Source organism: Paenibacillus lutrae (assembly GCF_009757775.1).
Lineage (GTDB): Bacteria > Bacillota > Bacilli > Paenibacillales > NBRC-103111 > Paenibacillus_F > Paenibacillus_F lutrae.
The window spans coordinates 1-53849 of record NZ_RHLK01000021.1 but is presented as its reverse complement, the minus strand read 5'-3'; the positions used below and the strand labels follow the sequence as shown (position 1 = coordinate 53849).

Below are 53849 nucleotides of genomic sequence, written 5' to 3'. Positions count from 1 at the left end.
GGTCGTCCCATTTCGGCGCTATATTTGTCTCGAACCAGATCGTAGATGAAAGTGAAGTCGATGGCATTCTCGATTTTACGTACTAAATGATGCTTAGGTACTAACTCGTCCAAGGAATGAACGGAAATTTGAAAGCGACCTTCGTTATTGCTCTTACTCAGCATTTTTTACACCTCGGCTCACCGTTTTACTTACTAATTCGATAAAAAAGCCTGTAGACCCTGCTCCTTACGGAACTTTGTCTACAGGCTGAACCAGCCTATAAGGCTGGTCATTTATATTCTATACCTATTAGAATTTAGGGAATACATATTGCACTAGGAAGTAAAGGAAGCCAAAGAAGATAATCATATAAGCTGCATATTTGATAAAGGTAGAAGCGACTGCACTGGAGTCTGACCTTTTCTCAATATGCCGCTTTTCAATTTCGACATTCTTGTCTTGATCCATGGGAATCCCTCCTTCCTAGGGGTATTGCCGATGCAAGTTATCTCTTAGTCGTTCATATAAGATTCCAGCATCCAAATGTGTTTCTCAAGGTTCATGCAAATTTCAGTAATCATATCCGCCGTGCCGTGATCGCCGCTTTCTTCAGCTGCTTCAATGAGCTCTTTGGATTCTTCGGTAATGGTCTTGAAATCTTGAACAAGTTCCTCGACCATTTGTCCGGCGTTACGTTCAGGTGAAACTTCTTTAATCGAAGAGTTAGCTTGGAATTCTTTCGTTGTAGATAACGGTTTGCCTTTCAATTGAAGAATACGCTCTGCAATTTGATCTAAGTATAGGTCTGCTTCTTTATACAGTTCTTCGAATTTAACGTGCAGTACAAAGAAGGAAGGACCTTTCAAGTACCAATGGAACTGATGAAGCTTGACGTACATGACCGCCCAGTTTGCGACCTGTTTATTCAAAAGAGTTACGGTTTGCTGTTCTTTGGTTGCTGTTTTAGCCATGGAATAGTTCCTCCTTAAATATCGATCTTTGGGATCAATCTTGTAATGGTGTTCTACATGTTGATTACCCGGTGGCACCTTCGCCGAAACAAGTTCAAATAACTGTTTCAATGCTCTGCCGCAATGGTTACTAATGATAGAACACGGATGAAACCTATCAAATTAGGTGCAGGCATAAGAAGGAGGAATGTTCATGATTTGGCAAATAAGTGTAGCTCTCATTGCAATCGCGTTTGTGGTACTCGTTGTTTTCTTAGTAAAAACTCTTCGTTCGGTAACGGAGCTGGTCGCTCAAACGAACCAGACCATTCAGCAGGTGCAGCAGCAGCTGACAGTAGTAAGCCAAGAAGCCAATGAGTTAATACGTCATACCAATGAAGTTAGTGTGGATGTGCGCAATAAACTGCAGGCTTTGGACAAAACGTTCTATACCATTAAGAATGTCGGCGATGTGGTGAATGAGATTTCAACATCTGTCCGCCAGACGTCAGCAACCGTAACAAGCACTATGAGAAATAAGGTAGAGAAGGAACTCAACTCTCCTAAAAGTATCGTGAATCGGATTGCTCCACTTGTTCCCGTTGCTTTGGATATGTGGAAGAGAATCAAGCAAGTACGCTCTACGGAGAACAAAAGCGTAGCCGTCAAATAAGACGGCTCTTACAAATTAGAAAGCGGAACAAAAAAAAGTTGTTTCATAAGCCCTGGAATAGGGTAATGTAGGAGTATGCTTTAATCTTATATAGGCGGGTCATTTACTAAGGAGGCCAATTCAATGGTGCAAGAGAACAAATTTAGAATGGAAAAACAACTCACGGATGATGATAATATCATCTCCTTGATCGGAGAGTTAGACCTCTCCAAAGCTTCCGAATTCAATTCAGCGATTGATCCGTTCGTTCAAGAAACCAATCGCAAGCTTATTCTTAACCTTAAAGAATTGACATATATCGACAGCACGGGCATTGGAGTGATTTTGACGATTATCAAAACCCGTCATGCTCTCAAAGCTCCTTTTGGAGTGGAGAATATTCCTCCCAAAGTACAGAAGTTGTTTGATCTGACCGGGTTAACCCCGTTCTTGTCCGCTGTAGCTAATACTGTTAATTAAGAAAGGATAGAAAAGGGTATATGGAATCGAATAATCGAACTGTACGTTTGACACTGCCTGCGGAAGCTGACTATATCGACCTCGTTCGTTTAACGTTGTACGGGATCAGCTCCAAAATGGGCTTCTCTTATGAAGATATCGAAGATATGAAAGTAGCAGTTTCAGAAGCATGTAACAACGTGGTTGTTCATGCCTATGAGCCTGGTCAAGGCGGGAATATGGAAGTTCATTTCGAAGATATCGACAATGGACTGAGAATTCTTGTACAAGACCAAGGACTTAGCTTTGACCATGACAGAAAAGTGCGCTCAGCCGATTCACTTCACAACAAATCGCTGGATGAAGTGAGCAGCGGAGGCCTAGGGTTATATTTGATGCAGGCCTTAATGGACCATGTGGAAGTGAAAGGGGAACAAGGCACAGTTGTTATTTTAACGAAGATGGTCAGCAAAAGTGAGGAAATGGTATGAAATTACAATCCGAGAGGAAAGAGATGGAGCATATCCATGATCTGATTCGACAGTATCAGGAGACTGAATGCAATGATATCGCTACCTCTTTGCTTATCCAATATGAGTCTACTGTAAAAATGGCAGCATCGAAAATGTCCCGAAACCGGCCGGATCTTCATGAGGATCTGGTCCAGATCGGCAACATTTCTCTGCTTAAGCTGTTTAAGCAGTTTGATCCTACACTGGGTGTGCAGTTTGATGCTTATATGATGAAAAGTATTATTGGTCATATGAAGAATTACCTTCGTGACAAGTCCTGGTATATTCAAGTTCCGCGGCGGATTAAAGAAAAGGGATTTCAAATTCAGCAGGCAATCGATCATTTAACCATGCGTTTGGAACGTTCGCCTAATGTGAATGAAATTGCGGAAGAGTTAGGTCTGACCGCCGAAGAAACGATTGAAATCTTGGCAGGACGGGAATGCTATCATTATGTATCCTTAGACATGCCTTTATCCACTGAAGAGAACGGATCAACTATTGGAGATGTGCTAGGTACGCAGATTGATGAGTATTTGAACGTCGACAATAAGCTCGACTTGCAAGAAGCCATGAGTCATCTGAAGCCCGAGGAACAGAAAGTACTGATGCTTGCCTATGTGGATGGTTATTCGCAACGTACAATAGCGCAAGATCTCGGTGTCTCCCAGATGAGCGTGTCACGTATTCAGCGTAGAGCATTAGATAAACTTCGGAAGTATTTTGAGAAGAACAAACCTAATGCGGATTGACGGCAAGCATGATTGCACAAAAGAACACGTTGCGAGACGTGTTCTTTTTGTTTGGACAATGATTTCAAATTTGGATCAGAAGGGGGATAATCAGTGGCTGAGCAGAAAGATAAAGATCTTCAATCCGATAAGCAATGGATCTGGCATAACCTGCAGGACAAAGAGGGAGATTTAAGAGCTGCTCTGGACAAACTTCCTGATGAAGTCAAATCTTCCGTTAAGGAGGCGGCCCAGGAGCCGTTTGAAGCCCGTATTTACCGTCACGAGCAGAGTGAATTGCTGGAAGGGGCTTTTTACTATGATTTCGATGCTAAGTGTAGAGAAGGTACTCCGCTGTTTCATTTTCTGGTGAATGTAGATCACTTGGTCACCATTAATTTTGATCTCTCCTTGCTGGAACCTTTTAAAGCTGAGACGATCGAAGAACAAGTCTTGAGTGCAAATAATGCTTTAGAGGGGCTTTTTGTACTGCTCGGTTATATTGCGGAGAGGCTCCTCCACGAATTAACGGATTATGAGAAAAGAATGCATGAGGTAGGAGAAGAGATGCGCAATAAGAACAATGCCAAACTCCTTGATCGCATTCTCGACCGACGGTATGAACTGCTGGATATAAGCAAGTGGTTCAGACCCCTTAAGGATACCATTATGACAACGAAAGAGCTCTTCGTGGAGGATATGGAGGAAGGGATTGAACACCGCAGGACGTCAATTAAGATCGAACGGATCACAACAAGGCTGGATCTCTATAAAGAGGAGGTAGAAGCTCTTCTTGCGTTGGACACCAGTATCGCAAATTACCGCGGTAATGAGATTACGAAGACGCTGACGGTCTTTACGACCGTATTTGCGCCGCCGACTTTATTGGCTGGGATATGGGGGATGAACTTCGAGAAAATGCCGGAACTCGAGTGGGAGACGGGCTATTTCATTGCTCTTGGTCTGATAGCCATTCTTCCGGTGATCGTATTGGGCTGGTTGTACTATAAAGGTTGGACAGGGGATATTATCAAAGGTAAACGAAGGGATTCGAACCTGAAATAAGCTTGCATGACCCTCCTGTTCTAAAAAACTCGTGCTGTCTCTGGAAGGAACCGGTTTCAAGGGCTCGTCTATATGGGTATTATAAAGGTATAACCAATTCACACAAATCCCATTACAATAAAGGCGGTGAACCGTATGACAGTCAAATATACGATCGAATGCGAAGGCAGCGAGATTCTGGTTCGAGAAGTAGACAGCACAAATTATCAGTTGTGTATAAGAGCTTCATCCAATCCGCTGAGTAAAGGAAACCTGTTAGAGACGTATTCGGAATACAATCGTGCCATACGTGCAGCGGATCACTTTTGCCAATCTTACGCCCAAGCCAAGGAACATGGTTTTTATTTGCAGGAGACCTTCCTGGTCAAACCGGATAAAGAACCAATTCCGGTAGCAGCGATTTTGAATGAAGAAATGAAGCGGGAACAAGTCGATGCTCTTTTTGTCTAAGAATAAGTTTCATTAAAGGCCAGCAGATCTATTGCTGGCCTTTTGTAATGGAGCTTCACAGAATGCAGGAACTTCCTCTCAAGAAGAAACAGCCCTATCCGAAACCCGCTAAGCCGGCTGCCGATAGGGCTGTTTTATAGGATGAGAAATTTGTTCTCTCTTACTTATACATATCCACATATGAAACGATTTTGGCAATAAACTCACCAATGATCGGCATGGAGACGAACTGGGAGACGAGCCAGCCGAGGAGAGCAATGACAACTGTAGTCCCGATCGTTAACCCTAGCCCTCTGGCAAGGCCGGCTGTGAAGTTCGTTATAATGCGTTTGCGCGGATTGAGGTAATTCTCAATCAGATCCTTGTACTCGGAGCGTTCCAATGTAGTCGCAAGCCGTTCCAGCGCCAGTTCTTTCTTAGAAGGCTCCTGCGAAGGAATAGGGACCTCTCCAGGAACCGGATGCTTACGGGTGGGTGGGGACATGTTCATCAAGGTTCACCTCTGTCGTTAAGTTGGTATGGGGCGCTATTGCGGCCTCTAACAAAAACAGCCAGCTCTCCGCAGAGAAGCTGGCTGCCGATGTTGGAGGAACGGATGCGATGCACGTTCTCACAAGTCGCTTAATTCATCGGTTTGTTCGAGTTATGATCCGTTCCGTTAACCAGTTGATTTGTGCTTTTATCATTCATGTCTTTGACATCATCAAGTTTATTCTGAGCGGACGATTCAGCGCTGCTCAACAAATCTTTGGATGTGCTGGCTGCACTACTAACCATTTCCTTGGAGCGGTCAACCAGTGTGCTTGTTTGTTCGTTAACGCGTGTAGCTACATCCGCAACTTTTGTTTTGGCTTCAGCAGCCATTTCTTGACCCTTCGCTACCCATTCGGAACATTTGATGGATAAATCGTCTCTGAATTCACGACCTGATTTCGGGGCAAGCAGCAAAGCAGTCAGCGCACCGACACCTGCACCTACAAGAGTACCTAGCAATAAACCGGTTCCTTTGGATTCGTTAGACATTTTGATCCATCTCCTTTTAAGTTAAAGTGTTATAACACTGGTACATTTATACTAAATGTGGAAGTGTTCTTGGATTAAGCGTTACTACGGTTGAAAGCACGGCTGATCATACCGATCAGGAAAACAAAGAGGGCTGCGCCGATTATAGCCGGGATTACTGCGAAGCCACCGATTTGGGGACCCCAATTGCCCAGTAATAAAGCTCCGAGCCAAGCTCCCACAAAACCAGCGATCATGGAGCCGATAATGCCTCCGGGCATATTGCTTCTCACAATTGCATCACCAATTATCCCGATGACCACGGCCATTATGATGGTAATAATCAGTCCAATCATGGTTCCACTCTCCTCTTGTCTTAATTAACTTGCCGTACCAATTTGTACCCGGCAGGGGGAGAGATGAAACAAAAGAAGGGAAAGAAGGGCTGGAACTCCTTACAGATGAGTGCCTTGCTCAAGCATCACTTTCTGCATGGTTTGGATAAACGCCTCGGAGGCTTTAGACAAGTAGCGGCCCTTGCGATGAGCGATAACCAGCGTGCGGGAAGGATGATTGTGCAAAGGCAAATGTACCGGCGACAATTCACTGCGATTGCGTTTGGAAATGAGATACGGGACGAATGCAATCCCCATTCCCGCGGCGACGAGGGATTGAACGGTTTCCATGTTGCTGCTTTCAAAGACAATGCGGGGAGTGAAGCCTGCATCCTGACACAATTTCACGTTGATCTTGCGGAATCCCTGGCCTTTTTTTAATGCGATGAATGATTCATTCTCCAGATCCGCGATATCAACCGGTTTCCCGCTGTTTAAGTGACGGATCGCCAGCGGATGGTTCGGCGGGAAAGCAATGACGATTTCTTCATCCAGAAGCGGGGTGTAGACAAGCGTATCTTCCTGCATGGGGAGAGCAAGCAGCGAAATGTCCGTCTGCCCGCTTAAGGTTAGCTTCTCCAGATTGGATGATGTTTCTTCCACAAGGATGACTTCAATATCGGGATAGGCTGCCTGGAAAGCCGGCAGCACATAAGGCATGATAGTCGAGCCGGTAATCGGCATACTGCCGACCACCAGCCGTCCTTTCTTCATAAGGGAGATGTCTTCCATTTCCTGCTTTAACTGCTCCAGGCTGTCTAGAATGCTCTGGGCTTTCTCTACAAAAATCGAACCCGCATGCGTGAGTTCAACGGAATTTGTACTGCGCTGGAAAAGTAAAACGCCAATTTCGCGCTCTAGTTTGGATAGCTGCTGGCTCAGAGAGGGCTGAGCTATATGAAGTTTTTCGGCTGCACGAGAAAAATTACGTTCAATCGCGATTTGAACGGCATATTGAAGTTGACGAAGTTCCATGCGGGAATCCCCCCGGTGAGTTTATTGGTTTTACCTATCAAGGCTATAGTTATTATATCTTGGAACAATGAAGAAGGAAATGGTAGCATGGAGTTATTCAAAGTTAGATAAACGGAATCTTTATCTGGGGTGACGACATGAGCAAAAGAACATTATTCGAGAAGATTTGGGATAACCACGTTATTAATCAAGAAGAAGGCAAGCCGAGCATTCTTTATATCGACCTCCATCTGGTCCATGAGGTTACTTCGCCGCAAGCATTCGAAGGACTCCGCTTAAGCGGCCGTCCGGTACGCCGTCCGGAACTTACTTTCGCGACGATGGACCACAATGTACCTACACAAGATCGTTTCAATATCAAAGATCCGATTTCCAAGCAGCAGATTGATACGCTGTCAAAGAACTGCAGTGATTTCGGCGTTACGCTGTTCGATCTCAACCACGTGGATCAAGGCGTTGTACACGTTATGGGTCCGGAACTTGGACTTACCCATCCGGGTAAGACGATTGTCTGCGGCGACAGCCATACGTCGACACACGGTGCGTTCGGCGCACTTGCTTTCGGAATCGGTACAAGTGAAGTGGAGCACGTGCTTGCTACACAAACCCTGCAGCAGTCCAAAGCGAAGACGCTTGAAGTCCGCGTTAACGGCGCTCTGCCGGTCGGCATTACGGCTAAAGATCTTATTCTTGGCATTATCGCCAAGTACGGGACAGATTTTGCAACTGGCTACGTTATTGAATACACAGGCGAAGCTATCCGCAACCTGACGATGGAAGAGCGGATGACGGTTTGTAATATGTCCATTGAAGGCGGCGCGAGAGCAGGACTTATCGCTCCCGACGAGACTACTTTCAATTATCTGCGCGGACGTCAGTACGTTCCGCAAGATGCTGCTTTTGACGAGGCAGTTGAGGCCTGGAAGCTTCTTCAGACGGATGAGGGCGCAGAATATGACCTTATTCTGGACTTCGACGCGACTACTCTCGTACCGCAGGTGACTTGGGGAACCAGCCCGGGCATGGGAACTGGCGTAACCAGCAATGTTCCGAATCCTGCGGAAATGGAAACCGAGAACGAACGCAAAGCAGCCGAGAAGGCGCTTGAATATATGGGTCTTGAGCCGGGCACTCCAATGACCGAATTGAGCATTGACCGCGTATTTATCGGTTCCTGCACGAACGGACGGATAGAAGATCTCCGCCGTGCGGCAGCTGTTGCCAGCGGTTATAAGGTTAATCCGGGCGTGAATGCCATCGTCGTCCCGGGTTCCGGACGCGTCAAGCTTCAGGCCGAAAAAGAAGGACTCGACAAAATCTTTGTCGAAGCCGGATTCGAATGGCGTGATGCGGGCTGCAGTATGTGTCTGGCAATGAATCCGGACGTGCTTAGCCCTGGTGAGCGCTGTGCATCTACATCCAACCGTAACTTCGAAGGCCGTCAGGGACGCGGAGGCAGAACGCACCTCGTTTCTCCGGAAATGGCGGCAGCCGCCGCTATTGAAGGACATTTTGTAGACGTCCGCGGCTGGAAGTATAAAGTGGCACAGGAAGCGTAATTAACCGATCAGGAAGCGAGGAGAACATCCATGGAAGCATTCAAACAGCATACTGGACTAGTCGGTCCGGTTGACCGTGTCAACGTAGATACAGACGCAATTATCCCTAAACAGTTTCTAAAGCGCATTGAGCGCACCGGCTTCGGACAATTTCTGTTCTTCGAATGGAGATTTACAGAAGAGGGAGCCGAAATTCCTTCATTTGATCTGAATAAGCCTCGCTACCAGGGTGCATCGGTACTGATTTCCCGCGCTAACTTTGGCTGCGGATCATCCCGTGAGCACGCTCCCTGGGCCATTCTGGACTATGGCTTCAAAGTGATTATCGCACCTTCTTATGCGGATATCTTCTATAACAACTGCTTTAAGAACGGCATTCTGCCGATTAAGCTCAGCGAAGAGCAGGTTGAAGATTTGTTCCAGCGCACAGCGCAGCACGAAGGCTACAAGCTGAATGTAGACCTGGAGAACAAAACCATCTCTGACGACTACGGTCTTCAGCTGTCCTTTGATCTGGATGAGCACCGCCGTCAGTTCCTGCTGCAAGGTCTTGATGATATCGGGCTTACGCTGCAGCATGAAGATAAGATCTCTGCTTACGAAGCTAAGCACCTGGATCGTCTCGTTGTCAAAGCTTAAATAGAATCGGTTTGATTCCGATTTGGATTTGAATGTGTTCAAGAAGGACCGTCTCTCACTTCAGGGAGGCGGTTCTTTTTTACGATATGGGGACTATACTCGGTGGCGGCTAAATATTAAGTGCATGCAGCTCTTAAAAACTAGCAATACTATCGCTCACTATGAATTAAGGCAGCTTTATGAACAGACACCATGCTAATAGGCAAATTACCGCCCAAAGTCTGGAAATACGCGAAATTCGGCTGAAATGTGCAACTTTTGGCAATATCTCTGCGTCTAACTCTATGTTCGGCTGCATCGAATCTATGCTCTCGTTGTCTGTCTGTAGCATAATTTGGTAGAATAGAGAGGAGGCGGGCAGCTCGGGTATAGAGACGAACGCTGAAAAATACGTGTAAGAGGTGTATGATGAAACTTTGGTCCACTGTCGCCACGCTGCTCATGATTGCTTTGCTATTGCCCTCACTGGCTCTCGGTGCGGCGGTGACGCCCACAGCCAAAATCGTGCTGGATGGCAAGCCGCTGACAACCGAAGTGGACCCGCTCAATGTTGGTGCAGGTACCGTGATGGTTCCCGTTCGGGAGATTTTCGAGAAACTGGGTGCTTCTGTTACCTGGGATCAGTCGAAACAAAAGGCAACGATCGTGCGTAATTCTACAAAGATTGATTTGACAATCGGTGATTCCTATCCGATCGTTAATGGCGTCAAAGAAAAAGCGCTCGAAGTCGCCCCGATGAATGTTTACCCGGGGAACACAGTTGTTCCGCTGAGATTCGTCGGCGAGAAGATCGGCTACAACGTCGAATGGAACCAGAAAACGAGCACCGTGCTGCTTACAGCAAAGAGCGGTCAAGGACCAGGAGCGGGTAACAACGTCAACCCGGACCCTGTGAAGCCTAATCCGGCAAGCGTACTTGTACAATCCATTCAGCTTACCAAAGATCAGCTGCTGATCGGAACGGACAAGAATGCACCTAAGCCCAATGTCTTCAAACTAACCGGACCCGACCGGATCGTCATTGATCTGCCTGGAACCGAGCTGAACGAAGCGTTGGCAAGCAAGCTGGTTGCTAATGTCGGTGAAATTCCTTCCCTGCATCCGATGGTAGAGAAGGTAAGGTTCTCGAATTTCAACAATGATCCGAGTACCGTACGTATCACGCTTGATATGAAAGCGAACGCTGAATTGGCAATCGCTGCTGCGGCAGGTCAGGCCAATAAGCTAATCGGAGTTTTAAAAGCTCCGGAACCGGGTAAAACCAAATACAAAGTCGTTATTGACGCAGGTCACGGCGGAACCGATCCAGGCGCAATCTCCATTACGAACAAGAAGGAAAAGGACTTTGCTCTGGCTGTAGCGAATAAGGTTGTGAAACTTCTGGAGAAAGAACCAAACATCCAAACGTATACGACCCGCTCGACGGACACGTTCATTACCCTGGACGGCCGTTCGGAATTTGCCAACAAGCTGGATGCCGATTTGTTCCTTTCAATTCACGCCAATAAAGCGATCCCGTCTGCAAGCGGAACGGAAACTTATTATTATAAGCGTCCGGAAAGTAAAGCTTTTGCAACTATTGTCCAGAAGCATTTGCTGAATGCAACGGGTTTCAAGGATCGTAAGGTCAAGGAAGGTAATTTCAGCGTCATTCGTGAAACCACCATGCCAGCCGCTTTGGCTGAAGTCGGTTTCTTATCCAATGCAGGAGACGAAGCGGCTATGTACACGCCGGCTTTTCAAGATAAGGTCGCTGCATCTTTTGTTAAGTCAATCAAAGAGTATTTAAAGATCCAGTAAGAAGCAAGGAGTGGGTGGAAGGATGAAGAAAAAACTTTGGATGCAGGGATTGGTAATCGGATCGTTGGTATTAGTTGCAGCAACAGGCTGCGGGCAGAAGGAACAGCCTCTCAATCCGGGTGCCAGCTCAGCAACTACTGAACCGGTTCAGACCGTGAGCCCGACACCTGTACCGACGACTTCCGTGAAGCCGTCACCATCACCGTCTCCGTCTCCGGAAGTTAACGAGAAGAGCATTAAAGCCTATTATTCTGATCCGGATCTCACAAAGATCGTTGAGAAAACGGTTAAAATTTCTTATAAGAATGAAGGGGACAAGTATAAATCGACCCTGGAAGCCTTAAAGAAAAGTGTGGATGAACAAGCCGTCTCTTTGTTTGAAGACGTGCAGTTCCAGAATGTGAAGTTCGACAAAGAAGAACTCAGAATTGATTTGAAATTGGGACAGAACGCCCAGTTCGGTGCAGGCGGAGAAATGTTCTTCGTAGAAGCCCTGGAGAAAACGTTGTTCCAATTCCCTGAAGTGAAAGCCATTTACCTCACCAAAGACGGCAGTCAAGTCGAGTCTCTGATGGGACACGTCGATCTGCCTTACCCGATTAAACGCAAATAAAGAGAGAACGTGCAATCGAGAGGAGAATACAGGTAAGTATGAAAAAGAATAAGACTGCAATGCTGCTGGCTGGCGCTTTAATCGCCTCCAGCATTTCTTTAAGTCCGGCTTATGCGGATCAAACGTCAGGTGAAACGAGCAGTTCCGCGCAGGAATCGATAGCGGCTGCACTGAAAATGAACTTTCCCGATGTAGTCAATACCCATTGGGCGCTGCGTCATATTACAAAGCTCACTCTAGAGGGCATTGTTGAAGGCGATGAGTTTGGCAATTACCGTCCTGAGGCCTCTATTTCCCAGCAGGATGTCATCATTATGGCTGTGCGTACATTAGGTTTGGATTCTTCCATTGACAGTAAAGCAACCTACAACCTGCCTTTAAAAGTAGATACTTATGCACAAGCTTATGTAGCCGCCGCTATCGAGCACAAACTAATCTCGGTCGAAGAAGAGACGGACAAAGCGGCCGCTTCCAAGAATTGGGGAAGTAAAACAGCTTCCCGTGAATGGGTAGCCAAACTGACTATCCGAGCTATCGGGCAGCAGGAAACGGCGGACAATCTGGGGACCGAATCCCCTGCTTACACGGACCTTAAGAGCATTTCCGACTGGGCCAAGCCTTATATCAGTGCGGCAAGTGTACTCGGTATCGTGGATGGATTTGAAGATAACACGTTCCGTCCCAAAGGCGAAGTGACACGTGCGCAGATGGCGACTTTCCTGAGCAGAGCCGAGCGGCACAGCAAGAACTTATCTCCGCGCGTAGTGCGGGGCTATGTGAACCATATTTCTTCCGACAAGATCTCCTTGTTTGATGACAAGGGCAGAACGTCTACTTACACAATTAAACCGGAAACGGTTTTCTACGGCAATAAAAATGACCAGGCGATCGAATCCTCCGGACTGGCTTATACGTATCAAGTTTCTCTCGTGCAGCAGGGCGGTACAGCCTATTATGCGGAAATTTTAAAAGATGACGATCGTTCCGAGAAAGTAACCGGTACGCTTCTTCATATCAAAGACCGCAAAATGACGATGGATAACTTCGAAGTTTATGAGATCGGAAGCAATGCGCTCGTATTGGATGCAGCTGGAGCCGAATCTAGCTTATCTTCTCTCGTAATCGGAAGCAAGCTTGAACTGCGCCGTAATTCCATTACAGGCGGCAAAGAATACGGACAAGTCATCGTGAAAGAAATACCGGTCAATAAAGCATCTACGGGCACGGTTCAAAGCATTAGCGGAGATTCTGTCGCCATTGTGGATGCTCAAACAGGCAAGGCAGAGACTTATACGCTGTCCAAAAGCTCTACGATTGTAGATGCGGACAACCGCCTTGTTGAGAAATCGGCGATTCGTGTCGGTGACTCCATATCGTATACGGTAGAAGCGAGTCAGATTACCCAGCTGCGAATCGTAAAAACCCAAACGGGCGTGAGCAAAACCGTTCAAGGAAAGTTTTCGAGTCTGAGCAGCGACAAGACCGGTATTTTCTACAGAGACGAGAAGGATGGTTACGCAGCGGGCAATCTTGCGCCGAATGTCCAGGTTATTATTGACGGCGTCGCTTCCCCGAGCCTGTACGATCTCGAAGAGGGCGACCAGCTCAGTATGGATATCGCGAACGATCAAATCGTGAAAATCACGGTGACGAACCGTTCCATTTCCAGTGTGCTGTTTGCGACATTTATCCGTTTTGACTCGAAATACAACCAGTTTAATGTACAGCATGCCGATGGCACACCAGGCGCCTATACCATTTCGGATAATACGATCATTACCTTTGCCGGAAATTCACTTCCGTTCAAGAATTATCCCGGCTTTGGCAGCCTCTTTACCGAAGGGAAAAAAGTTGACCTGAAAGTGTCGAAAAACAAGGTCACAGCTATCCAGCTTTCCCTTGATGTTTCGGGTGTTATTACTCAAATAAATACGGTTACGAACGAAATGAGCATTCGCGCAAGCAACGGGCAGTCGTTTACATTCAAAATGTATTCTCCTCAAGTGGAAATTCCGAATAAGAGCGGAGCTACGATAGCCGATCTCAAAATCGGAGATCAGGTTACGGCGGCGATTGATTATAATCAAACCGGTGTAACGAAGGTGACCGTGGACAGCTCCAGCTTGATGCGCGTACAATATGTAAACAGTTCCCAGCAGGTTACTGCCGTCAATGAACAGGGCAGCGGGTCCACTTACTCTCTGACGAACGCTAAGATCGTCAAGAGCGATGGTACGGCAGCGGTGGCAGCCGATATTCAAGCGGATGATTATTTGTTCGTTTCGTTCAAGGGCGGCGTGGTCATCAGAGCTGAAATCGTGAGTCCTGCCCGCGGTCAGGTGACGAATGTTGACCCGGTCAACGGGAATTTGACCATTCAGGAGCCGACAGGCAGAATTCAAATGTTTACACTCGGAACGGATGATGTGGTTAAGAACGGTTCCTCGGTCATTAGCTTGAATGCGATTAAAGCGGGAGACCGTGTCCAAGTCGTATCGCAATCAAACGACAAAGTAAGCGTACAGCTGGCTACGGCCATGACCAAAACTTTCGGCAGCTACGAATACAACGTCAATCAGATCGAATTCGGTACCGAAGGTTCTACAGAACGCTACAACATTCATCGCAGTGCCTACTACCATAAAGGCAGCGAAACGCTCAGCGCTTCTTCTTTTAACAAGGGAGACAGTGTAAAGGTGTACGTAGTGGATAATAAAATTGTTGAGATGGAAAAGTAATCCGGCATTTCCTCCAAGACCGCCCCGGAAGCAGGGGCGGTTTTTACTTTGTTCGAAAGTTTTTGCAAAATGTTCGCAATTGATTGGTCCTTTCCATTGCAACCGGGGACACATTCGGCTAAACTTGTAAAAGAAAACGGGGAACTGAAAAAGAGGGTTACCATGAATAAGAAGCAGGTAAGGCACATTTTGGACACGATCGGCGATATGTATCCCGACGCGCACTGTGAACTGGTTCATTCGAATCCGTTTGAATTGACCATAGCGGTGCTGCTTTCCGCCCAATGTACGGACGAAACCGTGAACAAAGTCACCCAGACGCTGTTTCAGAAATATAAGACGCCTGAAGATTATTTGTCCGTTCCTTTAGAGGAACTTGAGCAGGATATACGTCGAATCGGTTTGTTCCGCAACAAGGCGAAAAACATTCAGAAGCTGTGCCAGCTTATTCTAGAACGTTATGACGGTCAGATTCCTGAAAAACATGAGCAGCTAGTAGAGCTTCCTGGTGTCGGACGCAAGACTGCCAATGTCGTCGTCTCTAATGCTTTTGGTGTTCCGGCCATTGCAGTTGATACACATGTGGAAAGAGTATCGAAGCGTCTGGGAATAGCCGGCAAGGACGATTCGGTACTGGAAGTCGAGAAGAAATTGATGAGCAAAGTGCCTCGAGATGAATGGACCTTAACTCATCACCGGCTTATTTTTTTTGGAAGATACCATTGCAAGGCTCAGGCTCCCAAGTGTGACATCTGTCCGCTGCTTCTGGAATGTCCTGAAGGCAGGAAACGTATGAAAATCAAGAAAGTACGCAAGACTAGTCAAAAAGAATGTGTAGTGAGGGATGAATAGGAATGAAATGCATAGCGGTGTATACGAAGAATTTTGAATTATTTTCCGATCTGTACGAAACGATCATGAACACGCCTCTTTCCGAGAATGAAGAAAAGGAAATCGAGGGAATCGTCGTCAGCGAGTCCGGCGAAGTGCCGGAGAATTACCTGGAGAAAATGAAAGTAAAGCCCGAAGTTGTCGTTATGAAAGTGAAAGAGGGCGACATTACGATTCTTCAGCACGGTGATGTGTTCGAAATTTTTGTACCGGAAGAAAACCTGAGCACGAGCGCTGTCGTTTCTTAATCGCTTCGCGGCAGCCCGATCTTCAGCATGACACCCGTCTGAGTGCCCGGGAAACTTCACTGCATGAGCAGGGAAGTTTCCCGGAAGCAATCAAGACGGGTTTTTTGCGTACAAACATAAATTGACTTCCACCCGATCGGGCATTAAACTTTAAGGGCAAGTTGAACAGACGAGGCTGTATCGTAGTAAGATAGGAACAGTAACGGACGGATATCTCTTTAAAGAGAACCGAGATCATAAGGCATGGGAGATCGAAACGGATGAATGTGAAGCTCATGGAGAAGAAACAGGATACGATTTTAGAGGCTTTCGGCAAACTGAGAGAAGAAATGCGCCTGGCCGGGGATAGCGCCAGGGTAAGAAAGCTGGACCAGCTGGAAGCGAAGCTCCGTCTGGAAAAGTCAGTTATTGCGTTCTGCGGACATTTCTCGGCAGGCAAATCAACGCTGATCAATACGCTCTGCGGACATAGGCTGCTGCCATCGAGCCCTATTCCGACAAGCGCCAATATTGTGAGCATCGAAAGCGGGACAGCAGGTGCGGAAGTGATTCACCGCACGGAAGAGAATGGCGAGGCTAGAGCTCAAACGATCCAGCTGGAAGAACTCGACGCGTACTGTGTAAACGGAACCGATATAGAGGAAGTACGGATTCGTTATCCGCTTCCTTTCCTGGGTGAGCACGCAATGCTGCTGGATACACCAGGAATTGATTCGACGGATGATGCGCACCACATGGCTACGGAATCCGCTCTCCATCTGGCGGATGCGGTGTTCTATGTCATGGATTATAACCATGTGCAGTCGGAGATCAATCTGGCTTTTACCAAACAGATGAAGGAACGCGGCAAACCGCTGTACCTCATCGTGAATCAGATTGATAAGCACCGTGAAGAAGAGCTTGCGTTTACCGCTTACCAAGAAAGTGCTTACGATGCGTTCCGCAGTTGGGGAATTGAGCCGGACGGGATGTTGTTCGTCACGATGAAACAGCCGCAGCATCCTGCAAATGAATCTGCGAAGCTTAAATGGCTTCTGTCTAATCTGATCGGTATGCAAAAGCAGCTTAGAGAAGCAAGTGTGGATGCGGCGGCCGATCACCTGATCGGCGAGCACATTCTGTGGCTGCAGGAGCAAAACGAATCCGAGAAAGCTGTGTTGCGGGATAGGATCGATGAAGACGAAGCAGCGCTCTATTTGTCTCAATATGAAGAGAAGCGGCAAGTACTTGCTGAAGCGGAAGCTCTCCCTCAGCGCCTGACAGACCGGCTGCGCAAAGAAATAACCGGCATTATCGAGAATGCCAATGTAACACCGGCATTAACGCGCGATAAAGCGCACGATTATCTGCTCAGCCGCAAGCCGGGTTTTAAAGTCGGCTTGTTCGGACGTGCCGCGCAGACGGCTGCCGAGATCGACAGGCGGCTCTCCGTTTTCGGAGAAGATTTCGCCGAGCAGGTTCATGCGCAGATGGACTGGCATCTGCGTGACGCTCTCCGCAAAGCTTATGCGGGTATCGGTATAAGCGATGAAGGACTTCTCGCGGATATCGATGCATTCACTGTGGATGTAACGCCGCAGTGGCTGGCTTCGCAGGTGAATACCGAAGCGGTTTTTAACAGTGAATATACGCTGACATATATGAAGCAAGCGGCCGGCGAGCTCAAGTCCGCTGCACGCCGCTCCGCGCTTGCGCTTACAGACCGTCTGGCGGGGCTGGCAGGGCAGCGGGCCCGGCAAGTGCATGCAGAGCTGTCGCCGCAGCTTAGGCAGCTGGAGCACCGCCTGGAGGCGGTACGGGAGCTGGAGCGCTTCGAGCAGGCGGAAGCCGCCCGCGGCGAGAGCCTCCGGCAGGCAGCCGATTGGCCGCACGCGGAAGAGCCGGATCTGCCGGACCTCGGCGCTTATCGCGAAGCGGAGACGCCCGGCGAGCTGACCGGCGTGCTCCATTCATCCGCGATGGAGACGATTCTGCGCGCCGCGCACACATCCGCCGCCGCGGATGCTGCCGCAGACAGCGCAGCGGCGCCTCTGCGGCAGCCGGGAGTCTCCGCGGTAGCGGGAGCCCGCAGCAGCGCCGCGGAGGCTGGCTTGCCGCAGCCGGGGCAGCAGGGCGCCAAGCGTGCGGAACGCCGCGCGCAGGAGCTCTCCGCCGCAGCGGATCTCATCGCGGATATGCCCTCGATGAAGTCCATTGTGCGCTCGCTGCGGGAGAAAGCCGAACGTCTGCGCCACAAGACGTTCACAGTCGCCTTGTTCGGCGCGTTCAGTGCCGGCAAGTCGTCGTTCACTAACGCGCTGATCGGCAAGCGCGTCCTGCCTGTATCGCCGAATCCGACAACCGCGGCGATTAATAAGATCGTGCCGCCGACAGCGGATTGGCCGCACGGGACCGCGAGAGTCAAAATGAAGGCAGCCGAAGCGATCCTTCAAGATGTACTCTACTCGCTGGAAGTGCTGGGAGTCCGGCTATCCGGGATGGAAGCGGCGCTGGATGCTATACGCAAGCTGACACCGGAGCACGTGAGCGCCAAGGGGAAGCCTCACTTCTCATTCCTCAAGGCGGTAGCCAGAGGCTGGGCCGAGGCTTCACCGCTGCTCGGGACGGAGCAGAGGGTTGGGGAAGAGGCATTTGCCGCCTATGTCGCGGAAGAATCCAAATCCTGTTTTGTGGATTACATTGAACTGCACTATTCCACTCCTTTGACGGAACAGGGAATTGTATTTGTAGATACCCCGGGTGCCGATTCCATTAATGCGCGCCATACGGGGGTAGCTTTTGACTATATTAAGAATGCGGACGCCATACTGTTCGTTACGTATTATAATCATGCATTTTCTCAAGCAGACCGGGAGTTCCTGCTTCAGCTCGGACGTGTAAAGGACAGCTTTGAGCTCGATAAAATGTTCTTCCTGGTCAATGCGGCTGATTTGGCTGCCAGTGAAGAAGAGCTTCAAGGTGTCGTGCGCCATGTGGAGACGAACCTGCTGCAGCATGGAATCCGCCATCCGCGGATATATCCCGTGTCCAGCCATCTTGCTTCGGAAGGAAAGCTGCATCAGGATCAAGCGGATCTTGAAGCATCCGGCATTCTTCCTTTCGAACGTGATTTTATCCAGTTTACGCTGGAAGAATTAACCGATATTTCTCTGCGTTCGGCCGATCAGGAGCTGCAGCGGGCCGTTCATGTGCTGGGTGAACGGATACAGGGGGCCCGGCAGGGCGAAGAAGCCAGGAAAGCCAAGCTGATTGCCTTGGAAGAGGCCGGGGAGAAGGCCGTTCAGCTGCTCAGCAGCACCGACCATGCTCCTGCCAACCGGGAGCTGAGTAAGGAAATTAGCGAGCTGCTGTATTATGTGAAGCAGCGGACACTGTACCGCTTTGGCGAGCTATATAATATCGCGTTTAATCCGGGTTCTTTCCGGGGGGGAGAGCGTGATGCGAAGGCGGCGCTGCGTGAAAGCGTGCGGGATCTGATCCGGATGATCGAATTTGATCTTCAGCAGGAGGTATTGGCTACCAGTCTGCGGATTGAGCAGCAGCTTAACAAGCTGGCCAAAGAAACCTACGACAGCTGGGGCGCTGAACTGCAAAAGCTGCTGGAAGGGTATGATTTCGAAGCCTATGAAGCATCCGCATTCGGAACGCCGGATCAATTCGTTTCTTTGGAGAGCATTGACATCCCGGATAAGGTTCTTACTTCTTATTTTAAGAATGCCAAGCAATTCTTTGAGGGGGAGGGCAAGAGCAAGCTGCGTACGGAGCTGGAAGGCCGTCTGGCGGATCCTGTAGCCCGTTTTGTAGAAGCGGCTGTCAGTGGATTGACTACCAAATATGCGCAGCATATAGAGGACACATTCCGAATGCTGGAAGACAGACACCTCGAAAGCAGTCGGGAGCACCTGGAAGGAATGCGGGATGCCCTTCAAATGCGTACAGATGTCGAAGTGCTCGTCTCCAAACGCGATGCACTGGCTATGCAGCTAGGCGGGAAATAAGGTCTGTTGCCATTTGGCGGTCGACCGCCAACCCACATGACACAATGAAATGCCATCCGGAAAATCCGGGTGGCATTTTTTTGATGGGATAGAACGGGTAGACGAATACCCGGAAATATTTGCGGCAAATCATCAAATACACGGGCGGAGTGACACAAAATAGAAGAAGCAGCGAATACAGTTATGGCATAATCCCGTTGGGGGCAAAATGCGTTTTTCCAAAGCGTATCAAGGCTTTCCGGGTATCGGATTCTGACACGTATTTAAGGACGCATTAAAGAAAAAACAGCCATTAGTTAGGTTTGTTATGGTAGCGCTTACATACGATCTTAAACCTATGATTTAGAAGCATGGGAACTGTTACTTCCCCATTTCGTTGAGGTACGCATCCTGGAGGGGAATTAAGCCCGTTTCCACTCGTTGCCGACCTATAGGTATGGTGTTAAGATTCATAAAGGTTTGCTGGGTAAAGCTGTTACAAAATCGGTGAACTTAGCCAAAAACCAGGGAGGATATTATGGAGGTCTTTAAGGGGCTCAAGAGGTTTTACTGGCCCGAGCGGAAGCTGCTGTTTGCTTCCATCTTTTGTTTGATTTGTACGACGGCACTTGGACTGGTGTATCCGAACCTGCTCCGCTACTTGATCGACGACATCATTGCACTGAAAAAATTCGATCAAGTTCCGATGCTGGCGCTGCTTGTTGTAGCGGTTATTTCGGTTAAAGCCGTGTTCCAGTTTCTGCATGGCTTCAGCGGGGGCAGGCTCGGCAACAAGGTCGCTTACAACATGCGGGAAGCGATGTATGAGAAGCTGCAGTATTTGTCTTTCCAGTATTACGACCAGGCGAGAACGGGAGATCTGATGTCACGCTTAACCGCCGATCTGGAAGCGATCCGCATCTTCATCGGCTTTGGTTTCGCCCAAATTCTGAACGTCTTCCTGATGATCGGATTTGGTACGATTATGATGTTCTCGATCAACTGGAAACTATCTCTGCTCACGATGATTACGATGCCGTTTCTGGCTTTTGCGGCAATCCGTTTTGAAGGCAAAATTCATCCGGCATTTCGCTCGGTACGGGCCTCCATGAGCAGTATGACAACGGCGGTACAGGAGAACATCACCGGGGTGAGGACGGTTAAATCATTTGCCCGGGAGCCCTATGAGGTAGAGAAGTTTACCATCCGCAACGAAGATTACCGCATGAACAATGTGGCTACTTCTCAAATCTGGTCCAAATATTTTCCCGTAATGGAGCTGATTGCGAATTTGAGCGCTGTCATCCTGCTCGGTGCCGGCGGTTATATGGTAATCAAGGGGACGCTGACGGTCGGCGAGCTTGTAGCTTTCTTCAGCCTCGTCTGGTATATCATCGGTCCGATGTGGGGGATCGGTTTTCACATTAACAACTATACGCAGTCCAAAGCGTCGGGTGAGAAGATTCTGGAGATTCTGCATCAATATATTCATGTAAAAGATGTCGAACATCCGGTCGTATTAAGCCCCGATGTAGTGCAAGGCCGGGTCCGGTTTAATCAGGTTACCTTCGCCTACCCGGATGCCCAGCCCGCCCTGCACGACTTAACATTGGATGCTCGGCCCGGTAAAGTCATCGGCTTTCTTGGAGGTACCGGGTCCGGTAAATCCACGATTATCAGCTTGCTGATGCGCGCTTACAATGTAAAGGACGGCAGTGTAACGCTGGATGGTACGGATATTAGAGATATTCATCTGCAAAGTCTGCGCAATCAAATTGCTACGGTATTTCAAGAGACATTCCTCTTCTCCTCTACGATCCGCGGTAATATTTCATACGGGCGTAAGGACGTTACGATGGAAGAGATCATAAGAGTGGCCAAACTCGTCAAAGCCCATGATTTTATTATGGAAATGCCGCTCGGATACGATACGGTGGTAGGGGAAAGAGGCATGGGGCTCTCAGGCGGACAGAAGCAGCGTATTGCAATCGCCCGCGCTCTGATTAAGGATCCCAAAATTCTTATTCTCGATGATGCGACAAGCGCGGTAGATATGGAAACCGAACAGGAGATCCAGGCGGGTTTTAAAGAAGTAATGAAGGGAAGAACGACCTTCATCATCGCACACCGCATCTCCTCCCTGAAGCATGCGGACGAAATTATTGTCCTGGACAAGGGACATGTTGTGCAAAGAGGCACTCACGATGAACTCATCCGGCAGGAAGGTCCTTATCTGGACACGTACCGGATTCAATATGCGGATCATCCGGATGTTGCTGAGTCTTCAAGTTCACAGGAAAGAAGGGCAGTCCAATGAACCAGAGCGAGCGGGAACAGAGGACGGGTACGCAGGGGAACGGGAAGCAGGCGGATGCGCAGCCACGGTTTGTCTACCAGGACGACGAGATGCTGGAGAAATCGTTCGACTGGGGACAATTCAAGCGCCTTGCCGTATATGTGAAGCCTTACAGCAAGCAGTTTATTCCGGTTGTCGTCGTGATGATGATTGTAGGGGCGATTACCAAACTTACGATTCCGTTAATTATCAGTACGACCATTGACGAGGCACTCGTTATCGGCGGGGACGCGCAGTTTCTTTTTACCATGGTCGCTATTATGCTGGGCGTATATATGATTCAGTGGCTGGCGAATAAACACCGGATCCGGTATACGAGCATGATCGGACAGCGTGTTATCTTCGACCTGCGTCACGATTTGTTCCGTCATATCCAGCGGTTGTCGTTTGAATTTTTTGATAAAAGGCCGGCCGGTTCCGTACTGGTGCGTGTCACCAACTATGTGAATTCTCTGCAAGATTTGTTTACAAACGGTGTCGTTAATATGATGATCGACTGCGTGCAGCTGATAGGAATTATCATCATCTTACTGACGATTAACTTCAAGCTGGGCACAGCTATTATTATTACCGTGCCGCTCATGTTCGTTGTGTCGTCCCAGCTGCGTAAAAGAGTCCGCCGTTCCTGGCAGACGGTGAACATTAAGCAGTCCCGCCTGAATGCCCATCTGAATGAATGTATTCAGGGCATCCGGGTCACACAAGCGTACACGCAGGAGAAGGAGAATATCGAGTTCTTCGAGCAGATGAACGGGGACAACAAGCAGGCTTGGAACCGGGCTTCCAGGCTGAACCAGAGCTTTGGTCCGATCATTGAGATTACGGGCGCGATCGGCTATTTCATCTTGTTCTGGTATGGGGCTTCGCTCTTTCAAAGCGGTGAAATTACGATCGGATTACTGTTCGCTTTTGCCAGTTACATCGGCAACTTCTGGGAACCGATCAACCGGCTCGTGCAAATGTATTCGCAGCTGCTCGTTGCGATGGCATCTGCCGAACGGATTTTTGAATTCATGGATGAGCAGCCTACAGTCCGGGAGAAAGAAGATGCGGCAGATATGCCCCCGATTAAGGGCGAAGTGCACTTTGAGGATATCATCTTCGAATATGAGCCTGGCCGCAGGGCGCTTCACCGGATTAATCTGGATGCAGGGCCCGGTCAGAGCATAGCGCTCGTAGGGCATACGGGCTCCGGCAAGAGTACGATTATTAATTTGCTGTGCCGTTTTTATGATCCGACAGAAGGACGAGTGCGGATTGACGGTATAGACATCCGGGATGTAAAGCTGCACAGCTTGCGCTCGCAAATCGGTATTGTTATGCAGGATACTTTTATTTTCTCGGGAACCATCCGCGATAATATCCGGTTCGGTAAACTGGAGGCGACAGACGAGGAAGTGGAGCAGGCCGCAAAAGCCGTACATGCCCATGATTTCATTATAAATCTGCCTTTCGGGTACGACACGGAAGTTCAGGAACGGGGCAATGCCCTGTCTATGGGGCAGCGTCAGCTCATTTCTTTCGCGCGGGCTCTGCTTGCCGATCCGAGAATTCTGATCCTGGATGAAGCTACAGCGAGTATAGACACGGAGACGGAGCTGCGTATTCAAGAAGCGCTTAAGACACTTCTGAAGGGCAGAACTTCGTTCATGGTCGCCCACCGTTTATCGACAATTCGCGGAGCGGATAAAATTATCGTTCTCGATCACGGGCGTATTATGGAGTCTGGAGATCATGACGATCTGATGCGCCAGCAGGGGATCTATTACGGGCTTATTCAGGCCCAGTATAAGTTTTTGCAAGATGTCGGCTAGCTGCTGAACCTTGAGTGAATGGGAACTCCTGCGGGAGTTCCTTTTTGCTGCGTGCTCACAGGCTGGGAAATGATGAAAAAAATGGCGAAATCCACTCTGGACAGACAGGTTCAGTCATGTTAGGGTGATTAATTGAAAGACACAGCGCGAGGAGGATTTTTTTGAAACAGCAGACACCAAAGGCTCTTGGAAGAAAAATAAAAATCAATGAGATCGATATAGTCCGCGCTGTCGCAATCATAGCCGTCGTGCTGATTCATTCAACGCCTGAAGCTGCCATGTATTCGTGGCAGGGAACGGTCGTTCCGGATGAAGGAAGCCTATCTCAAATCATCATGTTTACGCTTAACCGGTTGAGCCAATTTGCGGTTCCCATGTTTATTCTGATCAGCGGACTCGTTCTTTTCTACCGGTATTCGGGGAACTGGACTTTCAAAACAGCTGTACAATTTTACTACAAACGTTTATGGAGTGTCGTTATCCCTTATTTGATCTGGTCATTTATTTATTATATTTATAATCCTTGGCTCGCTGGTGTGCCTATGAACCTGAGCGCAGGCGATTTTCTGGAGAAGATAAAATGGGCGGACACCGGGTATCACTTGTATTTTATGATTATTATTTTCCAGTTCTACTTACTGTTCCCGCTGCTCATGACTCTTGTCCGTTACAAATGGTTCCGCGTGTCGATGCTGCCGCTGGGTCTGGTGATTCAGTTAGGGTTTTATTCCTATCACCACTGGTTCGCGGAAGTCGAGCATACGGCTTCGCTGGCACCGACTTACTTCGCGTACTTCTTGGCCGGTGGTTTTCTGGGCCTATATTACGATACTTTCCGCAGTAAAATAAAATCGTTCACAGCAGCTGCATCTGCCCTTATGCTCCTCACCGGGGGTGCTAATATAGCGATGTTCCTGCTGAACCGGTATCAAGGACAGATGTTCGAGAATACCTGGTATGTCGTAACGATGCTCGTCTATGCCATCTCAACCGCTGTAGTGCTGCTGGGCGCAGGCAACGTCCTGCTTAAGCGTCTGCCTCGTATTGCGGGCTGGCTGCTCCCTCTGGGTGCCTACTCCTTCGGGATTTACCTGGTTCATCCGGTTATCCTGTCTGCGTTTAAACACAAAATTAGCGCTCCGGGAAATATTCTGAGCTATAACATCTATGTTCTGGCCAGCTTCCTGACGGCGCTGATCGGTTCTCTGATTGCCGCCTTTATATACCGGAAAGCAGCCCAGAGCATCAAACGATCCAAGCCAAAATCTGCTGCAGGAGGCCGGGTAACAGCCGGAGGCTGAATGCAGCAAAGAAAACACGTCCCCTGAGGACGTGTTTTTTGCTTGGAAAGGCCTTGGTGCCCAGATTCGGCCCGGATTCCTAATCTATTTTGATCTTGAAGAGGATAGCGTACTCGGCTTCCGCAGCGCTTTTGGCCATATTATAAGAATCTTCTATTTGCTCCTTGGTTGTGGCCTGGAATCCCCAGACCGCTTCAGGAGTTTCTTTTGTAATCAGGATAGGCTCGGTGAGATGGAGCGGAGAAGTTAAATTAAACATTGTGCCGGCGGGTATCCATACTGTATTAGACGATTGGGAGCTTCCGCTCAACAGGCTTGTTGTGATTTCAAACTGCAAGGAGTCATTTTCACGGATTTCTTTCACGGAGGCGGTGAAATCACATTGAAATAATCCTTCATTGTCCGGATTTGTATTCAGCATGACTCCAAAACTGGCATTCTTGACTTCGGCCGGTTTACCGTTCTCCCAACTTTCAGCCACTATTGTTATCGTGGATATTTTCCCTTTATAGGCCAGCGAGACACCTCCGGCAGTAGAACCGAGAAAAGGCCTGAATTTCTGGCCGGGCCCTTGAAAAATATCAATAGGAGTTGCTGTCAGCCCTCCGGATTTAAGGACGGCCGGCTGTCCGCTTGCGGAAGAGGGGGAAGGAACACTTGACGGAGAAGGAGAAGTAGAAGGAGAAGAAGAGGTGCAGGAAGAAATGAATAGAGGAGCAAGACAGGTAATAACGAGAAGGATGGAGGTACTTGTTCTGTGTTTCATCAAAACCCTCATTTCTAAGTAGTTGATTAGATGTATTTAAACTACCATATATCGGAAATTCCATCTACATAAGCAGCGTATTAACACGTTACGGTTAAAAAACTTTTATTAAACGAACGTTTGTTCTATAATGAATGTAATCCTTTCCTGCCGATTTGCAAAACGCTTTGTGAAAAGATACTCTTGAAAGTAAGTAAATCCAGTGTAAACAAGGGGGCCGCTCAGCGGATGAAATCGCGAACGATATGGTGGACAGTCGGTACGACCGGTCTGATCTCGACCCTGGTCTTTGCCGGCGGTTTCGGATATGCAGTCAAAGATGTGCTGTTTCCTTCAGCCGTTCAGAATCCGATCGTCACAGCTCCGCAGGAAACTGCTGCACCAAGCGGGAGTATCGAGACGAAGGAGAAAGTACAGCTGGTAACGCTTGGGGACTCGCTTACGGCGGGAACCGGCGACGGTACCGGCAAAGGCTACGTGGGACGATTCCGCGAGAAGCTACAGACGCAGCTCAATAAACCCGTATATGTGCTGAACAATCTGGCCATCCCCGGTGCGACGACGACGGCTTTGCTCAAGGAGTGGGATCAGAAGAAGACGACGGATGCGCTGAAAGAGGCGGATCTTATTTTGCTGACCATCGGGGGCAACGATATTTTTCAAGGCGGAACGGGAATCTTTGACAACGCTACCCAGGAGTTTAACCCGGATGCCGCGGCCGAGCGTGTGGAACCAGCTCTCGCGAATCTCAAAAAGATTCTTGCCGATATTCACCAGGCTAACCCGGACGCTACGGTGATGTACATAGGTCTTTATCATCCTTTTCTTGATCTTGACGAGAAAAAAGCAGGTTCGCTCATCGTGCAGAAATATAACGACGCGGCCTTCGCGCTTACGAACCAATATCCGAACATGATTTTTGTCCCGACCTATGATTTGTTCGAGCGGAACCTGAACAAGTATCTGTTCACCGACCATTTCCACCCCAATCAGGACGGGTATGAGCGGATTGCGGAGCGGATGGCGCAAATTTTAAAATAACGGGAGGGATTGGATTTGGGGACCGGGCGTGAGACGATTTTATCTGTCAAGAATGTGAAGAAAAATATCCGTGGCAAAGAAATTATCAAGGGCATCTCTTTTGACGTATACAGCGGTGAAATTTTCGGATTCCTCGGACCTAACGGCTCCGGCAAAACCACCACGATCCGGATGCTCGTGGATCTCATCAAGCCGACAGCGGGTGAGATTACCATCTGCGGGTATGATGTGCAGCGGGATCATGACGAGGCCATGCGTTATGTGGGATGTATTGTTGAGAATCCCGAATTGTACGGGTATTTGACGGGCTGGGAGAACCTGGAGCACTTTGCGAGAATGCTCCCGGATGCAGGGGAAGACCGCATTCGTGAGGTGGTGGAGCTGGTCGGGATGGATGCGCGCATCCATGACAAGGTCAAGACCTACTCGCTCGGGATGAGGCAGCGTCTGGGCATCGCTCAAGCGCTGCTGGCCAGACCTAAGCTGCTTATTCTCGACGAGCCGACGAACGGGCTTGATCCCCAGGGGATCAAGGAAATGCGCGCGTTTATCCGCAAGCTGGCTAAAGGCGGGCTCAGCCTCTTCGTGTCGAGCCATCTGCTGAGCGAGATTCAGCAGCTCTGTGATCGTGTCGCGATTATCAGCAAGGGGCAGGTTATCTCGGTCGGTGAAGTGAACGAGCTGCTTGTCCAGTCCGGCAGTAAAGTGCTTTGGACGGTAGAGCCGGCCGAGCAGGCGGAGGCATGGATGCGGGCCCGGCAGGACATAACGGTGCTCGGGCACAAAGAAACGCTCACACTGGAAGAGGACGAACCTGAGCGGATGAGCCAAAGCGGGGCAGCCGGCCGGGCCGGCACGATTGTTACGCAGCTAAGCGATGAAGCGATCCCCGGAATCAATCGGGATTTGGTCGATGCAGGAATGCGTGTCTACGCTATCGAAATGAAACATCCGACCTTGGAAGATCTGTTCCTGAGTCTGACGGAGGGTGAGAAAATTGGGTAATATGACGGCGCTCGTCCAAAACGAAAGCATCAAAATGATCAAAAAAAGGCGGTTTATGGTCGTCATCCTTATTCTTGTCGCACTTATTCCGATGTTTACATATGCACAAATGCGTGTTTCGCAGAATACGCTTAAGCAGTTTGGAACGACGGACTGGAAAGCGCAGGAGAGGCAGAAGATCGTAGATTACCAGCGGAGTCTGGGGTCTGCACGCGTACCGGAGGAATGGAAAGAGTTCAGGCGGGCACAAATAAAAATATCCCAATATTATCTCGATCATAATATAAATCCGGTGTCTCCGAGCGGGGTGACATTCACGCGCGAGTTCCTGAATAACTCGATTTCTCTGTTCATTCCGTTAATCATTATGGTGGTTGCTGCCGACATCATGTCTTCGGAACATTCGACCGGGACGATTAAATTGTTGTTGACAAGACCGGTAAAGCGATGGAAAATCCTAATGAGCAAGTTGATCACGCTTATCCTTTTTGTTTCCTTGATTGTTTTGTCCACCGCAGCGCTCTGTTATCTCATATCCGGCCTTATTTTCGGGTATGGGGGATGGAATATGCCGGTCTTTACCGGCTTTAAAGCGAGCGGTGGAGAAGTTGATCTGAGCGGCGTTCATGCAATCAGCCAGTGGAAATATTTGTTGATGCAAACCGGCCTTGTCTGGTTTGTAGGGATCGTGGTTGCGATGCTTTCCTTGATGTTTTCTGTACTTGTCCGTTCAACGGCAGCAGGTATGGGCATCATGCTGGCGGTTTTAATTTCGGGCAATATTCTGACGAATATGGTATCATCCTGGGAAACTGCCAAATACTTGTTTATGGTGAATCTGAAGCTGACGGATTACATGACGGGGGCTCTGCCGCCGATCAAAGGAATGAGCCTTGGCTTCTCGCTGACGGTTCTATCCGTATGGACTTTGGCATCGCTTATTATTTCGTTCGGGGTATTCACCCGTAAAGATATTTTAAATTAACAGGATACGTATGGACCCAACCGGGAATGGAAAAGGAAAGAAGGAGGCTCTTCGATGACCGAGCAGCTAGAGATCATGACGAATCAATCCAACCAGACGTCGGATTACGATGCGGACGCGATTCAGGTACTGGAGGGGCTGACTGCCGTCAGGAAAAGACCTGGCATGTATATCGGCAGTACCAGCTCTTCAGGACTGCATCATCTGGTTTGGGAAATCGTCGATAATGCGGTCGATGAACACCTCGCGAAACATGGTTCCAAAATTGAAGTGATTCTCCATAAAGACGGAGCAGTCACGGTTCAGGACAATGGACGCGGTATTCCAACCGGCATGCACAAAATGGGCATTCCGACACCGCAGGTTGTATTTACGATTTTGCACGCCGGCGGCAAGTTCGGCGGCGGAGGCTACAAGAAATCGGGGGGACTTCACGGAGTAGGAGCATCGGTAACGAATGCTCTGTCGGAATGGCTGGAAGTGACGATTTTCCGCGACGGCAAAATACATAAACAGCGCTTCGAGTACTGGATTGACGAGAAGGGCATCGAACATGTAGGCGAGCCGTCCACAGGTCTTGAAGTGACGGGTACAACGAACAAAACGGGTACCCGGGTTACGTTCAAGCCTGACCGGAGAGTCTTCCAGAATGGAATATCTATCAGTTACGATACGCTTTCGGAGCGTCTGCAGGAAATTGCTTTCCTGAATTCAGGACTGGAAGTGCTTGTGAAGGACGAAAGAACCGATGCATCCCAGACGTTCAAATACGACGGCGGCGCGAGTGAGTTTGTGAAGTTTCTCAATGAGAACAAGACCGTACTTCACGATGTTGTTCATTTTGCGGCGGAAAGAGACGATATTGAAGTCGAGGTGGCTTTGCAGTACAACGATGGCTATACGGAGACGCTGGCATCGTTCGTCAACTCGATTCCGACACGCGGCGGCGGTACCCATGAGACCGGGTTTAAGACTGCTTACACGCGCGCAATGAACGAGTATGCCCGTAAAACGGCAATTTTGAAGGAAAAAGACAAGAATCTCGACGGTACGGACCTTCGTGAAGGCATGATGGCGGTCATTAACATCAAGATGAGCGAAGTGGAGTTCGTCGGGCAGACCAAGGACCAGCTCGGCAGTGCTTCAGCAAGAAGCGCGGTGGACGCCATCGTGACCGAGAAAATGGCTGTCTTCCTGGAGGAGAACCCCCAGATCGCACAGATGATGCTGAAGAAAGCCGTCCAGTCGGCCAGAGCCCGCGAAGCCGCGCGCAAAGCCCGCGAGGAAGTGCGCAGCGGCAAGAAAGGCCGCAGTGAAAGCTCCAATCTTGGCGGGAAGCTGACACCGGCACAGTCCAAAGATTATGCGCGCAATGAGCTTTTCATCGTGGAGGGAGATTCCGCAGGCGGCTCGGCTAAGCAGGGAAGGGATTCGAAACACCAGGCGATTTTGCCGCTCAAAGGCAAGCCGATGAATCCGGAGAAGGCCAAGCTGGCGGATATTTTGAAGAACGACGAATACAAGGCGATCATCGCGACGATCGGGGCGGGTGTAGGCTCGGAATTTGCCGTGGATGAGAGCAATTACGGCAAGATTATCATTATGACGGATGCGGATACGGACGGGGCGCACATTCAAGTGCTGCTGCTGACGTTTTTCTACCGCTACATGAAGCCTTTGATCGACAACGGGAAAATCTATATTGCACAGCCGCCGCTTTTTAAAGTGACCAAAAAATCCAATAAGAAGAACACGGTGCACTATGCGTGGACAGAAGATCAGCTTCAGGCACTGAATAAAGAATTGGGTAAAGGACTGGAACTTCAGCGCTACAAAGGTCTAGGCGAGATGAATCCGGATCAGCTATGGGAAACGACGATGGACCCGGAGACACGTACGCTGCTTAAGGTGCAGATCGAAGATGCGGCCAAAGCGGAGCGCAGGGTATCGACGCTGATGGGTGACAAGGTGGATCCGCGGAAGCGCTGGATTATCGAGAATGTGGACTTTACCGAATATGAAGAGTGACCTGAACGGTTAGAGGTGAACCAAGTTGAGCAGTTTGGAACAGTTTTTACCAGCATTTCTCGAAGAGGTGGTCGGGGACAGATTCGGCCGCTATTCCAAGTATATTATTCAAGACCGGGCGATTCCCGACGTTCGGGACGGCCTGAAACCTGTACAGCGCCGGATTCTGTACGCGATGTACGATGCAGGGAATACGCCGGACAAGACGTACCGCAAGTCAGCCAAAACCGTCGGTGACGTTATGGGTAATTACCATCCTCACGGGGATTCCTCGATTTACGAGGGAATGGTCCGGATGACCCAGCCGTGGAAGATGGGCCATATGCTCGTTGACGGTCACGGCAACTGGGGTTCGATTGATGATGACCCTGCCGCAGCTATGCGTTATACGGAAGCCAGGCTGTCGCAGATTGCGATGGAGCTGCTGCGCGATATTGAGAAGCGTACGGTGGCTTTCAAGGATAACTTCGACAATACGACCAAAGAACCGGTTGTATTGCCGGCCCGTTATCCTAACTTGCTCGTCAACGGAGTCAGCGGAATATCATCGGGCTTTGCCACTGAGATACCACCGCATAACCTCCGCGAGGTTATTGATGCTTGTGTGGCGCTGATGGATTCTCCGGATCTGGACGTTGAGGATCTGATGAAGTACATGAAAGGGCCGGATTTCCCGACCGGTGGCATCATCATGGGCGAAGAAGGAATACGCGATGCTTACCGCACCGGTAAAGGCCGTATTTATCTCCGCTCCAAGACCGCCATTGAGGATCTTAAAGCCGGCCGCCAGCAAATCGTGGTGACGGAGATTCCTTATCAGGTCGTCAAATCCCGCCTTGTTACGGCCATTGAGAATATCCGGCTGGAGAAGAAGGTCGAAGGAATCGCGGAAGTTCGGGACGAAAGCGGCCGTCTTGGCCTCAGAATCGTCGTCGAACTCAAAAAAGAAGCAGATGCCCAGGGGATTCTCGCTTATTTATTGAAAAAAACTGATTTGCAGGTGACATATAACTTCAACATGGTCGCCATTGTAAACAAGACCCCGAAACAATTGGGCGTCAAAGACATGCTGTCCGCTTACATTGAGCACCAGAAAGAAGTCGTCACCTTCCGTTCCCAGTATGATCTGGAGAGAGCGGAAGACCGCGCGCATGTTCTGGAAGGGCTTGTTAAAGCTCTCAACATTCTGGATGAAGTGATTGCGACGATCAAGGCTTCCAAGAACCGTCTGGATGCCCAGAAAAATCTCGTGACGAGTTTCGGTTTTACAGAGCGTCAGGCAGATGCCATTCTAGTCTTGCAATTGTACCGTCTGACGAACCTGGAAATAACGACGCTGGATAAAGAACTCAAAGACGTGATGAAAACCGTAGCGTATTTAAGAGGCATTCTGGGCAGCGCCAAGAAGCTCATGGGTGTCATTAAAGAAGAGATGAACGAAATCCGCAGCAAGTTCGGAATCGACCGCCGTTGTGAGATCCAGAACGAAGTGGAAGAAATTAAAGTCAATCTCGAAGTTATGGTGACACCCGAAGATGTGCTGGTGACGTTGTCCAATGACGGTTATATTAAGCGCACAAGCATGCTTTCCTTTACTCGTTCGGGCGGGGATATTAACACTACCGGCCTGAAGGAAGGCGACTATTTACGCCATGTTAAGGAAATTAACACCATTGAAAGCATGCTTATTTTTACAAATAAAGGCCAGTATTTCCTGCTTCCGGTTCATCAAATTCCGGAATACAAGTGGAAAGAAAACGGAACCGCTATCGTGAATGTGATTCCGATCGCCAAAGAAGACCGGATTGTAAATGTAATTCCGGTTAAGCATTTTGATGAGCCAGGCAAATCATTAGTCTTTGTCACCCGCAAGGGCCAGATTAAAAGAACGGACTTGAAGGAGTACAGCACGAACCGGTCCGGCGGACTCGTAGCGGCTAAAGTCGGGGCTGGGGACGAAATCCTGCATGTCCAGCTGAGTGACGGCACGAAAGATATTCTGCTGGTAACCAAGCAGGGAATGAGCATCCGTTTCCGCGAAGAAGAAATTAATTCAATGGGACGTGCAGCTGCCGGAGTGAGAGGGCTGCAACTGCGTGACGGTGATGAAGTCATCGGTGCGGACTGGGTGTATGGTGACGAGGGAGAAGTGCTTGTAATCTCGGATCTGGGCTATGCCAAACGTACCCTGCTCGTCGATTATCCGCAGCAAGGACGCGGGGGAAAAGGAATTGTGACGTTTGAATTTAAAGAAGGCAGACGGGTAAGATCCAACGGAAGCGAGCTTGTCGGAATGTTCTTCGTGAAGCAGGATTACGAAATCATTGCTTATGACAGCCGCGGGGAGAAAACCGTATTCATGACTAATCAGGCACCGCTAGATGACCGCAAATCGGTTGGTAAACAGCTGGTTCCGGTCTCCAAAGGCGACACGATTCCCGTGATTCTCCGCAGTCCCCAGTCCTGATGTCCTGATCCTGATCGGGCCGGAGTATCCGGCAGGGGCTGAGCGCCCCTTTGTTTAACCGAGTTTAATCATAGCTGGTGGTAGGCGGATCCATGGTATCCATGAGCCGAAATGCAATTTCCAGTACGACCCACAGGGGGACCTCTTCATCGAGACGATTGAGCCACCCGGAGTCTTTCAGTAAACCAAGATCGAGAGCGCGCTGACCAAGCGCGCTTTTTTTTGCGTCCATATGGCAAACCCCCTTAACGGATCAGGATTAAACAACATTTGTTTCGTTTTATTGTATGTCAGGGAGCCCAGAAAAGTGCCGGAGCCGCCCTGCGGGGAAGTGAGTGTATTCCGAAGGGATATGAAATAAGGGTTTCATACGAGTAGAGGAGCGACTGGATTTTCCTCCGGACTTAAGTTCTGCATCCGGGACTCTTTCTTATCCGAAATTCGGACAACTTTTCTTTTTGCGGCTGCGGTAACTTAGCGAAACGGCGCGAAACGCCCCCTTTGCTGTCTTAAAGTATTAACGTCATTAACCTATATTTCGCCATTGCACCCATGCTATACTTGAAAAGGAAGATATGGATGAGCCTTGAAATCGGAGGAGTGATTGCATTGTATTCAGTCGAATTTGCGAAACTATGGACGAAACTTTCCAAGGAGCTCAAATCCAATATGGATGACCAATTGGCACCAACGATTACAGAAGGACAGCTGCATGTGCTGGAGGTATTGGAAGCCCATGGAACCATGAAACCTTCTGACTTTATTGAATATTTGACTACAACGCCAGCAGCGGTTACGACTTTGCTGGACCGGATGGAACGAGCGGGGCTGATTACCCGGAGCCGGGATGAGAAGGACCGCAGAGTGGTCTGGGTAGTGTCTACAGATAAAGGAAAAGCGGAAAGAGACCGCGGATTACAAATTCGCCAGGAAGTGCTCGAATCGTATCTGGGCCGCATTTCCGCTCATAATCAGCAGTTACTCGTGTATCTGCTGGGGAAGGTTGCGAATTAGTTCCTGCCAGAGGAACCAGGGATGCCGCTCCGGGGGAGCGGACATGAAGGTCAGCGTCTCTGGCAGTGTGGGGTGCGGGAATGACAAGCGGGCCGACCACAGCGCAAGCTGCTGGCCCGGCTCGTTGATCCCCGCACCGTAGCGCTGGTCCCCGTACAGCGGGCAGCCGATGGCCGCGAGCTGTACGCGGATCTGATGGGGCCGGCCTGTATGCAGCTTGACCAGGATGAGGCTCAGCCCTTCGGCGCTGCCCAGCACCCGGTAGTCAAGCAGCGCTTCTTTGGCCCCATCGAGGCCGGGCTTGACTACGCTGACGGTATTCGTCCGCGTATCTTTCAGCAGCCAGTGCCGGAGGGAGCCCTGCGGCTCCTTCGGCTTGCCGCGCACCACCGCGACGTACGTCTTGTCGAACGTCCGGGTGCGTACGCTGTCCGACAGCCGCGAAGCGGCTTTGGATGTCTTGGCGAACACCATCACGCCGCCTACAGGGCGGTCGAGCCGGTGAACCAGACCGAGGAAGACGTTGCCGGGCTTCCGGTGGCGGCGCTTCAAGTCTTCCTTGAGCACACTCAAAAGGTCCGGATCACGTGAACTGTCCTCCTGCGTGGGCATGTTGACGGGTTTCTCCACGACCAGCACATGGTTGTCCTCATACAAGACGGGAATTGCCGCCCCGTCTTCGGCATGTTGGGGTCCTGCCATCTTCTAGGCCTCCCAGCGTCCGAGAATACCGCACGGCAGCGTAAGCCCGCTGGCGGTAATCGGCAGGCCGATTTCGCCGGAGGAGATGCTGCCGCCGTATCTATGATGCATCGCCATTGTCAGGATATTCTTAAGCACGGTGGAAGAGATCCCGGTTGTATAAGAATTGACGAGCAGGAACAGAGGATTGTCCGACAGGATAGAAGTACATGTCTCCACAAAAGGATACAGGTCGTCTTCCAGTTTCCATGTTTCACCGCTCGGTCCGCGTCCGTAAGACGGGGGGTCCATAATTATCGCGTCATATTTATTGCCGCGGCGCTGCTCACGCTGGACGAACTTAAAGACATCGTCGGTAATAAAACGTACATGCCGGTCCGCGAGTCCGGAAAGCTCCACGTTTTCTTTGGCCCACTGCACGACGCCTTTGGAAGCATCCACATGTACGACGGAAGCTCCGGCGTAGGCGCAGGCTACAGTTGCCCCGCCTGTATAGGCAAACAAATTAAGTACCTTGATCGGTCTGCCCGCATTCTGGATTTTCTCGATCATCCAGTCCCAATTCGCCGCTTGCTCAGGGAAAAGGCCGGTATGCTTAAAGCCGGTCGGCTTAATGTGAAAACGCAGCTTGTTATCATAGGCTATGGTCCAGCGCTCGGGGAGTGTCTGGCGGAAATCCCAGCTGCCTCCGCCTGAAGAGCTGCGCTGATAACGCCCGGCAGCCTGTTTCCACTGCGCCGTCTCCATGTGGAGCGGCCAAATGATTTGCGGATCGGGACGACGCAGTACATAGGAACCCCAGCGTTCCAGTTTTTCTCCTCCCCCGGTGTCCAGCAGTTCATAATCGTTCCAACGGTTAGCTATATACATAGGTTGTTTTCCTTCTTTCTTCGCATCAAAATGTGCGTCATTACTCATGATAGGTACATCTGCTGCTAAACATCTGCCGATCTCTTCGCTTGTATTCAAAGATTCGGCACCAAATCTCTTCCCGCACAAAGTCCGAACTCCGCTTAGCGGAAGCTTACATGCAGAAGCTGCATTCTAAGCATCTATTGTACAACATAAGGGTTGTGGAATAAAGCAAATTCCCGCCTCATAAACAGGCATTTATCGTTTCACACAAGGCTTATCGGGGTACAAGAATATGAGTATAGTTAAGAAGGGGAAGGGGTAAACGCATAAATGGCAGGAAAACAGATCCCCGGCTCTGAAGACATCTATCTGTTCCATGAAGGGACACATTATTATAGCTATCGCCTATTCGGAGCACACGTGGAGAAAAAAGGAAAGTCCAAGGTTGTACGTTTTACCGTATGGGCTCCTCATGCCCGGGAAGTAAGAGTCGTAGGTGACTTTAACGAATGGAACGGCGAGGCGCACCTGATGCAGGCCGTGCCGGATTCCGGAGGCATCTGGTCTTTGGAGATACCTGACCTGGACGAGGGCATCTTGTACAAATACGAAATTCATACGGCCGACGGAAGAGTTATTCTGAAAGCAGACCCCTATGCCTTCTATTCGGAGCTAAGACCCGGAACGGCCTCACGCTTATATAATCTCGACGGCTATAAATGGAAAGACGGGAATTGGCGCCGTCAACGGGGGCGCAAACGTTCTTATGACCAGCCGATGTCGATCTATGAAGTTCATTTGGGCACGTGGAAGAAGAGAAGCCGGGAAGAGGACGAGCTGCTTACATATCGTGAGCTTGCGGATGACTTGGTGGACTATGTGGTCCAGATGGGCTATACCCACATCGAGCTGATGCCGATATCGGAGCACCCTTTTGACCGTTCATGGGGGTATCAGTCTACCGGATATTTTGCGGCTACAAGCCGTTTTGGCGAGCCCAAGGATTTCATGTATTTTGTAGACCGCTGTCATCAGCGAGGAATTGGCGTCATACTGGACTGGGTACCGGGACATTTTTGCAAGGATGCCCAGGGACTCAGACAGTTCGACGGACAGCCTTTGTATGAACCGGACGACCCGAAGCTTGCTGAGAAACCGGAGTGGGGGACACTCGCTTTCGATTTTGATAAGCCGGAGGTTCACAGCTTCCTGATTTCCAATGCTATGTTCTGGATGGAAGAGTTCCATATTGACGGAATCCGGGTAGATGCTGTAGCCAGCATGTTGTCTCTTAATTTCGGCAAACCTGAGCATCAATGGACGCGTAACGCACAGGGCGGGGAAGAGAATCTGGCTGCAATTGAATTCTTGAAGAAGCTGAACACCGCGGTATTCGGCTCCTATCCTCACGCCCTGATGATGGCTGAGGACTCCACGAATTGGCCTATGGTGACGTCCCCGGTCGATCAGGGCGGGCTTGGTTTTAATTATAAGTGGAATATGGGCTGGATGAATGACATGCTGAAATATATGAAACTAGACCCGGTTCACCGCAAGCATCACCATAACTTGATTACGTTCTCGTTTATGTACGCGTTTAATGAGAATTATGTGCTCCCTCTGTCGCACGACGAAGTGGTACACGGCAAACGCTCCATTCTTCATAAAATGCCGGGGGATTACTGGCAAAAATTCGCTAATACCCGTGTTCTTTACGGTTATATGACCGGTCACCCCGGTAAAAAACTTCTCTTCATGGGAGGAGAATTCGGCCAATTTGATGAATGGAAAGACCTGGAGGATCTGGACTGGTTCCTTCTTGATTATGAGATGCACGGCAAAATGCATACATATAATCAGGCATTGAATACCTTCTATCTGCAGGAGCCCGCGCTGTGGCAGGCGGATCATGAGATGGAAGGTTTCCAGTGGATTTCTCCCGATGACAATGAGCAAAGCGTCGTAGCCTTTATCCGGAAGGGGAAGAAGCAGAAGGACGATCTGATCGTCGTCTGCAACTTCACCCCGGTCGTTCATCCGGATTACCGTATCGGGATTCCTAAGGCGGGAGCCTATGCCGAAGTCTTCAACAGCGATGATCCCGCTTACGGAGGCTCGGGGCAAAAAAATTCCGAGCCCCTGATCAGCGAGGAAATCCCGATGCACGGTTTCGAGAACAGCTTGTCGCTTCGCGTACCGCCGCTTGCAGCCGTTTATCTCAAACGGACTAAGCTTCAACCAGCTTCGCCAGTAAAATCGGGCCGAAAGGGGAAGTCGAAGAATGCGTAGTAAATCTTGTGTAGCCATGCTGCTAGCCGGGGGAGAAGGCAAAAGATTAGGTCTCTTAACCCGGCAGTTAGCCAAACCAGCCGTTCATTTCGGCGGCAAATACCGCATTATCGATTTCACTTTGAGCAACTGCACGAATTCAGGTATTAATACAGTCGGGGTTCTGACCCAATACCAGCCGCTGGTACTGAATTCATATATCGGGATTGGCAGCGCCTGGGATCTGGACCGCAAGAACGGCGGAGTTACCGTCCTTCCTCCTTTTATCGAGCAGGGCGGCGGAGAATGGTATAAAGGAACGGCTAACGCCATCTACCGCAATATCGGCTTTATTGAACGGTATGACCCTGAGTACGTGCTTATTATTTCGGGGGATCATATTTATAAAATGGATTATGACCGGATGCTTACGTACCATAAAGCCAGAGGAGCCGACGCAACCATAGCCGTCATTGAGGTAAAGTGGGAAGAGGCGTCACGCTTCGGGCTTCTGAGCGTCAATGAAGACAATGAGATCACGGAATTTGCCGAGAAGCCGAAGGAACCTAAGAGCAACCTGGCTTCCATGGGTGTCTATATGTTTAACTGGAAAGCTCTGAAAAGATATTTGGAACTGGATGAAGCGGATAAGGAATCGAGCAATGATTTCGGTAAAAATATTATTCCATCCATGCTCAGAGACGGCGCCAATCTGGTGGCGTACCCTTTCCAGAGCTACTGGAAGGATGTCGGTACAATTGAGAGCCTGTGGGAAGCGAACATGGATCTGCTTGACGATCCGACGCAGCTTAATCTCAATGACAAGTCGTGGCGTATTTATTCGGTCACGCCTTATCAGCCTGCGCAGTTTATTTCATCCGGGGCCAAAGTCATACGCTCTCTCGTCAACGAGGGCTGCTCGGTGTTCGGGGATGTGGATCACTCCGTTCTCTTCTACGGCGTTCATATCGGCGAGGGCAGTGTTATTCGTGACTCGGTTCTGATGCCGGGAGCGCGAATCGGCAATAATGTGACCATCCGTAAGGCGATAATCGGTGAGAACACCGTCGTTGAGGACGGCGCAGTGGTCGGCAATGGGGAAGAAATCGTGCTGATCGGATCAGGGGAACACATTCGGGCCACTTCGGAGTTGAAAGGATGAGAACGTATGAAGCATGTAATGGGTGTTATCAATCTGGTCAATGAGCCTGATGATTTAGAGGAACTTACCTTACACCGCTGTGCCGGGTCCGTTCCGTTCGGCGGACGGTACAGATTGATTGATTTTATATTATCGAGCATGGTGAATTCCTCGATCGATAACGTGGCTGTTTTTACCCAGCACAAATACCGCTCTCTGATGGATCACCTCGGCTCCGGGAAAGAGTGGGATCTGGACCGTAAACGCGGCGGGCTGTTCGTCCTCCCTTCCGTTCAGGATGATCCGAACGGAATGTCGCGGGGGGATTTGTTCCAATTCTATTCCCACCGGGATTATTTCTACCGCGGGCGGGAAGAACTGGTTATTATCGCGCGCAGCCATATGGTGTGCAACATTAATTTTGAAGATGCGGTACGGTATCATGAAGAAACCAAGGCGGATATAACCGTCATGTATAAAGAAGCGGAGGAAGAATACTCCGGCAGTTTCCGCAGGCTGGCAATCCGTCCGGATGGCCGCGTTACCGTGATAGAAGATCAATCCGGCCGCCTGAGAACCAATAACGTTTCCATGGAAATGTACATCATGAGTAAGGCACTGCTGCTTGATATGGTTGAGACTTGTCTGGCACAGGGTTATGACCATCTCGTACGCGACGGGATCATGAAGAACGTTGACAAGCTCAATGTATACGGATACAAGCATGAGGGCTATCTGGGTATCGTCAACTCCATTGCGGGCTATTACCATCACAGCAGGGAACTCCTGGATCCTGAGATTCTGCGTGATTTGTTTTTCCGCAAGGATCGGATCTATACGAAAGTCAAGGATGAGCCGCCGGCGAGATATGAGGCGAGTGCGAACGTACGCAACTCGTTGGTCGCGAACGGCTGTGTGATCGAGGGAAAAGTGGAGAACAGTATTTTGTCCCGCGGGGTCAAAATCAGCAAAGGCGCCACCGTCAAGAACAGTATTATTCTCCAGAACTGTGACATTGAAGAGAATGTCGTGATTGAGAATGCTATTCTGGACAAAGACGTATTTATAAGCCGCGGGCGGGTATTGACCGGAGATGTGAGAGCACCGTTTATTGCGGCCAAAATGAAAGTTATTTAATGAACGTACATCAGGCCGGGCGCTTATGCGTTCGGTCCCGATTTTTGATAGAGGTAAACTTAAAGAGACGGGAGTGGAGAATGGAATGAACATTCTTTTTGCGGCTTCGGAAGCGGCACCGTTTGCCAAAACGGGCGGATTGGGAGATGTAATCGGCTCCCTACCGCAAGAACTGCGGCGCAGCGGGGCTGACGTCCGGGTAATCATGCCGAAGTATGATGAGATACCCGGCCTATTTAAGGAACAAATGCAAACCTTAATCACTTTCGGTGTAAACCTGGGCTGGCGTACACAGTATTGCGGTATTCAGACTTTGGAATATGAGGGTGTGACCTTCTATTTCGTAGATAATGAATTTTATTTCCGCCGCCCGGGCCATTACGGCTATGGAGACGATGCGGAACGGTTTGCTTTTTACTGCCGTGCGGTAATTGATGCGCTTCCTCATATCGGCTTCCGGCCTGATGTCATACACTGTCACGATTGGCAGGCAGGTATGATACCGGTTCTTCTCCGTGCCCAGTACAGCCCGTATTATCCGTTCTATGAGAACATCAAGACGGTTCTGACGATCCATAACTTAAGATATCAGGGCATATTCTCCAAAGATTCAATGATGGACTTTTTCGGACTCGATCCCGGTTATTTCTCGGGCGAGCAGCTTGAAATGTACGATGGAGGCAGCTTCCTCAAGGGTGGGCTGCTTTATACGGACCGCATTACGGCAGTAAGCCCTACCTATGCGGAAGAAATCCGGACCCCGTTCTTCGGAGAGAACATGGACAGTCTCCTCCGCTACCGGAGCCAATCGACCGTGGGTATCGTCAATGGAATTGACTACGACCAGTTTAATCCGATGACGGATTCACATCTCGCTGTCCAATACCGGGATTCGTTGCCCAAAAAGAGGCTGAACAAGACGCACCTTCAGCAGAAGCTGGGTTTGCCGGTTCGTGACGATGTACCGGTTATTTCTCTGGTGACGAGACTGGTCGAACAGAAAGGGATCGATCTTATCCGGCATGTGCTGCCAGAGCTCTTGTCGCTTGAAGCGCAGTGGGTTATCGTCGGAACCGGCGATTCCGAATATGAGCAGCTGTTCAGAGACGCGGCAGCCCGCTATCCGGACAAACTGGCGGCTTACATCGCTTTTGACGACGGGTTGGCAAGGCAGGTGTACGCGGGTTCAGATTTGTTCCTGATGCCTTCGCTGTTTGAGCCTTGCGGGATTGGCCAGCTGATTGCGATGAGGTACCGTACGGTGCCGATCGTGCGGGAGACCGGCGGCCTCAAAGATACGGTGCAGCCGTATAATGAATTCACGGGCGAGGGTACCGGCTTCAGCTTCTCGGCTTATAACGCCCACGATATGCTGCACACGGTAAGACGCGCGGTGGATTTCTTCCTGCATGACCAGCAGGCCTGGAAGAAGCTGCTCGCGAATATGAGAAAGAACGATTACAGCTGGAAAAGATCGGCCCAGCAGTATAAGTCCCTGTATCAGGAGCTGATCGACGAATCGGTCCATGCGGCTAACCAGCGGCAGTCAGCCAGTGAGGAAGCCGAGCGGCAGCGGCAGGCAGATTCTCAGCAGGCCAGTCAAGACCTGTATGAAGCGCAGCAGCCCGAGAAGGCTCATGTTCTTGCGAACAGCCTTACAGAGATCCCGGCTGAGCAGGAATACCGGGATTCAAGCTCAGCCGCTGGTAAACCGACAGCCCGTAGCTGGTGGAAAGAAAGTGTCGTTTATCAGATTTATCCGCGGAGCTTTATGGATAGTAACGGAGATGGAATCGGCGATCTGCAAGGTATTATTTCCAAGCTCGATTATTTGAAGGAGCTGGGTGTAGACGTCATCTGGCTTTCTCCGGTGTATAAATCGCCGAACGACGATAACGGCTACGATATCAGCGATTACCGGGATATTATGGATGATTTCGGCACGATGTCCGACTGGGATCAGCTGCTTGGCGAAGTACACCAGCGGGGGATGAAGCTGATCATGGATCTGGTCGTGAATCATTCTTCGGACGAGCATCCGTGGTTCCTGGAGTCCCGCTCCTCCAAGGATAGCGAATACCGCGACTATTACATTTGGCGCCCCGGCCAAGAGGGCAGGGAGCCGAATAACTGGACGAGCTTCTTCAGGGGGCCGGCCTGGGAGTATGACGAAGCGACAGACGAGTATTACTTGCATCTGTTCACCCGCAAGCAGCCGGACCTGAACTGGGAGAATCCCAAGGTGCGCGAAGAAGTGTATGAGATGATGACCTGGTGGCTGGACAAAGGAATCGACGGTTTCCGTATGGACGTGATCAACCTGATCTCCAAAGTCGACGGGCTTCCCAGTGCGGGCGGAGAGCGTTACGCATGGGGAGGAGAATATTTCATGAACGGACCCAGAATTCATGAGTATTTGCGTGAAATGAATGAACAAGTCTTATCCCGCTACGACATTATGACGGTAGGTGAAATGCCGGGCGTTTCTCCTGAAGAAGCCGTGCAGTATGCGAATGCGGAAGGAACCGAGCTGAACATGGTTTTCCAGTTTGAGCATATGGAACTGGATAACGGCCGCGGCGGCAAATGGGACCCTGGTCAAGTAAACTTGCGCGAATTGAAACGGTCTATTTCCAACTGGCAGACCGGGCTGGAAGGCAAGGCATGGAACAGCCTTTACCTGAATAACCATGACCAGCCTCGGATGGTATCCCGTTTCGGCGATGACCGGAAGTACCGCGTAGAATCCGCTAAAATGCTGGCGACTTTCCTTCATACCCTGCAGGGTACGCCTTATATTTATCAAGGCGAAGAAATCGGGATGACGAACATGCCGTTCGCCACAATCGAGGACTGCCGGGATATCGAATCGCATAATGTGTACCGCGAGCATGTGGAAGGCGGGGGCAGCGCGGATGAAATCATGAACGCTATCCGCGCCAAAGGAAGGGATAATGCCCGTACCCCGATGCAGTGGAATGCGGATGAGAACGCAGGCTTCACGACCGGAGAACCGTGGCTGCTTGTGAATCCGAATTACAAGGAGATTAACGCTGAAGCGGCCGTATCGGATCCGAACTCGGTCTATCACTACTACCGGAAGCTGATTGCGCTGCGTAAAGCCCATCCGGTCATCGTGTACGGGTCCTACGAGCTGCTGGCAGAAGAAGACGAGAACGTATTTGCCTATGTGCGCACGCTCGGAGAGGACAAGCTGCTGGTGATGCTGAACTTCTCGAATGACACCCAATCTTTCGCTAGTCCCTATCCGCTGCTGGCGTCCGGTCATGGGGATTTGCTTATAGCGAATTATGCAGTCGGAGAGGGCGGAGCAACGAGCGGACTCGAAGCGGATATCCAGCTCCGTCCGTATGAAGCAAGGGTATATCTGCTTCAGGGAGTATGAAGCCGCGCTAGATAGTGAGTTATATCAGAGAGCCATCAGTCGTATGTAAAATGTGTAAGATGCATTACGCGTGTGCTATGAGTGCAAGTATGTGTATGCAGCCTTGCTTGCGAGGCTTCTGATCGACTATGTATTCGTAAATGACGGAATCACTGTGGTGAAAAGCGGAAGCCTCCTTTCCGGCTGCCGGCATTTATCTTCCTCGCTCACGAAGCACCTTAAACCCCCTGGGTTTAAGGTGCTTTTTTGTGCAATTTTGAGTTGGAAGATATTAGAAAGATTCAAATGGGTTTAAAAAAGGAATATTTTCCATTCCAAATAAGGCGTGATAAGATGGTGACAAGCGGATAGACAAACCGGATTGGCTTAAACGATACCTTGGAATCGAAAGTTCGCGATCCGTGATGAAAGGGAGGGACCCATCATGCAAGAAAAATGGCTGGAATGGGCGAAGCAGATCCAATCGATCGCTCAGACAGGATTGGCTTACGGCAAGGACGAATATGATCTGGAACGCTATGAAATGCTCCGGGATTTGAGTATAGCAATTATGAGTGAGTATACGGATATAGAACCGGTCAAAGTCAGAGAGCTTTTTGCCGGTGAAACCGGGTATGCGACGCCGAAGGTCGATATACGGGCTGTCGTATTCCGGGAACACAAGCTGCTGCTTGTCCGTGAAAAGTCGGATGGGGCATGGGCTCTGCCCGGCGGCTGGGCGGATATCGGCCTGTCTCCATCGGAGGTTGCCGTCAAGGAAGTGAGGGAGGAAGCGGGATTCGAAGTAAAAGCGGGTCGTCTGCTCGCCGTATGGGACAAGAAGTTTCATGAGCACCCGCCCTCTCCTTTTCATGTGTACAAAATGTTTATTCTATGTGAGATTACCGGCGGAAGCGCTAAGGTAGGGCTGGAGACAAGTGAAGTACGGTTTTTCGGAAGAAATGAACTTCCGGAGCTTTCATTGGAGCGCAATACGGCTGCGCAGCTTCATACGATGTTCGAACAATATGACGAATCTTCCGGTCCTTCCTTGTTCGATTGATTGTCCCGTTACCCGGGGCGTCCCCTAATCCTAAATTGAAATGACAGGAGTGCAGATGCAAATGATAAAAAGCTATCAATTAAGCGAGCTTGCGGAACAGATGTCGGCAGAGAAGAACTGGCTGGAGTTCCTTCGGGTGCCTTCTATGAGTGCAGGTATTTACCGGCTTCGTGCCGGAGATACCGACCGGCAGCTTCCTCATACAGAGGATGAGCTGTACTATATCGCCGAAGGCAGAGCGGAGCTGCAGATAGCCGGGGAGAGTGTTTCGGTCGGGAAAGGCTCTCTGGTCTATGTCGAAGCCCATGCGGAGCACCGGTTTCATACGATTACAGAAGATCTTACGATTCTTGTCATTTTCTCGCCAGCCGAATATACGAATAAGCCATAATAAGCCAGGCTGTGTGGTATTTTGTCATCTATTACAAGCAAACGAACTCCCTAATGCGTCTGGAATCCCATCGCACCGGGGAGTTCGTTGTTTCAACACAAAGCCCATAGCGCAAGTGAATGCTGGGATAGACCGTTTTTGTATTTTATATACCGAAAACGGTTTTTTGTTGTGCATGTCGTGTTGTAAGGACAAGAATGCAGCCGCCCGATTCCATCCAGAAAAAGGAGAGGGACCGCTGGTCTGGAAGCTTGCATGATTATATCATTTTGGCGAAAAATAAGGGCTACTGCTTATTGGATACGGAGGTAACGTTCAGCATGAAAAGAAAAGGATTCATCATCTTCTGTCTGCTGTCCCTGACCTCGATAAGTGTTTCTGTGTCGGCAGCCCCGGCGAAGGTTCTCGAAACCATCACCTTTACCATACAATCCACACCGGTTTCGGACTTCCAATCGGAGCTCACCATTTATCCCGCTTCCCGGGAAAAAATATTGGCGGGAAGCGTTGTGAAGTCAGCCGATGCCATGCCGGTGTCGGATACGTATGCCACGCTTAAACAAGCGGGATCAGCCGATAACGGAACAACCTATATCGTGGATAAGGATTATAACCTGTACGACCCTGCCGGGCAGAAGATTCTGACGCTTACTGAGAAGAAGAAAGAGAAATTACGCAGGCACATTGAGGCACTTCGAAGCCGGCACTACGGGGAACTACTTCCTTGGAAGGTAGCCCGGCAAGTTATTCCGCGCAAAGATAAGGTCGAAGTGATCGATTTGGAGACGGGTCTGAGGTTCCATGTTCAGCGCAGAGCGGGGCAGGATCACGCGGATGTCCAGCCCCTTACCAAAGAGGATACCAGAATCATGAAAGAGATTTATAAAGGAAGCTGGAGCTGGAAGCGAAGGGCTATTCTTGTCCGGGCAGGCAACCGGTATTATGCGGCTTCCATGAACGGAATGCCGCATGGCGGAGACGGAATACCGGGCAACGAATTTGACGGGCATTCCTGCATTCACTTTGCAGGCAGCACGACTCACGGTTCACACTCCGAGGATACCGGGCATCAGCTTATGACATACCGGGCTGCCGGACTTTTAAGGGACTATATCAATCAGGCCTCACCTGCTCAACTGGTGGATGCGTTTGTTCTAGCGATGAACCAGAATGATCCTCAGGTGCTGGATCTCATCACGTATCCGCACAATGCGCACTTCGTTCAAGACCTGCATACACAGATGCAGGACATAGACGCGGTCACGAAAGTGACTAAGACGAAGAACCGGCAAGAAATGCCGGCTCCTGATCCCGGACTGCTCATGGTGCAAATAAAGGAGGAGCTGGCCGTCACACGAGAAGGCAGCAGCCGGGCTCGTAAAGGGATGTTTAGCTTTACGATCAGCCGGGATAAGTCAGACATGCCTTGGCGTATTACGGAAATAAGCACCGGGGACCATCAAAAGGAACAGAAGCCGTGATCAGCCGGCACAGTTGTAAGCTGCTGCTCAGCATAGCTTTACTGGGGGCGGCGGTGAGCACCGTTCCTGGACTGGTGGGCCAAGCTCGCGCGGTTCCAACGATTCCTATCGTTGCGGATCAAGGATTGTTTTCCATCGAGGTGTACCCGCAGCGCCATAAGTTAGTGGTAATGATGCACCAGAGGCCGTTCAAAACGTATCCTGTTGCCGTGGGAGAGCTGGAAACGCCAACCCCGGTGGGAGAATACAAAATTGTTTATAAAGGGAAAGATTGGGGAGCCTCGTTCGGGCCGCGATGGCTGGGACTTAATGTGCCGTGGGGAGCTTACGGTATTCATGGAACCAATAAACCTCATTCGATCGGACAGCATTTGAGCCACGGGTGTATCCGCATGCGTAACCGGGATGTGGAAGAACTGTTCGAAATGATTCCGGTAGGGACGAAGGTTGTGATATTCGGACATGTGCTCGGGGACCCGGATCATGAACCGAGAAGGCTTGCCCAAGGACTGGCAGGTGCCGACGTCCAGCTTATCCAGACACGGCTGCAGAGCGCGGGTTATTATAAAGGGGTATGCAACGGGAAGTTCCAGTCATCCACAACGATTGCCGTGAGAAAATTTCAGCGGGACCAGGGGCTGCAGGAGGATGGGGTGGTCTCCCCGAAAGTCTATGAGAAGCTGGGCCTTATCGAATAAACAAGTCTCCTGGACAACAAGACAGGAGGCTTGTTTATTGCGGTTGCAGGCGGGTTCTGCTCCACTAGCAGGTTCAATATTCCGTGCAAACTTCCCCTAAGGACTGGAAATGATTTATAATCATTTCATATGTCCTGAACCGGGGTGCAAGGTCACCGGGATCGCGGAGATATTGCATATTACAGCGCATAGGAGAGGGTCCGCGTGTATAAAGCTATATTATTTGATATCGATAATACCCTGCTCAATTATGATTTAAGTGAATTAGCCTCAATGAAGCAAGCCCTGGCGGTCCACAATCTGCATAATGATTTAATCTGGGAAGAGTTCTGGGATACATTCAGACCGATCAACTTCCGCTACTGGACCGATAGGAACCGGAATAATCATCACATTCGCGAAGTGCTGGAATATTCTTTTACCGATACATTCACACAAATGCAGCAAGACACATCCGTGTCCAAGTTAATTACGGAGACATACTGGGAACTGTTCTGCAGCAGCTGTCATTTGGAGCCGCACGCCGAGGATATTCTGGCTTATCTTCATGGGAAAGTTAAATTGGGGATTATTACGAACGGGATCGGGGAAGCCCAGAGAAGAAGGCTTCAGGCCGGAGCGATTTTCGACTACTTCGATGCGCTGATTATATCCGATGAGGTAGGCAGCTGGAAACCCGAGAACCGGATTTTCCAGGAAGCGCTAGACCGGCTGGATGTGGATGCTTCCGAGGCTCTGTTTGTGGGGGATTCCATCCATGATGATTTTGCGGGGGCCGTGCGGATGGGAATGGATTTCTGCCTGTACAACCCCCGCAGACTTCATTACGATCAGCACCCGAAGCCGGCTTATACAGTTTATAGCTTAGGGGATCTTAAGAATATGTTAGGAGTTTGAAGAGACTGATCCTGCATGTCGGTTATTAAAAGAGGGGGTGATGTATTTGGAAATCGTCGCGGCTTTATTCGCGATGTTAGTTATGTTTTGTTTCCTCCTTACGCTTAATTCGATGATCAAACGCGAGGAAATGAAGTTTAGGGCCCGCTCGGCATTGACTTCTATTGTGTTTGGTCTCTTTATTCTTATTCTTTATGATTTATAGGGATGATTGAAATTCTTCCCATGGTGCAGAGTCCGGTGGCGACCCCTCCGGCGACAATCGTAAGCAGGGAGTGCAGGAAGATCTCGCCCGACAGCAGCAGACCGCCAATTCCGATAATCAGACCGTCCATCAGGAAAATAATAAACCCTACATTGAGAGGCACATACTTCGATATAAACTGAGCCAGCAGGTCGGTGCCGCCGGTACTTGTCTCGTGCCGCAGCATAATGCCAAGACCTGTCCCCACCATGAAGCCTCCCAGAATGGCACTGGAAAACGAACTGAGCTCGATATAATACAAAAAATAATACTGATAAGGTTCCAGGAAGTCGATAAAAAAAGAGGAAACAATGAGCCCGATTATACTGTTATAGAAGATGGCCCGGCTGCTGAACCAAGCTACGATAAATACCGGAACACTGCACAGCATAATACCGATCCCGATTTTAAGGCCGGTCAAATAGTTGAAAATCAGTGAGATGCCAATAATTCCCCCGTCCAACACGGTAAAAGGGACTAGGAAAAAATTAATCCCCGCAGCAAGAAACAAGCTTCCTATTACTATGGCTGAGAATTTCCTGGCAGATATCATATCAGACCGCTCCTCGTTAAGGGCATGTTCTGATTTATATGACGGACAACCCAAAACATGCACAAAAACTCCCTTTGATCAAGTTGCAAGAGGGAGTATGGCGGGTTTTCCTATTATCTTTTGAGGACAGGTTCCAGTTCTTTAATCATCTTCGTGAGCTCCCGGGAACACTGTTCATACATGCGCTTTGCTGATTTGTCGCGGGTGGAAAGCCCGAATGAAGTGATGTCCGCTTCGCATTTTTTTAAAGAAATAAACAGCTTGGTCTTCTCTTGCGGTGCCGGAACCGTAATTTTGTCATCATAGATGTCGACAAATAATTGGCCGAATGCATCTATTTGACCCAGGAATACATTATCAACGGTCAAGCCCAGCTTCTCCAGTTCCGTGTTTACCCACCCTCTGCTGAAGCCGATTTCAGCCAACGGTTCATCGAGCATTTTACCATCCATGATAACGGTTTGGGGCGCTTCCTCCGGTGAGACTTTAATACCCAAATGTTTGGCTGTGAGCGGCTGGTTTTCCCGGGTTAAGAGAATATTGATATCCCCGCTGGGTTCCATAATCGCGAATTCTACATCGGCAAACCGAAAAGCATTCTTCTTGCGTAATTGCTCCATAAGTTCATCGGTGGTCAGGCGTTCCTTCTTAAGATTCTCCTCCAAGACTTTCCCGTTCTGAATAAGGACGGTTCCTGTGCTGTCGACAAAATCACGTACTTTTTTGCTTTTGATTTGTAAAAACTCCATGGCGAATGAAACAGCAACCCAGACACTTAAGGAAATGAGCCCCAAATACCAATTCGATTGCAGGTCCAGTGAGATATAGGCAGCGAGACTCCCGATTGTGATTCCGGTAATATATTCGAACATGGAGAGCTGTGATACTTGCCTTTTGCCTAGCAGTTTGGTCAAGATAAACAGAACTACGACGGAGATCAAGGTGCGTAACGCGACTTCAAATCCCTCTGCCATCCATACTCCTCCTCTAAAAATAATTTCTGTATCCTTCTGTTGTTATTCTGAGCTACAGTGGGGAAATTTATGACAACCGGAACATTTTTTTGACCCGGAATGTTTTAACGGGAAATTGGTAAATAGTAAAGTAGTCCTTGCGGATAGATAAAAAGGGAGCGGAGGTGTGAAAATGACAGTAGCATCCGATGTGAAAACATGTGTGGCTTCTTTAAAAAGTGCCCAGGCAAGCCTGGAGCAGTTTGCTTTGTCCACTCAGAATGAACAGGCCAAGACGCTGTTCACCAATGCTGCAAGTCAAACGCAGCAAATCGTGGATCAGGTTCAGGGTAGAGTAAACGAGCTGGAAAATGAAGAGCCGCAATATAAAGGTTTCTGATGCACCTTTAACTGGAGCAGTATAAAAAGCCGCCTTAAGGTGTCCCGTGACGCCTTAAGGCGGCCTTTTTGTTGTACGGCGGTATGCCTTTTTTATGGAGATTGGTGTAGGTAAGGAATTCCATATTGTGGTATACTTGACATGTTTAACAGGAGGTTTGTACATGGATGTAGATAAGGAACTGCAAGACATTAAGGCTAGGCTAAGCGCTATTGAATCCGGAATGAATCAGCAGCGGAGTATCTTTTCTTCTTATGTGTGGCCGTTTGTTATCGGTTTTGTTGTATTTTTGGTTGTGATTTTAGTAACGACGGGAATTGTTCATTTCATCCGCACACAGTGATTGTTATAATCTGGGGGGATATGTCATTGGGGAATACTAGAAAAAGAAATGTAATCTTGTTTGGTTTATTTTCAGCTGTCGTTGCCGTTGTTTATTACCTGATTCAACTCATTCAAGGGATGGTGCTCACCCTGACTTACGTGCCCGATGTTACACGAGCCTATGAGAATGTAGAAGTTCTTAATCAGCAGGTCTCTTTCGATAGCAGCGCCTCTATGCCTTATTTACTGCTTGTGGAAATCGCCTTGTTTATGCTTGCCGGTGCCTTGATTACCTTAATCTGCAACAAAGTGATTCGTAGACAGAACGCTTCTAATCGGGTTTGAGTTCAGGAGGCGGCTATGTCTTTAAAGCTTCGTCTGATTCATAACTTGCTGTTCGTGGGCACTACCGGACTAGCGATCTATTCGATGTATTTGCTCTTAATACCCGGGTTTATGGATGGGTTCACCAGCAGTATATTTCTGCTCGGTTTATTGATCGGGATAAATCTCAGACCCGTGAGTAAGTTGGTAGAAAAAGAACCTGATCCTCCAAAGAAGAATACGTGGGGATACCTCATAGGAACAGTCTTCCTCATGCTGGTTCTCCTTTATTATGAAGGATGGATCATGCTGTTCAGGGCTCCGTTAGCGATGTTGATATGCTTGGCTGGGCTCCATTTGTTCGAAGTTATGGAACGCAGATTTATTATCAGCAAACTGGAAGAGAAAGCGGAAGAGCAGTAATGATTAGAAGAAAGAGAAGAAATGTTGGAATAGCTGCCTAAGGCATGAACCAATACCTGGAAAAGCCGGGCGTAACACAGTGCTGCTGGAGCACATGTGTTACGCCCGGCTTTTTCATCGTGTGTGAATCCAAGGGGTTAATTTGTGAGGCTGGAAGATGCTTTTGCAGTACAAGCATACGGTAAGCCTTACGCTATCGGCTGGGCGGAATTGAAATATTCACGCCCGTTCACTGGACGGCCACTCGGCTCGGGCCGGCAGCCGCCGCGATGCGGCTGGTTGTGCTCTCGTTATGGAGACGATCGAGCGCAGTCACGACATAACGGACCGTCTGATCCCCGGGCGCAGTCTTGTCCGTGTAGGAAGCGGCTTCCCCGCCGGTGCTCCGGACGGTGTCCAGCAGCCGGGCCCCGCCGCCTTCGTCCACACGGTAGACCGCGAAGTAGGCGGCCTCGCTGCCTGCGGCCTGCCAGTTGAGCCGGATACCGTCTGCCGTGCTTGCGGCCTGCAGATCCGCCGGCGGCTCCGGCGGCGTGCTGTCCAGCCACGGCATGGGCGGCACCAGCGCGGGGCTGGCGTAGATCTCTTCGTTCAGCCGGGTCTTCAATCCGAGCGGATTGCGCCGGATGTCCTTAAGGCTGAACAGGATGCTGCCGCCGATTTGACCGGCGCGCTCGGTATTGTAGCGGAGCTGATCGGGCAGCTCGCTCGGGTTGTTCCAATCGGGGGAGTCCGACCCGATTTTGAAAGGAGCGTGCCCGATGTAAAGCTGCACGGGCTTGCCCGCCGTTTCTTGGACCCACCAATCGGCGAGCTTGTCGTAGGCGGCCGGCTTATAACCGAAGCTCCAGTAGAGCTGTGGAGCGATATAATCAATCCAGCCGGCGTTAATCCAGGCTCTCGTATCTGCGAAGAGCGTGTCATAGTTCGTCGTTCCGGCAGTTGTGGCGGAACCGGAAGGATCCATGTTCTGGTTGCGCCAGACGCCGAATGGGGAAATGCCGAATTTTACGTACGGCTTTTCTTTTTTGATCGCGGCATGAATATCTTGCACCAGCTTGTTGACGTTATCGCGCCGCCAGGCGGGTTTGGATGGATATCCGGACTTACCATAGCGCTGATAAGCGGCGTCATCCGGGAAGTCTTTGCCTTTCTCCGGATAGGGGTAGAAATAATCGTCCATATGCACAGCATCGATATCATAGTTCTTGACGACTTCTGCGATACTGGCGGTTACGAAACTGCGGACTTCGGGGATTCCGGGGTTGAAATACAGTTTCCCCGCATAGGAAGCGACCCAGCCTGGATTTTGGCGGGCCGGATGATCCCGTGTCAGCTTGTCCGAGTCTTTCACAGAGCCGATCCGGTAGGGATTGAACCAGGCGTGGAATTCCAGGTTGCGTTTGTGTGCTTCTTCCACCATAAAAGCGAGCGGATCATAGCCGGGAGATTGTCCTTGCTTCCCGGTGAGCACATCCGACCAGGGCCCATACTGGGACGGGTATAAGGCATCTGCGCCCGGTTTGACTTGTACAATAACGGCATTCATGCCCAGATTCTTAGCTTCATCTAAGAGGGAGATCATTTCTTGCTGCTGTTTCTCCTTCTTGAGTCCGGGTGATGAAGGCCAGTCGATATTCCAGGCTGTTGCAATCCAGACGGCTCTAAGCTGCCTGTCCGCGGACCGCTGAATAGGTTTCACCTGTTCCGCATCTTTGACTTCATCGCCGGATGCCGTAAGGAAAGAACCGGCTTGGAGAGTTTTGCGGTCATCCATCCGCCCGAATACGTACAAAGCGAGAGCCGCGGTTATCAGAATGATCAGGGGCAAAACCACTCGATTTCTTGTTAACACAAATGTTCCTCCTTGCAAGACGATATTTAGTCAGAAGCGGATAAAACGGCTTAGAAAAAGAAGGTACAGTCATTCTATGAATGGGCGGGCCGCTCTATGACAATTTAAGAGGATAAGAAGAGTGAAAGTGCTGGATAGAGCCATCGAAAGGGATGAATTCAGCCAACTGTAAAGGTTGGAAAATAAACAAGCAGGCACCCATACAGGTGCCTGCTTCAGCCTGTAGACAAAGTTCCGTAAGGAGCAGGGTCTACAGGCTTTTTTATCGAATTAGTAAGTAAAACGGTGAGCCGAGGTGTAAAAAATGCTGAGTAAGAGCAATAACGAAGGTCGCTTTCAA

Annotated in this window: 49 protein-coding genes and 1 pseudogene; 36 read left to right on the top strand and 14 right to left on the bottom strand. The window is 49.7% G+C overall.

Annotated elements, in window-relative coordinates:
- The 3 genes and pseudogenes from EDM21_RS25155 to EDM21_RS22910 form a co-directional block, all read right to left on the bottom strand.
- Positions 1-164 (bottom strand): annotated as a pseudogene (locus EDM21_RS25155) (IS5/IS1182 family transposase); the annotation flags it as partial.
- A gap of 127 nt (positions 165-291) precedes the next feature.
- Positions 292-450 (bottom strand): hypothetical protein, encoded by a 159-nt coding sequence (locus EDM21_RS24665; protein WP_166542145.1) that lies wholly within the window; start codon positions 448-450, stop codon positions 292-294.
- Positions 451-494: 44 nt separating this feature from the next.
- On the bottom strand, positions 495-953 hold the full coding sequence (locus tag EDM21_RS22910; protein ID WP_157338700.1) for a Dps family protein: 459 nt from the start codon (positions 951-953) through the stop codon (positions 495-497).
- 193 nt (positions 954-1146) lie between these two features.
- On the opposite strand from EDM21_RS22910, the gene EDM21_RS22905 reads away from it, so the two are divergent.
- The 6 genes from EDM21_RS22905 to EDM21_RS22880 all read left to right on the top strand — a co-directional run bounded on the left by EDM21_RS22905 (position 1147) and on the right by EDM21_RS22880 (position 4801).
- Positions 1147-1605 carry a DUF948 domain-containing protein gene (locus EDM21_RS22905; RefSeq protein ID WP_157338699.1) on the top strand — a complete coding sequence of 153 codons (459 nt, stop codon included), beginning with the start codon at positions 1147-1149 and terminating at the stop codon, positions 1603-1605.
- 123 nt (positions 1606-1728) lie between these two features.
- Positions 1729-2064: an STAS domain-containing protein gene (locus EDM21_RS22900; RefSeq protein ID WP_068775465.1), complete on the top strand. Its 336-nt coding sequence runs from the start codon at positions 1729-1731 to the stop codon at positions 2062-2064.
- 20 nt (positions 2065-2084) lie between these two features.
- Complete coding sequence (gene rsbW / locus EDM21_RS22895) at positions 2085-2534, top strand: anti-sigma B factor RsbW (protein WP_157338698.1); 450 nt, start codon at positions 2085-2087, stop codon at positions 2532-2534.
- On the top strand, positions 2531-3307 hold the full coding sequence (locus EDM21_RS22890) for a sigma-70 family RNA polymerase sigma factor (protein ID WP_157338697.1): 777 nt from the start codon (positions 2531-2533) through the stop codon (positions 3305-3307). The genes rsbW and EDM21_RS22890 overlap by 4 nt, the downstream gene beginning before the upstream one ends.
- Before the next feature lie 93 nt (positions 3308-3400).
- Entirely contained in the window at positions 3401-4351 is a 951-nt protein-coding gene (locus tag EDM21_RS22885) for a CorA family divalent cation transporter (protein WP_166542144.1), read from the top strand.
- Positions 4352-4486: 135 nt separating this feature from the next.
- Positions 4487-4801, top strand: a complete 315-nt coding sequence (locus EDM21_RS22880) for a hypothetical protein (protein WP_157338696.1) — start codon at positions 4487-4489, stop codon at positions 4799-4801.
- A gap of 160 nt (positions 4802-4961) precedes the next feature.
- Here the strand turns inward: EDM21_RS22880 and EDM21_RS22875 are convergent, their stop codons facing one another.
- From EDM21_RS22875 to EDM21_RS22860, 4 genes are all read right to left on the bottom strand, one after another.
- Positions 4962-5285, bottom strand: a complete 324-nt coding sequence (locus EDM21_RS22875) for a DUF5665 domain-containing protein (RefSeq protein WP_235918332.1) — start codon at positions 5283-5285, stop codon at positions 4962-4964.
- A gap of 137 nt (positions 5286-5422) precedes the next feature.
- Entirely contained in the window at positions 5423-5824 is a 402-nt protein-coding gene (locus EDM21_RS22870; protein WP_157338694.1) for a YtxH domain-containing protein, read from the bottom strand.
- Between the two features lie 74 nt (positions 5825-5898).
- Positions 5899-6159, bottom strand: coding sequence for a GlsB/YeaQ/YmgE family stress response membrane protein (locus EDM21_RS22865; RefSeq protein WP_157338693.1), 261 nt, complete (start codon positions 6157-6159; stop codon positions 5899-5901).
- Between the two features lie 99 nt (positions 6160-6258).
- A complete protein-coding gene (locus EDM21_RS22860) occupies positions 6259-7173 on the bottom strand; it encodes a LysR family transcriptional regulator (RefSeq protein ID WP_157338692.1) in 915 nt (304 codons plus the stop codon).
- Positions 7174-7310: 137 nt separating this feature from the next.
- On the opposite strand from EDM21_RS22860, the gene leuC reads away from it, so the two are divergent.
- From leuC to EDM21_RS22805, 11 genes are all read left to right on the top strand, one after another.
- Positions 7311-8732, top strand: a complete 1422-nt coding sequence (gene leuC / locus EDM21_RS22855) for a 3-isopropylmalate dehydratase large subunit (RefSeq protein ID WP_157338691.1) — start codon at positions 7311-7313, stop codon at positions 8730-8732.
- A gap of 30 nt (positions 8733-8762) precedes the next feature.
- Complete coding sequence (gene leuD, locus EDM21_RS22850) at positions 8763-9371, top strand: 3-isopropylmalate dehydratase small subunit (protein ID WP_157338690.1); 609 nt, start codon at positions 8763-8765, stop codon at positions 9369-9371.
- Positions 9372-9779: 408 nt separating this feature from the next.
- On the top strand, positions 9780-11171 hold the full coding sequence (locus EDM21_RS22845; RefSeq protein WP_157338705.1) for an N-acetylmuramoyl-L-alanine amidase family protein: 1392 nt from the start codon (positions 9780-9782) through the stop codon (positions 11169-11171).
- Between the two features lie 22 nt (positions 11172-11193).
- Positions 11194-11784, top strand: coding sequence for a GerMN domain-containing protein (locus EDM21_RS22840; RefSeq protein WP_157338689.1), 591 nt, complete (start codon positions 11194-11196; stop codon positions 11782-11784).
- Between the two features lie 38 nt (positions 11785-11822).
- Entirely contained in the window at positions 11823-14522 is a 2700-nt protein-coding gene (locus EDM21_RS22835) for an S-layer homology domain-containing protein (RefSeq protein ID WP_157338688.1), read from the top strand.
- Between the two features lie 162 nt (positions 14523-14684).
- Positions 14685-15374: an endonuclease III gene (gene nth, locus EDM21_RS22830; RefSeq protein ID WP_068775479.1), complete on the top strand. Its 690-nt coding sequence runs from the start codon at positions 14685-14687 to the stop codon at positions 15372-15374.
- A gap of 2 nt (positions 15375-15376) precedes the next feature.
- Positions 15377-15661, top strand: coding sequence for an NAD/NADP transhydrogenase alpha subunit (locus EDM21_RS22825; RefSeq protein ID WP_068775480.1), 285 nt, complete (start codon positions 15377-15379; stop codon positions 15659-15661).
- 260 nt (positions 15662-15921) lie between these two features.
- Positions 15922-19659 (top strand): dynamin family protein, encoded by a 3738-nt coding sequence (locus EDM21_RS22820; RefSeq protein ID WP_157338687.1) that lies wholly within the window; start codon positions 15922-15924, stop codon positions 19657-19659.
- A gap of 517 nt (positions 19660-20176) precedes the next feature.
- Positions 20177-21955, top strand: a complete 1779-nt coding sequence (locus tag EDM21_RS22815) for an ABC transporter ATP-binding protein (protein WP_157338686.1) — start codon at positions 20177-20179, stop codon at positions 21953-21955.
- Positions 21952-23808 (top strand): ABC transporter ATP-binding protein, encoded by a 1857-nt coding sequence (locus EDM21_RS22810; RefSeq protein ID WP_157338685.1) that lies wholly within the window; start codon positions 21952-21954, stop codon positions 23806-23808. Before EDM21_RS22815 ends, EDM21_RS22810 begins: the two co-directional genes overlap by 4 nt.
- 161 nt (positions 23809-23969) lie before the next feature.
- Positions 23970-25109, top strand: coding sequence for an acyltransferase (locus tag EDM21_RS22805; RefSeq protein WP_157338684.1), 1140 nt, complete (start codon positions 23970-23972; stop codon positions 25107-25109).
- Between the two features lie 79 nt (positions 25110-25188).
- Here the strand turns inward: EDM21_RS22805 and EDM21_RS22800 are convergent, their stop codons facing one another.
- On the bottom strand, positions 25189-25875 hold the full coding sequence (locus EDM21_RS22800; RefSeq protein ID WP_157338683.1) for a hypothetical protein: 687 nt from the start codon (positions 25873-25875) through the stop codon (positions 25189-25191).
- A 228-nt stretch (positions 25876-26103) separates the two neighbouring features.
- Here EDM21_RS22800 and EDM21_RS22795 point away from each other — a divergent pair, with 228 nt between their 5' ends.
- From EDM21_RS22795 to gyrA, 5 genes are read left to right on the top strand one after another with little or no spacing between them, the layout of a single operon-like run.
- The gene (locus EDM21_RS22795) at positions 26104-26916 is read left to right on the top strand and encodes a GDSL-type esterase/lipase family protein (protein ID WP_157338682.1); all 813 of its coding nucleotides are present in this window, start codon (positions 26104-26106) and stop codon (positions 26914-26916) included.
- A 15-nt stretch (positions 26917-26931) separates the two neighbouring features.
- Positions 26932-27921 (top strand): ABC transporter ATP-binding protein, encoded by a 990-nt coding sequence (locus EDM21_RS22790; RefSeq protein ID WP_157338681.1) that lies wholly within the window; start codon positions 26932-26934, stop codon positions 27919-27921.
- Positions 27914-28906, top strand: coding sequence for an ABC transporter permease (locus tag EDM21_RS22785; RefSeq protein WP_157338680.1), 993 nt, complete (start codon positions 27914-27916; stop codon positions 28904-28906). The genes EDM21_RS22790 and EDM21_RS22785 overlap by 8 nt, the downstream gene beginning before the upstream one ends.
- Positions 28907-28960: 54 nt before the next feature.
- The gene (parE, locus tag EDM21_RS22780; protein ID WP_157338679.1) at positions 28961-30934 is read left to right on the top strand and encodes a DNA topoisomerase IV subunit B; all 1974 of its coding nucleotides are present in this window, start codon (positions 28961-28963) and stop codon (positions 30932-30934) included.
- A 25-nt stretch (positions 30935-30959) separates the two neighbouring features.
- Positions 30960-33401, top strand: a complete 2442-nt coding sequence (gyrA, locus tag EDM21_RS22775) for a DNA gyrase subunit A (protein WP_157338678.1) — start codon at positions 30960-30962, stop codon at positions 33399-33401.
- A gap of 64 nt (positions 33402-33465) precedes the next feature.
- Here gyrA and EDM21_RS24660 read toward each other — a convergent pair whose 3' ends face one another.
- The gene (locus tag EDM21_RS24660) at positions 33466-33633 is read right to left on the bottom strand and encodes a hypothetical protein (protein ID WP_166542143.1); all 168 of its coding nucleotides are present in this window, start codon (positions 33631-33633) and stop codon (positions 33466-33468) included.
- Between the two features lie 377 nt (positions 33634-34010).
- Here EDM21_RS24660 and EDM21_RS22770 point away from each other — a divergent pair, with 377 nt between their 5' ends.
- Positions 34011-34415: a MarR family winged helix-turn-helix transcriptional regulator gene (locus EDM21_RS22770; protein WP_157338677.1), complete on the top strand. Its 405-nt coding sequence runs from the start codon at positions 34011-34013 to the stop codon at positions 34413-34415.
- Here EDM21_RS22770 and EDM21_RS22765 read toward each other — a convergent pair.
- Together EDM21_RS22765 and EDM21_RS22760 are read right to left on the bottom strand one after the other, a co-directional pair.
- Positions 34380-35117, bottom strand: coding sequence for an RluA family pseudouridine synthase (locus EDM21_RS22765; RefSeq protein ID WP_157338676.1), 738 nt, complete (start codon positions 35115-35117; stop codon positions 34380-34382). The two genes, EDM21_RS22770 and EDM21_RS22765, sit on opposite strands and share 36 nt — an antisense overlap.
- 3 nt (positions 35118-35120) lie before the next feature.
- Positions 35121-35987 carry a class I SAM-dependent methyltransferase gene (locus EDM21_RS22760; RefSeq protein ID WP_157338704.1) on the bottom strand — a complete coding sequence of 289 codons (867 nt, stop codon included), beginning with the start codon at positions 35985-35987 and terminating at the stop codon, positions 35121-35123.
- Between the two features lie 315 nt (positions 35988-36302).
- On the opposite strand from EDM21_RS22760, the gene glgB reads away from it, so the two are divergent.
- From glgB to EDM21_RS22715, 9 genes are all read left to right on the top strand, one after another.
- Positions 36303-38261, top strand: a complete 1959-nt coding sequence (gene glgB / locus EDM21_RS22755; RefSeq protein ID WP_157338675.1) for a 1,4-alpha-glucan branching protein GlgB — start codon at positions 36303-36305, stop codon at positions 38259-38261.
- Positions 38254-39402, top strand: coding sequence for a glucose-1-phosphate adenylyltransferase (locus tag EDM21_RS22750; protein WP_157338674.1), 1149 nt, complete (start codon positions 38254-38256; stop codon positions 39400-39402). Before glgB ends, EDM21_RS22750 begins: the two co-directional genes overlap by 8 nt.
- Positions 39403-39408: 6 nt before the next feature.
- Positions 39409-40518, top strand: a complete 1110-nt coding sequence (glgD, locus tag EDM21_RS22745; protein ID WP_157338673.1) for a glucose-1-phosphate adenylyltransferase subunit GlgD — start codon at positions 39409-39411, stop codon at positions 40516-40518.
- Between the two features lie 85 nt (positions 40519-40603).
- A complete protein-coding gene (gene glgA, locus EDM21_RS25590) occupies positions 40604-43924 on the top strand; it encodes a glycogen synthase GlgA (protein ID WP_157338672.1) in 3321 nt (1106 codons plus the stop codon).
- Between the two features lie 424 nt (positions 43925-44348).
- On the top strand, positions 44349-44966 hold the full coding sequence (locus EDM21_RS22735) for an NUDIX hydrolase (protein WP_157338671.1): 618 nt from the start codon (positions 44349-44351) through the stop codon (positions 44964-44966).
- A 61-nt stretch (positions 44967-45027) separates the two neighbouring features.
- Positions 45028-45357, top strand: coding sequence for a cupin domain-containing protein (locus tag EDM21_RS22730; protein WP_201280825.1), 330 nt, complete (start codon positions 45028-45030; stop codon positions 45355-45357).
- 320 nt (positions 45358-45677) lie between these two features.
- Positions 45678-46838, top strand: a complete 1161-nt coding sequence (locus tag EDM21_RS22725; RefSeq protein WP_157338669.1) for a hypothetical protein — start codon at positions 45678-45680, stop codon at positions 46836-46838.
- A complete protein-coding gene (locus tag EDM21_RS22720) occupies positions 46835-47536 on the top strand; it encodes a L,D-transpeptidase family protein (RefSeq protein ID WP_166542142.1) in 702 nt (233 codons plus the stop codon). Before EDM21_RS22725 ends, EDM21_RS22720 begins: the two co-directional genes overlap by 4 nt.
- A gap of 204 nt (positions 47537-47740) precedes the next feature.
- Positions 47741-48433, top strand: coding sequence for an HAD-IA family hydrolase (locus EDM21_RS22715; protein ID WP_166542141.1), 693 nt, complete (start codon positions 47741-47743; stop codon positions 48431-48433).
- A 185-nt stretch (positions 48434-48618) separates the two neighbouring features.
- On the opposite strand, the gene EDM21_RS22710 is transcribed toward EDM21_RS22715, so the two are convergent.
- Entirely contained in the window at positions 48619-49230 is a 612-nt protein-coding gene (locus tag EDM21_RS22710; protein ID WP_157338668.1) for a YitT family protein, read from the bottom strand.
- A 113-nt stretch (positions 49231-49343) separates the two neighbouring features.
- On the bottom strand, positions 49344-50204 hold the full coding sequence (locus EDM21_RS22705) for a DUF421 domain-containing protein (protein WP_157338667.1): 861 nt from the start codon (positions 50202-50204) through the stop codon (positions 49344-49346).
- A gap of 172 nt (positions 50205-50376) precedes the next feature.
- On the opposite strand from EDM21_RS22705, the gene EDM21_RS22700 reads away from it, so the two are divergent.
- The 4 genes from EDM21_RS22700 (at position 50377) to EDM21_RS22685 (ending at position 51654) form a co-directional block, all read left to right on the top strand.
- Complete coding sequence (locus tag EDM21_RS22700) at positions 50377-50583, top strand: DUF1657 domain-containing protein (protein ID WP_068775501.1); 207 nt, start codon at positions 50377-50379, stop codon at positions 50581-50583.
- Between the two features lie 163 nt (positions 50584-50746).
- Positions 50747-50926: a hypothetical protein gene (locus tag EDM21_RS22695; RefSeq protein WP_157338666.1), complete on the top strand. Its 180-nt coding sequence runs from the start codon at positions 50747-50749 to the stop codon at positions 50924-50926.
- A 26-nt stretch (positions 50927-50952) separates the two neighbouring features.
- Positions 50953-51252, top strand: coding sequence for a hypothetical protein (locus EDM21_RS22690; protein ID WP_157338665.1), 300 nt, complete (start codon positions 50953-50955; stop codon positions 51250-51252).
- A 15-nt stretch (positions 51253-51267) separates the two neighbouring features.
- Entirely contained in the window at positions 51268-51654 is a 387-nt protein-coding gene (locus EDM21_RS22685) for a hypothetical protein (RefSeq protein WP_157338664.1), read from the top strand.
- Positions 51655-51883: 229 nt separating this feature from the next.
- Here the strand turns inward: EDM21_RS22685 and EDM21_RS22680 are convergent, their stop codons facing one another.
- Positions 51884-53509: a glycoside hydrolase family 10 protein gene (locus EDM21_RS22680; protein ID WP_338044035.1), complete on the bottom strand. Its 1626-nt coding sequence runs from the start codon at positions 53507-53509 to the stop codon at positions 51884-51886.
- Between the last annotated feature and the right edge of the window lie 340 nt (positions 53510-53849).

Coding starts and splice junctions, on each gene's coding strand:
- nth (WP_068775479.1), top strand. CDS start 14,685: ATGAATAAGAAGCAGGTAAGGCACATTTTGGACACGATCGGCGATATG.
- EDM21_RS24665 (WP_166542145.1), bottom strand. CDS start 450: ATGGATCAAGACAAGAATGTCGAAATTGAAAAGCGGCATATTGAGAAA.
- parE (WP_157338679.1), top strand. CDS start 28,961: ATGACCGAGCAGCTAGAGATCATGACGAATCAATCCAACCAGACGTCG.
- EDM21_RS22710 (WP_157338668.1), bottom strand. CDS start 49,230: ATGATATCTGCCAGGAAATTCTCAGCCATAGTAATAGGAAGCTTGTTT.
- EDM21_RS22815 (WP_157338686.1), top strand. CDS start 20,177: ATGGAGGTCTTTAAGGGGCTCAAGAGGTTTTACTGGCCCGAGCGGAAG.
- glgA (WP_157338672.1), top strand. CDS start 40,604: ATGAACATTCTTTTTGCGGCTTCGGAAGCGGCACCGTTTGCCAAAACG.
- leuD (WP_157338690.1), top strand. CDS start 8,763: ATGGAAGCATTCAAACAGCATACTGGACTAGTCGGTCCGGTTGACCGT.
- EDM21_RS22765 (WP_157338676.1), bottom strand. CDS start 35,117: ATGGCAGGACCCCAACATGCCGAAGACGGGGCGGCAATTCCCGTCTTG.
- EDM21_RS22845 (WP_157338705.1), top strand. CDS start 9,780: ATGAAACTTTGGTCCACTGTCGCCACGCTGCTCATGATTGCTTTGCTA.
- EDM21_RS22835 (WP_157338688.1), top strand. CDS start 11,823: ATGAAAAAGAATAAGACTGCAATGCTGCTGGCTGGCGCTTTAATCGCC.
- EDM21_RS22890 (WP_157338697.1), top strand. CDS start 2,531: ATGAAATTACAATCCGAGAGGAAAGAGATGGAGCATATCCATGATCTG.
- EDM21_RS22860 (WP_157338692.1), bottom strand. CDS start 7,173: ATGGAACTTCGTCAACTTCAATATGCCGTTCAAATCGCGATTGAACGT.
- EDM21_RS22695 (WP_157338666.1), top strand. CDS start 50,747: ATGGATGTAGATAAGGAACTGCAAGACATTAAGGCTAGGCTAAGCGCT.
- EDM21_RS22725 (WP_157338669.1), top strand. CDS start 45,678: ATGAAAAGAAAAGGATTCATCATCTTCTGTCTGCTGTCCCTGACCTCG.
- EDM21_RS22795 (WP_157338682.1), top strand. CDS start 26,104: ATGAAATCGCGAACGATATGGTGGACAGTCGGTACGACCGGTCTGATC.
- EDM21_RS22800 (WP_157338683.1), bottom strand. CDS start 25,875: ATGAAACACAGAACAAGTACCTCCATCCTTCTCGTTATTACCTGTCTT.
- EDM21_RS24660 (WP_166542143.1), bottom strand. CDS start 33,633: ATGGACGCAAAAAAAAGCGCGCTTGGTCAGCGCGCTCTCGATCTTGGT.
- leuC (WP_157338691.1), top strand. CDS start 7,311: ATGAGCAAAAGAACATTATTCGAGAAGATTTGGGATAACCACGTTATT.
- EDM21_RS22900 (WP_068775465.1), top strand. CDS start 1,729: ATGGTGCAAGAGAACAAATTTAGAATGGAAAAACAACTCACGGATGAT.
- EDM21_RS22910 (WP_157338700.1), bottom strand. CDS start 953: ATGGCTAAAACAGCAACCAAAGAACAGCAAACCGTAACTCTTTTGAAT.
- EDM21_RS22760 (WP_157338704.1), bottom strand. CDS start 35,987: ATGTATATAGCTAACCGTTGGAACGATTATGAACTGCTGGACACCGGG.
- EDM21_RS22750 (WP_157338674.1), top strand. CDS start 38,254: ATGCGTAGTAAATCTTGTGTAGCCATGCTGCTAGCCGGGGGAGAAGGC.
- EDM21_RS22820 (WP_157338687.1), top strand. CDS start 15,922: ATGAATGTGAAGCTCATGGAGAAGAAACAGGATACGATTTTAGAGGCT.
- EDM21_RS22825 (WP_068775480.1), top strand. CDS start 15,377: ATGAAATGCATAGCGGTGTATACGAAGAATTTTGAATTATTTTCCGAT.
- EDM21_RS22880 (WP_157338696.1), top strand. CDS start 4,487: ATGACAGTCAAATATACGATCGAATGCGAAGGCAGCGAGATTCTGGTT.
- EDM21_RS22810 (WP_157338685.1), top strand. CDS start 21,952: ATGAACCAGAGCGAGCGGGAACAGAGGACGGGTACGCAGGGGAACGGG.
- EDM21_RS22870 (WP_157338694.1), bottom strand. CDS start 5,824: ATGTCTAACGAATCCAAAGGAACCGGTTTATTGCTAGGTACTCTTGTA.
- EDM21_RS22735 (WP_157338671.1), top strand. CDS start 44,349: ATGCAAGAAAAATGGCTGGAATGGGCGAAGCAGATCCAATCGATCGCT.
- EDM21_RS22865 (WP_157338693.1), bottom strand. CDS start 6,159: ATGATTGGACTGATTATTACCATCATAATGGCCGTGGTCATCGGGATA.
- EDM21_RS22875 (WP_235918332.1), bottom strand. CDS start 5,285: ATGTCCCCACCCACCCGTAAGCATCCGGTTCCTGGAGAGGTCCCTATT.
- EDM21_RS22705 (WP_157338667.1), bottom strand. CDS start 50,204: ATGGCAGAGGGATTTGAAGTCGCGTTACGCACCTTGATCTCCGTCGTA.
- EDM21_RS22685 (WP_157338664.1), top strand. CDS start 51,268: ATGTCTTTAAAGCTTCGTCTGATTCATAACTTGCTGTTCGTGGGCACT.
- glgD (WP_157338673.1), top strand. CDS start 39,409: ATGAAGCATGTAATGGGTGTTATCAATCTGGTCAATGAGCCTGATGAT.
- rsbW (WP_157338698.1), top strand. CDS start 2,085: ATGGAATCGAATAATCGAACTGTACGTTTGACACTGCCTGCGGAAGCT.
- EDM21_RS22905 (WP_157338699.1), top strand. CDS start 1,147: ATGATTTGGCAAATAAGTGTAGCTCTCATTGCAATCGCGTTTGTGGTA.
- glgB (WP_157338675.1), top strand. CDS start 36,303: ATGGCAGGAAAACAGATCCCCGGCTCTGAAGACATCTATCTGTTCCAT.
- EDM21_RS22730 (WP_201280825.1), top strand. CDS start 45,028: ATGATAAAAAGCTATCAATTAAGCGAGCTTGCGGAACAGATGTCGGCA.
- EDM21_RS22840 (WP_157338689.1), top strand. CDS start 11,194: ATGAAGAAAAAACTTTGGATGCAGGGATTGGTAATCGGATCGTTGGTA.
- EDM21_RS22700 (WP_068775501.1), top strand. CDS start 50,377: ATGACAGTAGCATCCGATGTGAAAACATGTGTGGCTTCTTTAAAAAGT.